This is a genomic window from Cellulosimicrobium cellulans (genome assembly GCF_016921195.1).
Taxonomy (GTDB): Bacteria; Actinomycetota; Actinomycetes; order Actinomycetales; family Cellulomonadaceae; genus Cellulosimicrobium; species Cellulosimicrobium cellulans_F.
In genome coordinates, this window is sequence record NZ_JAFGYF010000007.1 from 172,374 (window position 1) to 229,490 (window position 57,117).

Consider the following 57,117-nt stretch of genomic DNA (forward strand, 5'->3'; position numbering starts at 1 on the left):
CACCCCGCTCAAGGGCGGCGTGGTGACGGGCCTGCCGCTGCGCCGGGAGGTCCAGGACCTCGTGGCGGCCCGGGCGGCCGACACGGCCGCGGTCCGGGCCGACGCCGCGGCGCGGCTCGGGCTCGACCCGGCACGGCGCACGCTCGTCGTCACGGGCGGGTCGCTCGGGGCTCAGAGCCTCAACGAGGCGGTCTCCGGGGCGGCCGACGCGCTCCTCGGCGCGGGCGCGCAGGTCCTCCACCTCACGGGGAAGGGCAAGGACGCCGCCGTGCGCGACGCTGCGACAGCCGCCACCGCGGCGCGTCCCGGCGCGCGGTACGACGTGCGCGAGTACCTCGCCGAGATGCAGCTCGCGCTCGCCGTCGCGGACCTGGTCGTGTGCCGGGCGGGCGCCGGGACCGTGAGCGAGCTCGCGGCGCTGGGGATCCCCGCCGTGTACGTGCCCCTGCCGATCGGCAACGGCGAGCAGCGGCTCAACGCCGGCCCGGTGGTCGCCGCCGGCGGTGGCCTGCTCGTCGACGACGCGCAGCTCGACGCGACCTGGGTCGCGCGCGAGGTCCCGGCGCTGCTCGGCGACCCGGGGCGCCTCGACGCGATGGCGCGCGCGGCGGCGGGCGCGGGGGTGCGCGACGGCGCGGCGCGCGTCGCCGACCTCGTCGCCGAGGCGGTCGCCGCCGGCCAGGCCGGGGCGCGGTCGTGACGAACCACGGCGCCGCCGCCCCGGTCCCGCTCGAGGAGCTGGGCACCGTCCACCTCGTCGGGGTCGGCGGCGCCGGCATGTCCGTGGTCGCGCGACTTCTCGCCGCGCACGGGGTCCCCGTGCAAGGCTCGGACGCCCGCGAGAGCGAGACGCTCGCCGCGCTCCGGGCCGACGGCGTGCGGGTCTGGGCGGGCCACGACGCCGCCCACGTCGCGGGCGTGGACACGGTCGTGGTGTCGAGCGCGGTCCGCGAGTCGAACCCGGAGCTCGCGGCGGCACGTGCCGCGGGGCTGCGCGTGCTGCACCGCTCGCAGGCGCTCGCGTCGCTCATGGCCCGCGGTCGCTCGGTCGCGGTCGCGGGTGCGCACGGCAAGACGACGACGTCCGCGATGATCGCGACGGTGCTGCGTGGTGCAGGTCTCGACCCGTCGTTCGCGATCGGGGGCACGGTGCTCACCGCGGACGGTCCCGTGGCCGGCGGGCACCTCGGGTCCGAGGTCCTCGTGGCCGAGGCGGACGAGTCCGACGGCTCGTTCCTCAACTACGCGCCGGACGTCGCCGTCGTGACGAACGTCGAGCCGGACCACCTGGACCACTACGGCTCGCGCGCGGCGTTCGAGCACGCGTTCGTCGACTTCGCGGCGCGCATCGTCCCGGGCGGGACGCTCGTCGCGTGCGCGGACGACGCCGGGGCACGGGCGCTCGCCGCCGCCCACGCCGAGGGCGGGGGCGCGGTCGTCACCTACGGCACGGCCGACGACGCGGACGTGCGCGTGGCGGACGTGCGACCGACCACGGACGACGGGCCCGCGGGCGTGCGGGCGTCGCTGACGGGGGCCGTCGGGACCACCGTGCTCGACGGGCTGGAGCTGCGGCTGCGCGTCCCCGGTCACCACAACGCGCTGAACGCCACGGCCGCCGTCGTGACGGCGGTCGTGCTCGGCGTGGACCCGTCGGCGGCGGTCGCGTCGGCGCTCGGCTTCCTGGGCACCGGGCGTCGGTTCGAGGCGCGCGGCGAGGCGGGCGGGGTGCGCGTCGTCGACGACTACGCGCACCACCCGACCGAGGTCGCGGCGCTGCTGGCCGCCGCGCGGCCCGTCGCCTCGGGAGGCCGGGTGCTCGTGCTCTTCCAGCCGCACCTGTACTCGCGCACGGCGACGTTCGCGCGCGAGTTCGCCGAGGCGCTGGGCGCCGCGGACGAGGTCGTCGTGACGGGGGTCTACGCCGCGCGCGAGGACCCCGACCCGGCCGTCGGGGCGCACACGATCACCGAGCTCATGGACGGCCCCGGCGTGGTGGTGGCGGCCGTGGAGGACCGGCTCGAGGCCGCGCACCGCGTGGCGGACGCCGCACGCCCGGGTGACCTCGTCCTCACGGTCGGCGCCGGGGACGTAACGGAGCTGGGCGAGGTCGTCCTCGCGCGGATCGCGGGACGAGCCGCCGGCGCAGGGCCCTCCGGAGGGGGCGAGGACTGATGCGACCGCCGCCCCGGCCCCGACCCTCCGCACCCCGACCGAACCGGTCGGGCGCGGGGGAGCCTCCCGCGCGGCCGCCGGCGCCGCGCGCGTCGCGGTCCGGGACGTCGACGCCCGCAACCCGGGCCCCGGCCGAGGAGACGCCCACACGACCGGTACGGCGGGTGGCCGCGACCGGGCGCGAGCTCGTGCCGTCGACCGCCGAGCACCCGAGGGCAGGCCGGACGACGACGGGACCGCGGGGCGGTCAGGGGCGGGGGAACGGCGGTGCCGGGACGCCGACCGCGTCGCGCGGGACGCGGACGGACCGGGTCGGCGTCGTGTCGCACGGGATGACGGAGCGCCTGGCCGAGCGCGACGCGATGCGCCGGCACCGGCTGCGCACCCGCGTGCTGGGGTGGACGACGGGCGTCCTCGTCGTGGCCGCGCTCGTGTGGGTCGCCTTCTTCTCCTCGGTGCTCGGGCTCGACCCGGAGGACGTGACGATCTCGGGAGAGGGCACGGTGATCGATCCCGCCCAGGTCGAGGCCGTCGTCGCCGAGTCCGCGGGGGTGCCGCTGCCGCGGCTCGACACCGTGGCGCTGCGCGAGCGGGTCCTGGCGCTCAACGGCGTCCGCGACGTCGAGATCCGCCGGTCCTGGCCTGCCGGACTGACGGTGCTGCTCGAGTCGCGCGAGCCCGTGGTCGCGGTCCCGGTGGACGGCGGGTTCGCGCTCCTCGACGCCGACGGCGTGCAGGTCCGGACCGACCCCGCGGTCCCCGAGGGACTGCCGGAGATCGACGCGCCGCTCGACGACCGGGGGGCGAAGGCGCTCGACGCCGCCCTCGTGCTCCTCAACGCGCTGCCGGCCGACCTTCACGCGCAGGTCGCCGAGGTCTCGGCCCCGACGCGCGACGCGGTCCGGATGACTCTCCGGGACGGCGTCGTGGTCGAGTGGGGGAGCTCGGAGGACGCGGCGCTCAAGGTCCGCGTCCTGCAGACGTTGCGGGCGGTCCCGGAGAACGCCGGCGTGACGCTGTACGACGTGTCGGCGCCGACGATGCCGGTGACGCGATGAGCAGCACGGAGCGCCGCGGGCGGCGATACCCGACACGCGCGAGGTGGTCGTTGATGATGGGCACGTCGGCACCTACGGTCGACCCATGAACGACCTGACATAACTATAACCCTCTAGTTGAGGGTGAAGGTTCAGGGCTGACCGATCGAGAGGCATTGACGTGGCAACTCCGCAGAACTACCTAGCAGTGATCAAGGTGGTCGGCATCGGCGGTGGGGGCGTGAACGCCGTCAACCGGATGATCGAGGTCGGCCTCAAGGGCGTCGAGTTCATCGCCATCAACACGGACGCGCAGGCGCTCCTCATGTCCGACGCCGACGTCAAGCTCGACGTCGGTCGCGAGCTGACCCGTGGCCTCGGCGCCGGGGCCGACCCCGAGGTCGGCAAGAAGGCCGCCGAGGACCACGCCGAGGAGATCGAGGACGTGCTGCGCGGCGCGGACATGGTCTTCGTCACCGCCGGCGAGGGCGGCGGGACCGGGACCGGCGGCGCGCCCGTCGTCGCACGCATCGCGCGCTCGCTCGGCGCGCTCACGGTCGGTGTCGTGACCCGGCCCTTCACGTTCGAGGGTCGCCGCCGCTCGGTCCAGGCGGACCAGGGCATCGAGAACCTCCGCAACGAGGTCGACACCCTCATCGTCATCCCCAACGACCGCCTCCTGTCGATGTCCGACCGCAACGTCAGCGCGCTCCAGGCGTTCCACCAGGCCGACCAGGTGCTGCTCTCCGGTGTCCAGGGCATCACGGACCTCATCACCACGCCGGGCCTCATCAACCTCGACTTCGCCGACGTGAAGTCGGTGATGCAGGGGGCGGGCAGCGCCCTCATGGGCATCGGCAACGCGCGCGGCGACGACCGTGCGGTCCAGGCCGCGGAGATGGCGATCTCGTCGCCGCTGCTGGAGGCCAGCATCGACGGCGCGCACGGTGTCCTCCTGTCGATCCAGGGCGGCTCCGACCTCGGCCTCTTCGAGATCAACGAGGCGGCGCGCCTCGTCCACGAGGCGGCGCACACCGAGGCGAACATCATCTTCGGTGCGGTGATCGACGACGCCCTGGGCGACGAGGTGCGCGTCACCGTCATCGCCGCCGGCTTCGACGGCGGAGCGCCGCAGGTGCGCGGCGACGCCCGCGCGCTCGGCCAGGTGGCCGGGGCGCAACGCCCGGCGACGAGCGCGATCCCGGTCGTCCCGGCCGCACGGCCGGTGCCGCCGGCGCCGGCGCCGACGACGGGCGCGCACACGCTGCCCCGCCCCGTGGTGCCGATCCAGCCGGAGGCCGACGACGTGCCCGTCACGCTCGACGGCGGCTCGGGCCCGGTCCCGGTCCAGCCCACGCCTGCCCCGACGTTCACGGTGGTCGGCTCCGGCGACCCGGCGAACCAGAACGCCGACGCGGTGCCGGGCGGCCAGAACGCGGGTGTCGAGGTGCCGCCGCGGATCTTCGACGAGGAGCCCGCGCGCCGCAAGGTCGAGGAGCTCGACGTCCCCGACTTCCTCAAGTGACCCGGTGCTGACCCGGGACCGGACCCGATGAGCGCCCGCCCCGCCTCCGACGGGAGGGCCGGCGTCCTCCGCACCGCCCCTCCCGTCGCGCTCGAGGTCGATCTCGGCCCCGGCGTGCGCGCCCTGTTCACGACCCGTGCGGGCGGTGTCTCGCCGGAGCCGTGGGACTCGCTCAACCTCGGCCTCAACGTGACCGACGACGCGGCGCGCGTCCGGAGCAACCGGGCGCGCGCGGCTGCGCGGCTCGGGGCCCCGATCGCCTTCGCCTCCCAGGTGCACGGCACGGACGTCGTGCGGCTCGACGCCCCGGCCCAGGACGCGGACGGTGCGCCCGTCGACTCGGTGGGAGAGGCCGACGCGATCGTCGCGGCCGCACGGGGCGTGGGGCTCGGCGTGCTCGTGGCCGACTGCGTGCCCGTCCTGCTCGCGGACGTCGACGCCGGCGTCGTCGGCGTCGCGCACGCGGGTCGGCGCGGGCTGGCGCACGGGGTCGTGCCGGCCGCGCTCGAGGCGATGCGCGCGGCGGGAGCGCGGGTCGGGAACGTCCGGGCCGCCGTCGGGCCGAGCGCGTGCGGGCGGTGCTACGAGGTCCCGGCGACGATGCGCGACGACGTCGCCCTCGCGCGCCCGGCCGCACGGTCCACGACGTCCTGGGGCACGCCCGCGCTCGACCTGCCGGCGGGCGTCGTGGCCGACCTCGTCGCCGCTGGCGTCGCCGACGTCGTGCACCTCGCGGCGTGCACGGTCGAGGACGAGCGGTTCTTCTCGCACCGCCGCGCGGCACGTGGTGGGACGACGACGGGTCGCTTCGCGGGGCTGGTGGCGCTGTGCACCGCGTGACCGTCCCGGTCTCGACCTCCGGGTGAGGTTGAGGACCCCGGGCGTGTCGTCCCCTGATCGTCCGACGCCCTCGGTTAGCGTGAACGCACCGGTCCGACGGCCGGTGGACCGACGGATCGATCGAGGACGGAGCAAGGCCCATGGCGGGAGCGCTGCGCAAGACCATGCTGTATCTGGGCCTCGCTGATGATCGCGGCGAGGACGAGCAGGACGAGTACGTCGACGAGCTCGACGAGACGGGGGCGGACGTGTCGCACGACTACCAGGCCCAGGTGACGCCGCTGCACCGCGCGCTCGGACCGCGCGAGGTGCCGCAGACGAGCATGTCGGCCGCCGAGCTGCGCAGGATCACGACGGTGCACCCGCGCTCCTACAACGACGCGCGCGTGATCGGGGAGGCGTTCCGAGGCGGCACGCCGGTGATCATGAACCTGTCGGACATGGACGACGCGGACGCGAAGCGCCTGGTCGACTTCTCCGCGGGTCTGATCTTCGGGCTCCACGGCGCCATCGAGCGCGTCACCAACAAGGTGTTCCTGCTCTCGCCCGAGCACGTGGAGATCACCGGCGAGGAGCAGGCCGCCGCGCCGGCTCCCGGGCGCGCCGGGTTCTACAACCAGAGCTGACGACGTGCGGGGCGCGCCGCGCCCGCCGAGCACGCGCCCCGCGCACGGCAGACGGAGGGACGGACGTGGCGACACGTCGGTCCCTCCTCTGCTGTGCGCGCACGGGAGGCGCGTGTCCGGTGCCCGGTCGCGGGACGTACGTCTGGCACAGTTGACCCGTGATCTGGGACCTCATCACAGGGATCGTCGGATTCCTGCTCTGGCTCTACCTGCTGCTGCTCATCGGTCGGCTCGTGTTCGACTGGGTGCAGTTCTTCGCGCGCGACTGGCGGCCACGCGGCGCCGTCCTCGTGCTCGCCGAGGTGATCTACTCGGCGACCGACCCGCCCCTGCGTGCGCTGCGTCGTCTCATCCCGCCGCTCTCCCTGGGGCAGGTGCGGCTCGACCTGGCGTTCATCATCCTCTTCTTCGCGGTGACGATCGCCGCGCAGATCGTGTCGTCGCTCTGAGACGCACGTCACGCGCCCTGGGCGCACGCCCCGCCGGCGGTGGTGCGCTACGTCCGGTTCGCCCCGACCGCGACCGGCCCGACGCCGGACCGTCACGTCATCCACACGGGCGCGCGGCGCGCGAACGCGCGGCCGCTCCCGGCCCCCACGGGCAATCTCCGCTACTTTGGACTCTGGTGATCGCGAGGTCGCCCGGACCGACACGCAAACGCTATGAGGTGAACCGATGGCACTGCTCACTGCAGAGGACATCCTGAACAAGAAGTTCTCGGCGACGAAGTTCCGCGAGGGGTACGACGTCGAAGAGGTCGACGACTTCTTGGACGAGGTGGTGAGGACCCTCAACTCCGTGCAGGAGGAGAACGAGGACCTCAAGTCGAAGCTCGCTGCCGCGGAGCGTCGTATCGCGGAGCTCAGCCGGGCCGACGCGTCCAGCGCTGCGGTGCAGCCCGCCGTCGTCGAGGCGCCCAAGGCACCCGAGCCGGAGCCCGCCCCGGTCGCACCGATCTCGCAGGCCGTGGTCGCGAAGAACGGCGCCGAGCCCGAGTCGGCGACCGGCATGCTCCAGCTCGCCCAGAAGCTGCACGACGACTACGTGCGCTCGGGCCAGGAGGAGGGCGACCGGCTCATCGCGGAGGCCAAGGCGGAGGGCACGCGCATCGTGCGCGAGGCCGAGGAGACCTCCCACCGCACGCTGTCGCAGCTCGAGCAGGAGCGTTCGCTCCTCGAGCGCAAGATCGACGAGCTGCGCATCTTCGAGCGCGACTACCGCACGCGCCTCAAGAGCTACCTGCAGAACCTGCTGGGTGACCTGGACAACCGGGGCAGCGCCCTCCCGCCGCGCAGCAACGTCGGCGGGGCGAGCCGCACGAGCGACCTCGCGCCCGGCATCTAGCACCTGCGTCGACCGTCCGGCAGCGGCCGGTACGCCTCGCACCTGCGTCTTCCCGCCTCGGCGGACCGGCGTGGTGTGTTGTGCGTACCGGCCGCTGCGTCTACTCTCGCGTGACTCGAACTTGGAGGGGCGACATGACCAAGCTCACCACCGCGGCCCGAACGGCCGTGCGCGACCGGTTTCCCAACCTCGCGAAGGACGTCAAGTCCTTCCCCGTGCGCGACGGGGAGGAGCCCTGGACCCTGCGGGAGGTCGAGGAGCTCGCCGCCGAGCTCCTCTCGGAGAAGGAGCGTCTGGAGGGGGAGCTCGCCTCCGCCGACGAGGAGCTCTCGAACCTGCTGCGGCACTCCGGCGACGGCGCGGGCGACGACCAGGCGGACTCCGGGTCGAGCGCCCTGGAGCGCGAGCAGGAGCTGACCCTCGTCAACAACGTCCGCGACCTGCTGGCGCAGACGTCGCACGCCCTCGACCGCATCGCGGCGGGCACGTACGCGACGTGCGAGGAGACGGGGCTGCCGATCGGCAAGGCGCGCCTCCAGGCGTTCCCGCGGGCCAACCTCTCCGTCGAGGCGAAGCAGCGCGCCGAGCGCCGCTGAGGCCCGGCAGCCGTAGGGGGCGCGCCGAGGCCGGGGTCGACGTGGCAGACTTGCCGCCGATGTCCACCTCCGCGCGCCCCGAGCCCACAGAACCCGCCGACGCCGTCGCCGGCACCGACTCCGGCACTGCGTCCGGCACCGCGACCAGCACGGCCCGCCGCGGTCCGCGGCGCGTGCTGGTGGTCTGGACCGTCGCCCTCGCGGTCCTCGTCCTGGCGCTCGACCAGCTCACCAAGTGGTGGGCCGAGTCGAGCCTCACGCTCGGCGACGACACGGTCCCGGTCCTGGGGTCCCTCCTCGGGCTCCGGCTCATCTACAACCCCGGCGCCGCGCTCTCCATCGCGACGGGGATGACCTGGCTCCTGACGATCGTGGTCGTGGCCGTGGTGGTCGTCATCGTGCGCATGGTGGGCAGGATCGGCTCGCGCGCCTGGGCGGTCGCGCTCGGGCTGCTGCTCGGCGGGGCGCTCGGGAACCTCGTGGACAGGTTCTTCCGCGAGCCCGGCTTCGCGCGCGGTCACGTGGTCGACTTCATCGCCTACGCGAACTGGTTCGTGGGCAACGTCGCGGACATCGCGATCGTGGCGGCAGCGGCGATGATCGCCGTGCTCTCGGTGCTCGGCATCGGACTCGACGGTACCCGGCACGGGGGCGACGACGCGGGCGACGAGCCGGGCGACGACGCCGAGGTCACCGAGCCCGGCCCGACGACCGTGCGCGCGGACCGCGAGGAGGAGCGGTGAGCCTCCGCTCGCTGCCGGTCCCGGACGGCCTCGCCGGCGAGCGGGTCGACGCCGGGCTGTCCCGCCTGCTCGGCCTCTCGCGGACGCGCGCGGCGGACCTCGCGGCGGGCGGCGCCGTCCGCCTGGACGGCCGGGAGGTCGGCAAGTCCGACCGGCTCGTCCCGGGAGCGTGGCTCGAGGTCGAGGTGCCCGACGCCGCCCCGGCTGCGGTCGAGGTCGTCGCCGAGCCCGTGCCCGGCATGGGCATCGTCCACGACGACGACGACGTCGTGGTCGTCGACAAGCCCGTCGGCGTCGCGGCGCACCCCTCGCCGGGGTGGACCGGCCCGACCGTCGTCGGCGCGCTCGCCGCGACGGGCTATCGGATCTCCACGTCCGGCGCTGCCGAGCGCCAGGGCATCGTGCACCGCCTCGACGTCGGCACGTCGGGGCTCATGGTCGTCGCGAAGAGCGAGGTCGCGTACACGGCTCTCAAGCGCGCCTTCAAGGAGCGCACGGTCGAGAAGGTCTACCACGCGCTCGTCCAGGGGCACCCGGAGCCGACGACCGGGACCATCGACGCGCCCATCGGGCGCCACCCGAGCGCCGACTGGAAGTTCGCGGTCACCGCGGAGGGCAAGCCCTCGGTGACGCACTACGAGGTCCTCGAGATGCTGCCCGCGGCCTCGCTCGTCGAGGTGCACCTCGAGACGGGGCGCACGCACCAGATCCGCGTCCACTTCTCCGCGCTGCGCCACCCGTGCGTGGGCGACCTCACCTACGGCGCAGACCCCGTGCTGGCCTCGCGCGTCGCTCTGACGCGCCAGTGGCTGCACGCCGTCCGCCTCGGGTTCGAGCACCCGACGACGGGGGAGTGGCTCGAGCTGACGAGCCAGTACCCCGACGACCTCGCGCACGCGCTCGAGGTCCTGCGGGGGGCGTACGCGTGACCACCGGCGTCCCCGGTGCGGGCACGGGCCGGCTCGTCGTCGAGCGCGTGGTCGACGACGCCGGGCTCGCCGCCGCGCACGCGCTGCGGCTCGCGGTGTTCGTCGACGAGCAGGGCGTACCGGTCGAGGAGGAGATCGACGACCTCGACACCGCGGTGACGACGACGCACGTCCTCGTGCGCGACCGCGGGCGGGACGGCGCGGTCGTCGGCACGGGGCGGCTCCTGACCGACCCGGCGCACCCGGGCGAGGTGCACGTCGGCCGGGTCGCCGTGTCCGCGTCCGCGCGCGGCACCGGCGCGGGCGCCACGGTGATGCGCGCCCTGGAGGGGATCGCGCTCGCCGAGCACGCGGCGTCGGGCGCGGACGGGCGTCGCACGGTGCGCGTCCTGCTCTCCGCCCAGGTCCAGGCGATCGGGTTCTACGAGCGCCTCGGCTACGTGGTCTCCGGCCCGGTCTACCTCGACGCGGGCATCGACCACCGCGACGCCGCGAAGACCCTCACGACCGACGGCTGACGCCGCCCGCGGGCGCGGACTCGGGGCGTCGCGCGTCGGTGACCGCGGCTGTGCCACGGGGCACACCGCGGACCGCCGAGGGTGCCCGGGCGCGTGGGCGGGGCGACTTAGGATCGGTGCATGCCGACCGCCACAGAGGACTTCGTCCACCTCCACGTCCACACCGAGTACTCGATGCTGGACGGCGCGGCGCGGATCGGGGACCTGTTCGACGAGGTCGAGCGCCTCGGGCAGAAGGCGATCGCGACGACGGACCACGGGTACGTGTTCGGGGCGTTCGAGTTCTGGTCGCGCGCGCAGTCGAAGGGCATCAAGCCGATCATCGGCGTCGAGGCGTACATCACGCCGGGGACGAGCCGGTTCGACCAGACGCGCGTGCGGTTCGGGCAGCAGGGGCAGGAGTCCGACGACGTCTCCGCGCGCGGTGCCTACACCCACATGACGCTCCTCGCCAAGGACAACGAAGGGCTGCACAACCTGTTCCGCGCGTCCTCGCTGGCGTCGCTGGAGGGGCAGATGGGCAAGTGGCCCCGCATGGACCGCGAACTGCTCCAGACCTACGGCAAGGGCATGATCGCGACGAGCGGCTGCCCGTCGGGGGAGATCCAGACGCGCCTGCGGCTCGGCCAGTGGGACGAGGCGGTCCGGACGGCGGGCGAGCTCCAGGACATCTTCGGGCGCGAGAACTTCTACGTCGAGCTCATGGACCACGGTCTCGACATCGAGACCCGGGTGACGCAGGACCTGCTGCGGCTCGCGGAGACGATCGGCGCGCGGCTCGTCGCGACGAACGACCTGCACTACGTGCGCGAGGAGGACGCGCCGAGCCAGGAGGCCCTGCTCGCGATCAACTCCGGCTCGACGCTCGACGACCCGGACCGGTTCAAGTTCGACGGGACCGGCTACTACGTGAAGTCGGCGGCGGAGATGCGGCGCGTCTTCGCGGAGCTGCCCGAGGCGTGCGACAACACGCTGCTCATCGCGGAGCAGTGCGAGGTGTCGTTCGACACGAAGGCGAACTACATGCCGCGGTTCCCCGTCCCGGAGGGCGAGGACGAGACGAGCTGGTTCGTCAAGGAGGTGGAGCGCGGGCTGCACCGCCGGTACCCGAACGGCATCCCCGACGCGGCGCGCAAGCAGGCCCAGTACGAGACCGAGGTCATCATCCAGATGGGCTTCCCGGGGTACTTCCTCGTGGTCGCCGACTTCATCAACTGGGCCAAGGACCAGGGCATCCGCGTCGGGCCCGGCCGTGGTTCGGCCGCGGGTTCCATGGCGTCGTACCTCATGGGCATCACCGAGCTCGACCCGCTGGAGCACGGCCTGATCTTCGAGCGGTTCCTCAACCCCGAGCGCGTGTCGATGCCCGACGTCGACGTCGACTTCGACGAGCGTCGGCGCGGGGAGGTCATCCGGTACGTCACGGAGAAGTACGGCGACGACCGCGTCGCCCAGATCGTCACCTACGGCACCATCAAGGCCAAGCAGGCGCTCAAGGACTCGGCGCGGCTCCTCGGCTTCCCCTTCGCGATGGGGGAGAAGCTCACCAAGGCCATGCCACCGGCCGTCATGGGCAAGGACATCCCGCTCTCGGGGATCTTCGACCCGAAGCACGAGCGGTACTCCGAGGCCGCGGAGTTCCGCCAGCTCCACGACACCGACCCGGAGGCGCAGCGCGTCGTCGAGCTCGCGCGCGGCATCGAGGGCCTGAAGCGGCAGTGGGGCGTGCACGCGGCGGGCGTGATCATGTCGAGCGACCCGCTCATCGACATCATCCCGATCATGCGCCGCCCCCAGGACGGCGCGGTCATCACGCAGTTCGACTACCCGACGTCCGAGGGCCTCGGCCTCATCAAGATGGACTTCCTCGGGCTGCGCAACCTCACGATCCTCGACGACGCGCTCGAGAACATCGAGATGAACGGCAAGGAGCCGATCGAGATCGAGTCGCTCGCGCTCGACGACAAGGCGTCGTACGAGCTGCTCGCGCGCGGTGACACGCTCGGCGTGTTCCAGCTCGACGGCGGCCCCATGCGTGCGCTCCTGCGCCAGATGAAACCGGACAAGTTCGACGACCTCTCGGCCGTCATCGCGCTGTACCGCCCGGGCCCCATGGGCATGAACTCGCACACGAACTACGCGCTGCGCAAGAACGGTCTGCAGAAGATCGAGCCCATCCACCCGGAGCTGGAGGAGCCGCTCGCGGAGATCCTGGACGAGACGTACGGACTCATCGTCTACCAGGAGCAGGTGCAGCGCGCCGCCCAGATCCTCGCGGGGTACTCGCTCGGCCAGGCCGACCTGCTGCGTCGCGCGATGGGCAAGAAGAAGAAGGAGATCCTCGACAAGGAGTTCGTCCCCTTCCAGGCGGGCTGCCGCGAGCGCGGCTACTCCGACGGCGCGATCCAGGCCGTCTGGGACACGCTGGTCCCGTTCGCGGGCTACGCGTTCAACAAGGCGCACTCGGCGGGGTACGGCCTCGTCGCGTACTGGACGGCGTTCCTCAAGGCGAACTACCCGACCGAGTACATGGCGGCGCTCCTGCAGAGCGTGCGGGACGACAAGGACAAGCTCGCCCTGTACCTCAACGAGTGCCGGCGCATGCACATCACGGTGCTCCCGCCCGACGTGAACGACTCGGCGGCCAAGTTCACGGCCGTCGGCAACGACATCCGCTTCGGCCTCACGGGCGTGCGCAACGTCGGCGCGAACGTCGTCGACGCGATCATCCGCACGCGCGAGGAGAAGGGCGCGTTCACGTCGTTCACCGACTTCCTCGACAAGGTGCCGGCCGTCGTCTGCAACAAGCGCACCATCGAGTCGCTCATCAAGGCGGGCGCGTTCGACTCGCTCGGGCACGCGCGCCGCGCGCTGCTCGTCGTGCACGAGCAGGCGGTCGACTCGGTCATCAGCGTCAAGCGCAAGGAGGCGGAGGGCCAGTTCGACCTGTTCGCCGACTTCGCCGGGGGCGACGACGAGGACGGCCTGTCGTTCTCCGTCGACGTGCCGGACCTCCCGGACTGGGACAAGAAGCAGCGGCTCGCCTTCGAGCGCGAGATGCTCGGCCTGTACGTCTCGGACCACCCCCTGTCGGGGCTCGAGCACGTGCTCACGCGGGCAGCCGACACGGGCATCGCGAACCTGCTCGCCGACGAGGGCCGCCCGGACGGGTCGACGGTGGTGATCGCGGGCCTCGTCACCTCGCTCCAGCGCAAGATGAGCAAGAACGGCAACCCCTGGGCGGCGGTGACCATCGAGGACCTCGAGGGCGCCGTGGAGGTCATGTTCTTCGGCGAGACGTACCTCGCCTACTCGACGATCCTCGCCGAGGACCAGGTGGTCGTCCTGCGCGGACGCGTGCGGCGTCGTGACGACACGATGCAGCTCCAGGCCATGGAGGTGTCGCTGCCCGACATCACCGTGGGCGCCGAGTCGCCGCTCGCCGTGAAGGTCTCGCACACGCGGTGCGTCGAGCCGATCATCCTCCGCCTGCGGGAGGTGCTCGCCACGCACCCCGGGTCGGCGGAGGTGCACGTCCAGGTGCTGGAGCCCGGCAAGACGACGGTCGTGCGCGCGGGCGACGGGCTGCGCGTCGAGAAGTCGCCTGCGCTGTTCGGCGACCTCAAGGCGCTGCTCGGGCCGTCGTGCCTGGTCGGCTGACCCGGAGGGCCGAGGAGTCCGTCGACGTCGCCGCCCGGACGTCGTGGGACGACGCAAGCCGTAGGCTCGACGCCGTGATCCGCCTCAACCCCGAACAGCTCGTCTTCGTCACCGAGCGCCACCTGGCCACGCTCACCACGCTGCGCGCGGACGGCACGCCGCACGTCGTCCCCGTCGCCTTCACGTGGGACCAGGACGCGGGCGTGCTGCGCATCACGACGAACCGCACCTCGGTCAAGGCTCGCAACGCGCGCCTCCCGGGGGCGGACGGTGGGGCGCCGCGGGCCGCGGTGTGCCAGGTCGAGGGCGGTCGGTGGATCACGCTCGAGGGCACGATCGAGGTCGTCGAGGACGCGGCCGAGGTGGCGGACGCCGTCGCACGCTACGGCCGTCGCTACCGGGCGCTCTCGCCCAACCCCGAGCGCGTCGTGCTCCGGCTCACACCCGACAAGGTCATGGCCTCGACCTACATGGCCTGACGCTCGGCTCAGGCGACGGTCGCGCTCTCGGACCCCTGGGGGCGGTCGACCGAGACGACGTCGCCGCGGTGCAGCTGGCGGCCGCGGCGCGTGTCGACCTCGCCGTTGACGCGCACCTCGCCCTCGGTGACGAGCTCGCGCGCCTCGGCGCCGGACTCGGCGAGCCCGGCGAGCTTGAGGAACTGCCCGAGGCGGATGACGTCGTCGGAGATCTCGACCGGGCGGGCGTCGTGAGGGGCGTTCATGCCGCCCATTCTCCCTGCTGGCGCACGACGGGCACGACGCGGCGTGCCGAGACCGGCGCGGCGCGACCGGTGGGCGAAACGCCTCGTCGCGGCGTCGCGCGGGCTCCTAGACTCGACCCATGATCACCCGCATCGACCTTCGAGGACGTTCCCTGTCCGCCCGCGAGCTCGTCGAGACCCTGCCGCGCGCAGAGCTCGGTGTCGAGGACGCGGCGCATCGGGTCGCCCCGATCGTCGAGGCGGTCCGCGCGCGCGGCGCGGACGCGCTGCGCGAGTACGCCGAGCGGTTCGACGGGGTGCGCCCCGAGCACCTGCGCGTGCCCGCCGGCGCGCTCGCCGACGCCCTCGCGCGCCTCGACCCGGACGTCCGGGCGGGCCTCGAGGAGGCCATCCGTCGCGTGCGCCTCGTGCACGCCGCGCAGCGCCCGCAGGACTTCACGGTCGAGGTCGCCCCCGGCGCGCAGGTCCGCCAGCGCTGGGTGCCGGTGCGCCGCGTCGGGCTCTACGCGCCCGGCGGGCTGGCGGTCTACCCGTCGTCGGTGGTGATGAACGTCGTCGCGGCGCAGGAGGCCGGTGTCCGCAGCCTCGCGGTCGCGTCGCCGCCCCAGCAGGAGAACGGCGGCCTGCCGCACCCGACGATCCTCGCGGCGTGCGCGCTGCTCGGGGTCGACGAGGTCTACGCGGTGGGCGGCGCGCAGGCCGTGGCGATGTTCGCGTACGGCGCGGCAGGCAGCGAGCCGCAGGACGGTGACGTGCTCTGCGAGCCGGTCGACGTCGTGACCGGACCGGGGAACGTCTACGTGGCCGCGGCGAAGCGGCTCGTCCGCGGTGTCGTCGGGATCGACGCCGAGGCCGGTCCCACGGAGATCGCGATCCTCGCGGACGGCACCGCCGACCCGGGGCACGTCGCGTCCGACCTCATCAGCCAGGCCGAGCACGACCCGTTGGCGGCGGCCGTCCTCGTCACGCCGTCCGTCGAGCTCGCCGCCGCCGTCGAGGCCCGCCTCGCGGACCTCGTGACGGCCACGAAGCACGCCGCACGCGTCGCCCAGTCGCTGGCCGGTCCGCAGTCCGCGATCGTGCTCGTGGACGACCTCGAGCACGGTCTCCGGGTGGTCGACGCGTACGGCGCGGAGCACCTGGAGATCCAGACCGACGGCGCGGCCGCGCTCGCGGAGCGCGTCACGAGCGCGGGCGCGATCTTCGTCGGGCCGTGGTCGCCCGTCTCCCTCGGCGACTACATGGCCGGGTCCAACCACGTGCTCCCGACCGGCGGCTGCGCGCACTTCTCGAGCGGCCTCGGGGTGCACAGCTATGTCAAGGCGGTCCAGGTGATCGAGTACGACCGCGACGCCCTGGAGGAGCTCGCGGACCGGATCGTCGCGGTCGCCAACGACGAGGACCTCCCCGCCCACGGCGAGGCGGTGCGGGCGCGGTTCCTGTGACGGTCGCGAGCGAGGACCGCGTGCCGGTGCGGCGCGCGGTCCCGCACGACGCCGAGGACCTCGTCGCCCTCCGCGTCCACCTCATGCGGGCGATGGAGGAGGCGGACGCCGAGGACGACGTGTGGCAGCGCCGGGCCGTGGAGTGGTTCGCCCGGATGCTCGGCTCGGACGACGTCGTGGCCTTCGTGGTCGACGGGCCGGACCGCGTCGCGGCGTGCGCGCTCGTCGAGCTGCACCGCTCGGTGCCGTCCGCGCGGAACCCGCACGGCACGACGGCGCACCTGTCGAACGTGTGCACGGTGCCCGGAGCGCGAGGGCAGGGCTACGCGCGCGCGTGCGTCGTCGCGGCCCTCGACTGGGCGCGCGCGAGCGGAGCCGACTCGGTCTCCCTGCACGCCACGGCCGACGGCGAGTCGCTGTACCGAGCGCTCGGCTTCGTGGACGCGACGTACACCGAGCTGCGCCTGCGCTGGTGACGCGGCCGGTCGTGGGACGGGGCCGCGTCAGCGCACCCCGAGCACGAACGGGTGCACCGCCGCGGCACCCGCCTGCCGCAGCAGGCGCGCCGCGACCGTGAGGGTCCAGCCCGACTCGGTGTAGTCGTCGACGAGCAGCACGCGGCGACCGGCCAGCCCGGCCCGTGCGGCGTCCGACAGCTCGAGCTGCAGGCGGCCGGCGACGCCCGCGAGGCGTGTCGCGGAGTTCACGTCGTGCCGCCCCGGCTCCTCGCGCCCCGGGACGGGGCCGACGGCGCCGATGAGGGGCCTGCCGAGGTAGCTCGCGAGCCCGTTCGCGAGGTGGAAGGTCAGGCGCGGGCGCGTCACGGAGCGCACCGCGACGACGCCGTCGACGAGCAGCCGCCGCTCCGTCCCGTCCGCCGCCGCACCGTCCTCGCCCGCGTCCGCGTCGGGCTGCGGGGCGGCCTCGTAGAGCTCCGCCCACTCGTCGAGCACCCGTGCGGCCGCCCGCCGGAGCGCGACGGGAGTGTCGCCGTCGGGAGTCGCGGGGGCGAAGAGCTCGCGCAGCGGGGCTGACCAGCCGAGCCCGTCGAGCCGCGCGACGGCACGTCCGGTCTCCGCGAGCTCGTCGGCGCCGAGACGCCCGCGCAGGTCGAGCCCCAGGCGGTCCATGCCGCTCGGCCACTGGCGGCGCGCGACGACCTCCACCCCGGGGCGGTCCATGTCGGCGCGCGCGGCGGCCACCGCCTCGGCGTCGGGCAGCGCGGGCAGCGTGACGCCGCCGCACGTGTCGCAGCGCCCGCACCGCCACCCGTCCTCGAGCTCCGGGTCGTCGAGCGCGGCGCGCAGGAACGCCATGCGGCACCCGTCCGTGGCCTCGTAGTCGAGCATCGCCTGCTGCTCGGCGGTGCGCGTCGCGTCGACGCGCTCGTAGCGCTCCGTGTCGTACGTCCACGGCTCGCCCGTGGCCTCCCATCCGCCCTTGACCCGACGGACCGCGCCGTCTACGTCGAGCACCTTGAGCATGCCCTCGAGGCGCGACCGCTTGAGGTCCACCTGCGTCTCGAGCTGTGCGACGGACTGCGTCCCGCCCGCGCTCAGCGCGTCGAGCGTCGCGCGGACCTGGGCCTGGGGCGGGAACGCGGTCGACGCGAACCACTCCCAGATGCGCCGGTCCTCCTCGCCGGGCAGCAGCACGACGACGGCGGAGTCCACGCCGCGGCCCGCGCGCCCGACCTGCTGGTAGTACGCGATGGGGGAGCTCGGCGCGCCGAGGTGCACGACGAACGCGAGGTCGGGCTTGTCGAAGCCCATCCCGAGCGCCGAGGTCGCCACGAGCGCCTTGACCCGGTTCTCCTTGAGGTCCTCCTCGAGGCGCTCGCGCTCGGCCGGGTCCGTCTGGCCCGTGTACGACGCGACGGCGAGGCCGGCGGCGCGGAGCTGGCTCGCGACCTGCTCGGCCGCGGAGACGGTGAGGCAGTAGACGATGCCGGAGCCGTCGACGTCCTGGAGCGCCTCGACGAGCCACGCGACGCGCGTCGGCTGGTCGGGCAGGCGCAGGACGGCGAGGTGGAGCGACTCTCGGTCGAGCCCGCCGCGCAGCACGAGCACGTCCTCGTGCCCGGCCTCGCGCCCGGTGCCGCCGGCTGCGTGCGCCGCGGTCACGCCGAGCTGCTCCGCGACGTCCGCGGTCACGCGCGCGTTCGCCGTCGCGGTCGTCGCGAGCACGGGGATGCCGGGCGGCAGGTCGGCGAGCAACGTGCGGATGCGCCGGTAGTCGGGGCGGAAGTCGTGGCCCCAGTCCGAGATGCAGTGCGCCTCGTCGATGACGACGAGGCCGGCGTCGGCCGCGAGCCGGGGGAGCACCTCGTCGCGGAAGCCCGGGTTGTTGAGGCGCTCCGGCGAGCAGAGCAGCACGTCGACCTCGCCGGCCGCGATCGCCCGGTGGACGTCGTCCCACTCCGTGACGTTGGCCGAGTTGATGGTGACGGCCTTGATGCCCGCCCGGGCCGCGGCCGAGATCTGGTCGCGCATGAGCGCGAGGAGCGGGGAGACGATGACGGTGGGCCCCGCGCCGCGGTCGCGCAGCAGGCGCGTGGCCACGAAGTACACCGCGGACTTGCCCCACCCGGTGCGCTGCACGACGAGGGCGCGGCGCCGGAACGCCACGAGCGCCTCGATCGCGCGCCACTGGTCCTCGCGCAGCGCCGCGTCGTCGCGACCGACGAGCGCGCGCAGCGCGGACTCGGCGTCCTCGCGCAGCGACTGGCCGTCGAGCAGGCCGCGCAGCATGGCGAGCTTGGCCCGCTTGGCGGCCTCCCCGCCGTCGGGCACCGGGGCGGGAGCGCCACCGTCGAACGGCGTGGCGGCGCGCGGCCCGGCGACCGCGGGCTGCTCCGCGTCTGGCCCGCTCTCCGACGGAGCGGCCCCGGCCCACGGGTCGCCGGACGGGTCGGCGGGCTCGTCGAGCGGCGGCTCGTCGGCCGGGTCGAAGGGCAGGTCGGCGTACGGGTCGGTGGGGCTCACCCGCACGATCGTAGGGGCACCCGCCGACCCTCGGGTCGTCGTGCACAGGCAGTGGCCCGCGAACCCCGGGGACGGGGTCGCGGGCCGCGAGAGGCGAGGCGCAGGGCGTCAGGAGCGCATGTCCATGACCACGCGCCCGTCGATCCTGCCCTCCTCCATCTCCGAGAAGATCGCGTTGATGTCGGCGAGCGGGCGCACCGTGTACGTCGGGCTGATCTTCCCGCGGGCGAAGAAGTCGAGCGCCTCCGCCATGTCCTTGCGCGTCCCGACGATCGACCCGCGCACGGTCAGCCCGAACAGCACGGTCGTGAAGATGTCGAGCGGGAACTTCTCCGGCGGCAGCCCGACGAGCGAGACCGTGCCGCCACGGCGCAGCGCGCCCACGGCCTGCGGGAACGCGTGCGCGTTGACGGCGGTGACGAGCGCGCCGTGGACGCCGCCGCCCGTCTGCTCCTGGATCTCGGCCGCGGCGTCGGGCGACGTGGCCGCGTCGACCGTGACCTCCGCGCCGTGCTTGCGCGCGAGCGCGAGCTTCTCCTCGTCCACGTCCACCGCGGCGACGCGGCGGCCCATCGCGACCGCGTACTGCACCGCGATGTGCCCGAGCCCGCCGATCCCGGAGACCAGCACCCACTCACCGGGCTGCGTGTCCGTGACCTTGAGCCCCTTGTAGACGGTGACGCCGGCGCACAGGATCGGGCCGACGGCGGAGAGGTCGACGCCGTCCGGGACCACCGGGCAGTAGCGCGAGTCGACGAGCATGTACTGGCCGAACGAGCCGTCGACCGAGTAGCCGCCGTTCTTCTGGTTCGGGCACAGGGTCTCCCACCCCGTCTCGCAGTACTCGCACTCGCCGCACGCGCTCCACAGCCACGCGTTCCCGACCGTGTCGCCGACCTGGACGCGCGTCACCTGGTCGCCGACCGCGACGACCGTGCCGACGCCCTCGTGGCCGGGCACGAACGGCGGTGCGGGCTTGACCGGCCAGTCGCCGTGCGCGGCGTGCAGGTCCGTGTGGCACACGCCGGTGTAGTCGACCTTGACCAGGGCCTCGTGCGGCCCGGGCGACGGGACCTCGATCTCGTCGACGACCAGGGGCTCGGTGAACGAGCGGACGACGGCGGCACGCATGGTGGGCATGACGATCACCTCGGTTCTCGGGGAGAGTGGCGGCCGGACCGTGCCGGCGGTCCTGCCTCGTCATCGACGCTACGCGCGCGGGCGCCGGCCGTCGTGGCGGACGGCGCGACGCGCGACTCACGACCGTGCGGCTCGTGACCTTCGCCCCTCCGCGACGGGGGCGAGCGTCCCGGGAGATCCGATGCCCGGGCGCCGGGCGGGCGTGACGCACGTCCGGCGTGCCCGCGTGCCGGACGTCACGGACGCCGGGGCGCTCGCGGTTCGTAGACTGTCCGGGTGACCCCACCCTCCGTCGCGGGACGGCCCCTGCTCCCGCTGCGCCCCGAGCTCGCCGGCGTCGAGCCCTACGGCGCGCCCCAGCTCGACGTCCCGGTCCTGCTCAACGTCAACGAGAACCCGCACGCGCCGAGCGAGGCCGTCGTCGCGACGATCGCGCACGCGGTCCGCGACGCCGCGGCGGGCCTCAACCGCTACCCCGACCGCGACTTCCTCGGGCTGCGCGCCGACCTCGCGGCCTACCTCGGCACGGAGTCCGGCGTCGCGCTCGAGCGCGAGCAGCTCTGGGCCGCCAACGGGTCGAACGAGATCATGCTCCACGTGCTCCAGGCGTTCGGTGGTCCGGGACGCACCGCGGTCTCCTTCGCCCCGACGTACTCGATGTACCCGGAGTACGCGCGCGACACCCACACGGCGTGGGTCGTCGGACGCCGCGCCGAGGACTTCACGCTCGACCCCGACCACGCGCGCGAGGTGGTCGAGCGCGAGCAGCCGTCCGTCGTCCTGCTCGCGAGCCCCAACAACCCGACCGGCACCGCGCTGCCCGCGGCGACCGTCGAGGCGGTGTGCGAGGCGGCGCTCGCGGTCCGCGTCCCGCTGCCCGACGGGCAGCAGGCGCCGGCCGTCGTCGTCGTCGACGAGGCGTACGGCGAGTTCCGCCGCGCCGGCACGCCCTCAGCGCTCGAGCTGCTCGACCGGTACCCGAACCTCGCGGTGACGCGCACGATGTCCAAGGCGTTCGCGCTCGCGGGCGCCCGGGTGGGCTACCTCGCGGCGTCGCGAGAGCTCGTCGACGCGCTGCGGGTCGTGCGCCTCCCGTACCACCTGTCGGCCGTGACCCAGGCGGTCGCGCGCGCGGCTCTCGCGCACTCCGGGGAGCTGCTCGCGCAGGTCTGCGAGCTGCGCGAGCGCCGCGACGAGACCGTCGCGTGGCTGCGCTCGCTCCGGCACCCGGACGGTCGCCCGCTCGACGTCGCCGACTCGGACGCCAACTTCGTCCTGTTCGGCACGTTCGCCGACCGGCACGCGGTCTGGGCGGCGTTGTTGGAGCGGGGTGTGCTCATCCGGGAGACTGGTCCCGACGGCTGGCTGCGGGTGTCGATCGGCACCGGCGAGGAGATGCGGGCCTTCCGACAGGCCCTCGTGGAGGTGGCAGGACTGTGAAGCGCACCGCGCGCATCGAGCGCGCGACGTCCGAGTCGAGCGTGCTCGTCGAGCTCGACCTCGACGGCACGGGGCGGACGGAGATCTCGACGACCGTCCCGTTCTACGACCACATGCTCACGGCTCTGGGCAAGCACTCGCTCATCGACCTCAAGGTCGTCGCGACGGGCGACACGCACATCGACGCGCACCACACGGTCGAGGACGTCGCGATCACGATCGGCGAGGCGCTGCGTGCCGCGCTCGGCGACAAGGTGGGCATCGGGCGCTTCGGGGACGCCACCGTGCCGCTCGACGAGGCGCTCGCCCTCGCCGTCGTGGACGTGTCCGGGCGCCCGTACCTGGTGCACTCGGGTGAGCCGGAGGGACAGGAGTACCACCTCATCGGCGGGCACTTCACGGGGTCCCTCACGCGGCACGTGCTCGAGTCGATCGCGCACCACGCGGGCATCTGCATCCACGTGCGCGTCCTCGCTGGCCGCGACCCGCACCACATCGTCGAGGCGCAGTTCAAGGCCCTCGCCCGCGCGCTGCGCGCCGCGGTGGCGCCCGACCCGCGCGTCGAGGGCGTCCCGTCCACGAAGGGGGCCCTGTGAGCACGCACGACGACGACGCGCTGGACGGCGTGGAGATCCCGGACGACCTCTCGTCCCTGACAGGTCCTGCGGCGCCCGACCTCGTCGCGCTCATCACCCAGATCGCCGGGGCCGAACCGCTCGCGGCGGCGTGCTCGCTCGCGCAGATCGAGGCGGACGTCGTCGCCACGGACGTGGGCGCCGTCGCGGTGCTGCGCGACACGGCCGGCGACGCGCCCGCGCACGCCGCCGCCGCGCTCACGACCCTCGTCAAGGGCGTCCCGCTCGTGCTCGTGACGCGCAGCGGCGAGCAGCTCACCATGACGCGCTGGGCCGACGGCGCCCCGGGCGACCAGCTCGCGCCGGGCCTCGTGCTCGGGGGCGCCCCGGAGGCTCTCGAGGACCTGCTCGTCGGCGTGACGACGGTCGCGGACCTGGAGGGCGTCGTCGCGAGCTCGTCCATCTCGCGCTGGAAGGCGATGCGGCTGCTCACGTCCGCCGCGCGCCGCGCGCGGAAGGAGGGTGCATGAGCGAGCCGGGAATCGGCGGTCCGTCGGGCGTGCGCCGCCCGTCCGTCGTCGTGCTCGACTACGGGTTCGGCAATGTCCGCTCGGCCGTGCGCGCGCTCGAGCGCGTCGGCGCGGACGTCGAGCTCACCGCGGACCGCGCGCGCGCCCAGGACGCGGACGGCCTCGTCGTGCCGGGCGTCGGCGCGTTCGCCGCGGTCATGGCGGGTCTGCGCGGCGTCCGCGGCGACGAGCTCGTCGGACGCCGCCTCGCCGGCGGTCGGCCCGTCCTCGGCATCTGCGTGGGCATGCAGGTCATGTTCGAGCAGGGCGACGAGCACGGCACCCTGACCGACGGGCTGGGGGAGTGGGCCGGCCTCGTCGACCGGCTCGAGGCGGACGTGGTGCCCCACATGGGCTGGGACACGGTCGACGTCCCCGAGGGCAGCGTCCTGTTCCGCGGCGTCGAGGACGAGCGCTTCTACTTCGTCCACTCGTACGCCGCCCGGTCCTTCACGACGGGTCAGGACCTGCCCGCCGACTCGCCGATCCGGCGTCCGCTCGTCACGTGGTCCGACCACGGCGGCCGGTTCGTCGCGGCCGTCGAGAACGGGCCGCTGTCCGCGACGCAGTTCCACCCCGAGAAGTCCGGGGACGCGGGCGCGACACTGCTCGAGAACTGGGTCCGCTCGCTCTGACCGTCCTCTCGCCGGGCGCCCCCCGGCACGCACCGCACGGCGCACGCGACGCGCCACCGCCTACACCGATGGAGAACCCCGTGACCGACCGCCTCGTGCTGCTCCCCGCCGTCGACGTCGCCGACGGCCAGGCCGTCCGCCTCGTCCAGGGCGAGGCCGGCTCCGAGACCTCGTACGGCGACCCGCTCGCCGCCGCGCTCGACTGGCAGTCGGGCGGTGCCGAGTGGATCCACCTCGTGGACCTCGACGCCGCGTTCGGTCGCGGCACCAACGCGGAGCTGCTCGCCGACGTCGTCGCGCGGCTCGACGTCCAGGTCGAGCTCTCGGGCGGCATCCGCGACGACGCGTCGCTCGAGCGCGCGCTCGCGACCGGCGCCCGCCGCGTCAACCTCGGCACCGCGGCGCTCGAGAACCCCGAGTGGACGGCGAAGGTCATCGCGGAGCACGGCGACGCGATCGCCGTCGGCCTCGACGTGCGCGGCACCACGCTCGCCGCGCGCGGGTGGACGCAGGAGGGCGGCGACCTGTGGGAGGTCCTCGACCGGCTCGAGGCCGCCGGGTGCGCGCGCTACGTCGTGACCGACGTGACCAAGGACGGGACGCTGCGCGGCCCGAACCTCGACCTCCTGCGTGACGTCGCGGCGCGCACGGACGCGCCGGTCGTGGCGTCGGGCGGGATCTCGAGCCTCGAGGACCTCGAGGCGCTGCGCTCGCTCGTCCCGGCGGGGGTCGAGGGCGCGATCGTGGGCAAGGCGCTCTACGCGGGCGCGTTCACGCTGCCCCAGGCGCTCGACGTCGCGGGCCGGCCGTGACGGTGGGCCCGGACTCCCCGGGGAAGGCGCTCCCGCCGTCGTCCGGGTTCGCGGGCGACGACGGGTCGGCCGACCCGGCGCTCGCCGCGCTGCTCGACGCCTACGCCGCGGGTTCGGCGTCCCTCGCGGACGTGGTCGCGCGGCTCGGCGAGACGCGCGTCCTCGTCCCGATCCTTGCCGAGCTCGAGAGCGCGGGCGAGGGCGAGCACGGGCACGCGGTGGACAAGGAGGCCTCGGCCGGGGTCGTCGCGATCGAGGCGCCGGACGGGCGCCGCGCACTCCCGGTGTTCACGTCCGTCGCGGCGATGTCCGCATGGCGTGCGAGCGCGCGCCCCGTGCCCGTCGACGCGCGTCGCGCGGCGCTGTCCGCCGTGAGCGAGGACTGGTCGCTGCTCGTCCTCGACCCGGGCGGACCCGTGACGGTGCTCGTGCCGCGCCCGGCCGTGTGGGCGCTCGCGCAGGGCAAGGACTGGTCGCCCGCGGTCGTCGACGGAGCCGTCGTCCCCGAGGTGGTCGCCGCGGTCCAGGGCGCCCTCGCGGGGGTCCCGCACGTCGCGCGGGTCTGGGCAGAACCGGGACGGCGCGCCGAGGTGGCCGTCGTGCTGCGCATCGACGCCGGGCTGGACCGGAGGGGCCTCGACGCCGTGCTCGGTCAGGTCAACGGCGCGCTCGCGACGGACGCCGTCGTGTCGGAGCGCATCGACGGGCTCGAGCTGCGCGTCGGTCGCGCCGACTGACCAGCCGCGTCGCGCGGTCGCGCCGCGCGGCTCAGCGACGGCGCAGGCGGCTCAGTCCCCAGGCGAGGGCCACGGAGAACGCGACGACCGCGCCGAGCGCCTGCCCACCGAGGATCACGCGGTTGAGGTCGAGCGCGGGCTGCCAGCGCACGCCTGCGTCGTCGACGACGTAGACGCCCCTCGCGACGACCCGGACGCCGAAGCCGCCCCCGCCGCCGGAGCCCTCGCCGCCGGCCTCGCCGCCGGCGTTGCCGGAACCCGGGTCGGACGACCCGCCCGCGTCGGGCGTCGTCGACGCAGGCTCGGTCTCCCGGGCGGGGGCCGCGGACGCCCCGGCACGGCGGCGCCAGTCGGCGGCCCCCTTGCCGGAGAGCTCACCCGCGCCGGAACCCCAGCCGGAGCCGGTGCCGCCCCAGACGGTCGCGACCGGGATGACGAGCGTGCCGTCGCGCTCGTAGGACTCCCCGAAGACGCGACGCACCGTGAGCGTGTCGCGCGCTGCGTGGGTGATGTGCGCCGGGTCGACGGGGGGCGTGTCCGAGCTCGCGTGTGTGCTCATGGCAGGAGGGTAGACCCGGGGCCGAGGGTGTGCGCGGGGGCGCCTCGGCGAGTCGCGCCGGCCCCGCGACCTGCCGAGACGGGACCGGTCAGGCGTCGCACTCCGGGAGAGCGGTGAACGCGGACTCGTCGCCGAGCAACGTCTGGAGCGTGCTCACCGGGACGAGGAGCGACTTGTCGGTCGAGGTCTTCGCGTAGACGACGCCGATCACCTCGCCGGCGTCGTTGAGCGCGGCGGAGCCCGAGCTTCCCGGCTCGACCGGCGCGTCGGTGACCAGCACCTCGCCGAGGTTCTCGTGGAGCGGGTCCGTCGTCGTCCCGATGACCGAGCCCTGCGTCACCGTGAGCCGTCCGCCCTCGGGGTAGCCCACGACGGTGACCGGGTCGCCCGGTGCCGGGTCGGCGGCCGCGAGCGTCGGGGCCGACGGGAGGTCCTCCGCCGTCCGGACGATCGCGAGGTCCGCGAGGCCGGCCACGCTCGCGGTCTGCGCGGCGATGTCGCGACCGTCGTACGTGAGGAGCTGCAGCGACCGTGACGAGTCGACCACGTGCTTGTTGGTGATGAGGGTCCGCGAGTCGACCGCGAAGCCGGAGCCGGTCGACAGGCCGTCGCAGCGTACGTTGCGGATGCGCACGGCCATGCGGCGCACGGCGTCGAAGCCGTCGGGCGAGAGGTTCTCCGACCCCGCGGGGTCGTCGGGGGCGACCAGCGACGGCACGACCGAGCTCGGCACGGGCTCGGGAAGCTCCGGGAGGACACCGCACGCCGCGACCGGGCCGGCGAGCAGCGCCACGGAGACGAACGACGCGAGGGCGCGCCTCGCGACGCTCCCGGCGGCCGGCCCGGGTCGGTGCCGCGTCATCCGGCGAGCTCCTGCTGGAGCTGCGCGTTCGCGTCCGTGGCCTCCTGGCACAGCAGGTCGACCTGGTCGGCGAAGCGCTCCAGGTCGGCGGGGTCGTAGGCGTCCCGGTTGTTGAGGTAGCCGATGAGCTGGGTCTGGGCCGTCGTGCACTGGCCGAGCGCGGCGGCGACCTTGCCCGCGGCCTCGGACACCCGGCTCTGGTAGTCGAGGTACTGCTGGGACGCCTCGTTCTCGTCGCCGAGCTGCGCCTTCTCGTTGGCGAGGTCGGTGATGCGGTCCTGCGCCGCGGTGAGCTGGGTGCGCGCGGACTCGAGCTCCGCGTTCGCGCCGTCGAGCTCGGTCTGGAGCCGGGCCACGTCCTCGCCCAGGCCGCGGGCCTCGCGCTCCCAGTCGGCGCTCGTCTCCTGCCACCGGGTCGTGGTGACCCACAGGTAGGCCCCGACGCCCAGCGCAGCAGCGAGGAGCAGCGACAGCACGAGGATCGCGATCACGGCCCCACGACGGCGGCGCGGGCGGCTCGACCCGTCACCGACGTCGGTGGTGGTCGGGACGGCGCCCGGTGGGACGGCGCCAGACGGGACGGTGCTCGCGGTGACCGTGCCGGGCGTCGTGCTCGGGACGGTGCGGCGCGGCCCGGCGGACGCAGGGGCGAACGACGGCGGGCTCGGCGGCGGCTCGTGCGGCCCGCCGTGCGGCGGGGGGACCGGAGGGGTGCTCAACTCACGGCGCCCGTGTACTTCTCGCCCGGGCCCTCGCCCGGGGCGTCGGGGTAGACCGACGCCTCGCGGAACGCGAGCTGGAGCGAGCGCAGGCCGTCGCGGAGCGAGCGGGCGTGCTGGTTGCCGATGTCGGGGGCGCTCGCGGTGACGAGGGCGGCGAGCGCGTTGATGAGCTTGCGCGCCTCGTCGAGGTCGAGGTGCCCCTGCTCCTGCGCGTCCTCCGCGAGGCCGCACTTGACGGCCGCGGCGCTCATGAGGTGGACGGCCGCGGACGTGATGACCTCCACGGCGGCGACGTCGGCGATGTCGCGCACGGCGTCGGCGGCGGGGTCGGGCACGGCGGCGTTCTCGGTACTCATGGCGACCATCTTTCCATCCGGAGGCGGGGGAGCACGCCCCCGTCCGGGCGGGCCGGGACGGCTCCCGTCGCGACCCGGAGGACGACGTCGGCCGCCGCCCCCGGAGCGGGGCGACGGCCGGCGTCGTGCGACCGCGCCGGGCGACCTCCCGGAGGTCAGACGCGGACGGGCTCCGCGGCGGTGCCGGGCTGGCCGCCCTCCAGCGGTGCGCCTGCGGCGTCCAGCGCCGCGCGCAGCGCACGACCCAGGCCCGCGTCGACGTACGTCCAGTACTGGATGGCGCGCTCGCGGATGTCCTCGCTGCGCACGGCACCGACGTGTCCGGTGATCGTCTCGAGGAAGCGCTCGCGCGCCGCGTCGTCGAAGACCTCGCGGTACAGCGTGCCCGCCTGGCCGAAGTCGTCGTCCTCGGGGTGCAGCGTGGCGGCGGTGCGCGTCAGCTCGCCGTCGGACTCCCAGCCGGCGGACTCCGCCGCCCGCGCCGGGTCGGCGTGCGCGCCGCCCCGGCTGTTGGGCGCGTAGACCGGCGTCGTCGCGGAGGAGAAGGAGTAGCGCATGGCGCCGTCCTTGGCGTACGAGTGGCCGCCCTCGCTCGCCGCGTGCGGCGCGTTCACGGGGAGCTGCGCGTGGTTCGTGCCCACGCGGTACCGGTGCGCGTCGGCGTAGGAGAAGATGCGCGCGAGCAGCATCTTGTCGGGGCTCGTCGCGATGCCGGGCACGAAGTTGCTCGGCGCGAACGTCGCCTGCTCGATCTGCGCGAAGTAGTTCTCCGGGTTGCGGTTGAGCTCCATCACGCCCACCTCGACCAGCGGGTAGTCGGCGTGCGGCCACACCTTCGTGAGGTCGAACGGGTTGAACCGGTACGTCTTGGCGTCCTCGTACGGCATGACCTGGACCGAGAGCGTCCAGCGCGGGAAGTCGCCCGACTCGATGTGCTCGTACAGGTCGCGGATGTGGTGGTCGGAGTCCGACCCGGCGAGCTGCGACGCCTCGTCGGCCGTGAGGTTCTGGATGCCCTGCTGGGTCTTGAAGTGGTACTTGACCCAGAAGCGCTCGCCCGCCGCGTTGATCCACTGGTAGGTGTGCGAGCCGAACCCGTCCATGTGGCGCCAGCTCGACGGGAGGCCGCGGTCGCCCATGAGCCAGGTCACCTGGTGCGCCGACTCGGGGGACAGGGTCCAGAAGTCCCACTGCATGTCGTTGTCGCGCAGGTTCGAGCCGGGCAGACGCTTCTGCGAGCGGATGAAGTCGGGGAACTTGATGCCGTCGCGCAGGAAGAACACGGGCGTGTTGTTGCCGACGAGGTCGTAGTTGCCCTCGGTCGTGTAGAACTTCAGCGCGAACCCGCGGGGGTCGCGCCACGTGTCGGGGGAGCCCTGCTCGCCGGCGACGGAGGAGAAGCGCGCGAGCATCTCGGTCGTCGTGCCGGGCTGGAACAGGGCCGCGCGCGTGAAGGCGCTCACGTCGTTCGTCACGGTGAACGTCCCGAACGCCCCGCCGCCCTTCGCGTGCACGACGCGCTCGGGCACGCGCTCGCGGTTGAACTGGGCGAGCTTCTCGACGAGGTAGTGGTCGTGCAGGACGATCGGGCCGTCGGCGCCGACGGTCTGGGCGTGGGCGTCCGAGGCGACGGGCGCGCCGGCGTTGGTGGTGGTGAAGGGGGCGGTCATGGGTCTCCTTCCGTGGGCCGCGGTCGCGGCCCGACTGGCGTTCTCAAACAGGGAGCTTCGTGAGGAAACGGGCGCTCCGCAGGTGCGACGAGCCCCGGGGCGGTCCGTGGGCGGTCAGTCGGCGCAGTCGGGGCACAGGCCCCAGAACGTGACCTCGGCGGTGTCGATGCGGAACCCCGACGTGCTGCTGGGGGTGAGGCAGGGGGCGTGGCCGACGGTGCAGTCGACGTCGGCGACGGCGCCGCAGCCCCGGCACACCACGTGGTGGTGGTTGTCGCCGAGCCGGCGCTCGTACCGCGCGGGGTGGCCCGCGGGCTCGATCCGGCGGACGAGACCCTTGTCGGTGAGCGTGTGCAGGACGTCGTAGACGGCCTGGACGGACACGGACCCGAGCGCCGTGCGCGCGGCGCGCAGGACGTCGTCGGCGTCGGCGTGCTGCTGGACCTCGACGGCGTCGAGCACGGCGAGGCGCGCGGCGGTGACGCGCAGGCCGTGGTCGCGCAGCTCGGTCTCGTGCCGGGCGCGACGGAGACCGTCCTCGAGGGCGGTCCCCGCGCCGGGCGTCGCTCCAGTGGTCATGCCACCACTCTAACCACGTAAACTGGAAGAGTTCCAATGATGGAGGCGGTCCGGACTTCGCGACCGGCGTCGGGTGCGAGAGCCCCGTGGTTCTCTGCTATCCTTGATGGCTGACCGACTCGTGCGCGTCTCCTCGTCCGGTTCCGGGCGGTGGGAGGGGTGCGAGTGCGCAAGTGGAGCTCATCCCACCCGGGTCTCGACCGCCGACGGACGTCGCGACAGAGGCCGGGTCCTGGTCCGGTGCGAGGCCCTTCGGGGTCCCGTCCCGCCGTGGTCGTCGCCGTGGAGCGACGTCCGGACCTGATGGCCTCCGCCCTGCGCTCAGGGACGGAGGCCTTCTTCGTCCCGGGTGGTCTACCGACGACTTCCTAGGAGCATCACATCAGCGAGCCTCGCATCAACGATCGGATCCGCGTCCCCGAGGTCCGACTCATCGGTCCCGGCGGGGAGCAGGTCGGCGTCGTCCGCACCGAGGTTGCCCTGAGCCTTGCCCAGGACGCGGACCTCGACCTCGTCGAGGTCGCCCCGGACGCCCGGCCTCCCGTCGCCAAGCTCATGGACTTCGGCAAGTTCAAGTACGAGTCCGACATGAAGGCGCGTGAGGCGCGGCGCAACCAGGCGAACACGGTCCTCAAGGAGATCCGCTTCCGCCTGAAGATCGACCCGCACGACTACGGCACCAAGAAGGGCCACGTCGAGCGCTTCCTCGCCGCGGGCGACAAGGTCAAGGTCATGATCATGTTCCGTGGGCGCGAGCAGTCCCGTCCTGAGATGGGCGTGCGTCTGCTCCAGCGCCTCGCGGACGACGTCGCGGAGCTCGGCTTCGTGGAGTCGATGCCGAAGCAGGACGGCCGCAACATGACCATGGTGCTCGGCCCGGTGAAGAAGAAGGCCGACGCCAAGAGCGAGCAGCGCAAGCGGGCGCAGGAGGCCGAGCCCCGGCTGACCAAGTCCGCCCAGCGCGCCGCGGCCCGCACGGTCGACGGCCCGGAGGGCGAGGACGTCGACGTGCCCGAGGGTGCCGAGGCGACCCCCGCCCCCGCCGAGGCGGCTGCGCCCGTCGAGGTGCCCGCGGAGGCCCCGGTCGAGGCGGCGCCGCAGGCCGCACCCGCGCCGAAGGCCGCCGCGCCGCGTCCGGCCGCGGCGCCGCGACCCGCGGCCCGACCGGCCGCGGACTCGAAGCCCGCCGCGCCGCGTCCGGCCGCGCCTCGTCCGGCACCGGCGACCCCGTCCGCCCCGGCGACCCCGTCCGCCCCGGCGGCCGGCGGCGCCAAGCCGGCGGCCCCCAAGCCCGCCGCGCCCAAGCCGAGCGCCCCGCGCCCGGCGCCCAAGCCGGCGCCGCGAGGCAAGGCCGGCTGACTGGCCGGCAGCACGGACCGACCCTGCTCGGGGTCCGGGCCCACCGGCCAGGACCCGAACACGTCGGCCGCCGCGAGGCGGCTGACCGGACACAAGGAGAGACGGCAGTCATGCCGAAGAACAAGACGCACTCGGGTGCCAAGAAGCGCTTCCGCATCACGGGTACCGGGAAGGTCATGCGCGAGCAGGCCAACGCTCGACACCTGCTCGAGCACAAGGCCACCAAGCGCAAGCGCCGCCTCGCCCAGGACCAGGTGGTCTCGCCCGCCGACGTCAAGACCATCAAGAAGCTGCTCGGCAAGTGATCCGGCAGGTGGCGGTACCCGCCACCGACCGGCTCACCCCTGAGCCCCGAACTGCAAGGAGCATCACGTGGCACGCGTGAAGCGGGCGGTCAACGCCCAGAAGAAGCGTCGTACGACCCTCGAGCGCGCCAGCGGCTACCGCGGCCAGCGCTCGCGCCTCTACCGCAAGGCGAAGGAGCAGGTCACCCACTCCCTCGTCTACTCGTACCGCGACCGCAAGGCGCGCAAGGGCGACTTCCGCAAGCTGTGGATCCAGCGCATCAACGCGGCGTCCCGCGCGCAGGGCCTGACGTACAACCGCCTCATCCAGGGCCTCAAGGCCGCGGGTGTCGAGGTCGACCGTCGCCTGCTCGCCGAGCTCGCGGTCAACGACGTGGCCGCGTTCAACGCGCTCGTCCAGGTCGCCAAGGACGCGCTCCCCGAGGACGTCAACGCGCCGAAGGCCGCGGCCTGACCAGCGCCTCGCCCGGCCGCCAGTCGGCCACGGACGCCCGGACGGCGCACGGCCCGCTCGACCCCACGCTGACGAACCCTCGCAGCGACCGGGTCAAGGCGGTCCGTGCGCTGGCCGGGCGTCCGGCGCGTTCCCGGCACGGACAGTTCCTCGTCGAGGGGCCGCAAGGCGTGCGCGAGGCCGTGCGGCACGCCCCCGAGCACGTCCGCGACGTGTACGTGACGCCCGCCTCGGGTGACCGTCATCCCGAGATCGTCGACGACGCCCGCGCCGCGGGCCTGCACGTCCACGTCGCGACGACCGAGGTGCTCACCGCGATGAGCGCCGACGCGCAGGGCGTGCTCGCGGTGGTCCGTGCGCAACAGCCCACGGTCGCGGAGGTCGCCGCCGCGCTCGCCGGTCCCGGCCGGGAGCGGCCGGGCCTCGTCGCGGTGCTGGCGACGGTGCGCGACCCGGGCAACGCCGGGACCGTGATCCGGGCCGCCGACGCAGCCGGGGCGGACGCCGTCGTGCTCGCGGGGGAGAGCGTGGACGTGCACAACCCCAAGGTCGTGCGCTCGACCGCGGGCTCGCTGTTCCACCTGCCGGTCGTCACGGGCGTGAGCCTCGCGGACGTGCTGGCCGCGCTGCGCGACGCCGGGCTCACCGTGCTCGCCGCCGACGGTGCGGGCGGGCTGGACCTCGACGACCTGCTCGACGCGGCCGGCACCGAGGGCGCGGGGAGCGCCGGGGACGGGCAGCAGCGCCGCGTCGACCTCGCGGCCCCGACCGCCTGGGTCTTCGGGAACGAGGCCTGGGGCCTGCCCGCCGAGGACCGGGCGCTCGCCGACGCGGTCGTCCGCGTCCCGATCCGCGGGCTGGCCGAGTCGCTCAACCTCGCGACCGCCGCGACGGTGTGCCTCTACGCATCCAGCCGGGCGCACCGACCCGCCCGGCGTCCGGCCGGGGCCCCGGGGACCGGCGCGTGAGCCTGTTCGCGGCGCTCCGTCCGAGCGCCGCCGCGCTCGACCACCTCGCGCTCGCGCTGGCGAGCGCGCACGCACAGGAGGTGCGTCGGCCCGACGGCGCCCCGCTGGTCCGCTGGACCCCGCCCGAGCTCTGGCATGTGACCGTCTCGTTCTTCGGCTCGGTCCCGGACGGTGCGGTGCCCGATCTCGCCGCCGCGCTGGCCCGGGTCGCGCGCGAGGCCCCGCGGCTGTCGCTGCGCCTGCGCGGCGCCGGCGTCTTCGACCGGCGCGTGCTGTGGGTCGGCGTCGGGGGTCTCGGCGCGGACGCGCTCCCCGGCCTCAGCACCGCCGCGGCCGAGGCGGCCGGCGAGGTCGGCGTCCACGTCGACCGGCGACCGCGGCAGCGTGCCCACCTCACGGTGGCTCGGGCTGGCGCCGGGGCTCGGCAGGCGCGACGTCGCACGCGCTCCGCCGGACGCGGTCCCGGGGCAGGCGTCGCCGACCTCGTCGCCAGCGACCCGCTCGCCGGTCCCGCGGCGGCACTGTCCGTCTACGCGGGCCCCGACTGGACCGCGCACGAGCTCCTGCTGCTCGAGTCCGCGCCTGGCGACCTGCCGGGCGACACGTCGGGCCGGCGCGTCTACCGCACGCTCGAGAGCTTCCCGCTGGCCGGAGCGGCGACGCACGGCTGACGACGACGACGTCGGGACCGTGCGCGGGGGCGAGCCCCGCACGGCGGGACCGGCCCGGGCCTGCCGGGAAGCCGCGGGACGGCTGTGCGAGGATGGGGGCCATGAGCATGCACGGTGGTCGTCGATTTCCCGGGCCCGTCACGGGCCCGCGCGACTGACGCGTGCACTCCTCCCGCCTGCGGCGGGACGGACCGGGCCGGGACGGGCGCCCTAGAATGACCGCGACGCGCGCACCAGCGCGCGCCCGCGCGCGCCCCGTGCGCCGCGCCCCGCGAGGCGGCACCCGTCCAGGCCACCACCGAGGTTCCTGCCCTGGTCGTCGCCCGCTCCCGCTGTCCCGCCCTCGCCAGGAAGGCATGCATGTCCAGCCCTGACGCCGACGTCGTCACCCCCGTCACGGGGGACGGCGGCCCGGACACCCCGACCGCTCCCTCCCCGCTCGACGCCGACGCGCTCCAGCGCGCGCTCGACGCCGCCCTCGCCGCGATCGCCGGTGCCGGCGACCTCGACGCGCTCAAGCTCGTGCGTACCGAGCACACGGGGGACCGCAGCGCCCTCGCGCTCGCGAACCGCCAGATCGGCTCGCTCGCGCCCGCCGACAAGAAGACCGCCGGCAAGCTCCTCGGTCCGCTCCGCGGCCGCGTGAACCAGGCGCTCGCCGCGCGCCAGGCCGAGCTCGAGGCCGAGCGCGACGAGCGCGTGCTCGTCGAGGAGGCCGTGGACGTCACGCTCCCGGTCGACCGCGTGCCGTCGGGCGCGCGGCACCCGCTGGAGACGCTCCAGGAGCGCGTGGCCGACTTCTTCGTCGGCCTCGGCTGGGAGATCGCGGAGGGCCCCGAGGTCGAGGCGGAGTGGTTCAACTTCGACGCGCTGAACTTCGGCGTGGACCACCCGGCGCGGCAGATGCAGGACACGTTCTACGTGGCCGGAGCCGACGGCTCCGAGGACGGTGCCGCGACGCCGTCGAACCTCGTGCTGCGCACGCACACGTCGCCCGTGCAGGCGCGCTCGCTCCTGGAGCGCGGCGTGCCGCTGTACGTCGCGTGCCCGGGCAAGACGTTCCGCACCGACGCGCTCGACGCGACCCACACGCCCGTCTTCCACCAGGTCGAGGGTCTGGCGATCGACGAGGGCCTGACCATGGCGAACCTGCTGGGGACGCTCGACGCGTTCGCGCGCGCCATGTTCGGTCCCGAGGCGCGCACGCGGCTGCGCCCGAGCTACTTCCCGTTCACCGAGCCGAGCGCCGAGATGGACCTGTGGTTCCCGCAGAAGAAGGGCGGGCCCGGCTGGATCGAGTGGGGCGGCTGCGGCATGGTCAACCCGAACGTGCTGCGGTCCGTCGGCGTCGACCCCGACGTGTACTCGGGCTTCGCGTTCGGCATGGGCATCGAGCGCACGCTCATGCTGCGTCACGGGATCGCGGACATGCACGACATGGTGGAGGGCGACGCGCGCTTCTCCGCCCAGTTCGGAACGGAGATCTGATGCCCTACGTCGCCATCGACTGGCTGGGCGACCACGTCGACCTGCCCGAGGGGCTCACCGCCGAGCGGCTCGCCGCCGACCTCGTCCGCGTCGGCCTGGAGGAGGAGGCGATCCACGGCGCGGCCGTGACGGGTCCCCTCGTCGTCGGGCGCGTCCTGGAGATGACGCCCGAGCCGCAGAAGAACGGCAAGACGATCAACTGGTGCCTGGTCGACGTCGGGCCGGAGCACAACGCCGCCGAGATCAAGGGCGTCGAGCCCGCCGACATGCCGGCGGGTGGTGCGCGCGGCATCGTGTGCGGTGCCCACAACTTCGCACCGGGCGACCTCGTCGTCGTCGCGCTGCCGGGCTCCGTCCTGCCCGGGCCGTTCCCCATCGCGAGCCGCAAGACGTACGGGCACGTGTCCGACGGCATGATCTGCTCCCAGCGCGAGCTCGGGCTCGGCGAGGACCACGACGGCATCATCGTGCTGCCGCGGCTCGGCTACGCGGCCGAGGACCTCACCCCCGGGCAGGACGCGGTCGCGCTGCTCGGGCTGGGCGACGAGGTGCTCGAGATCAACGTGACGCCCGACCGGGGGTACGCGTTCTCCTATCGCGGCGTCGCGCGCGAGTTCTCGCACTCGACGGGCGCGCGCTTCACGGACCCCGGCCTGCCCGGCTCCCTGCCCACGCCCCCGCCCGCGGCTACGCCCGACGGCTTCCCCGTCGAGGTCGACGACGCGACGCCGGTCCACGGCGTCGTCGGGTGCGACCGGTTCGTCACGCGCGTCGTGCGGGGGATCGACCCCGGGGCGCAGACGCCCGCGTGGATGCAGCGCCGCCTCACGGCGTCGGGCACGCGGCCCATCTCGCTCGCGGTCGACGTGACGAACTACGTCATGCTCGACCTCGGGCAGCCGCTGCACGCGTACGACCTCGAGAAGGTCGCCGCGCCGATCGTGGTGCGTCGCGCGGCGCCGGGGGAGCGCCTCGTGACCCTGGACGACGTCGACCGGACGCTCGACCCCGAGGACCTGCTCATCACCGACAGCCCCGACGGCGCGCGCGGTGCGCGCGTGCTCGGGCTCGCCGGGGTCATGGGCGGCGCCTCCTCGGAGGTCGGTCCGACGACGACGGCCGTGCTCGTCGAGGCCGCGCACTTCGACCCCGTGACCGTCGCGCGCACGTCGCGCCGCCACAAGCTGTCGAGCGAGGCCGCCAAGCGGTTCGAGCGCGGGGTCGACCCGCTGCTGCCCGCCGTCGCGGCGCAGCGCGTCGTCGACCTGCTCGTCGAGCTCGGCGGCGGCACCGCGGACCCCGCCGTGAGCGACCTCGACCGCGTCGCCGCCCCCGCGGCGATCCGCCTCCCGGTCGCCGAGGCCGAGCGCCTCGTCGGCGTGCCGTACACGCTCGAGCAGGTCGTCGGGACGCTCGGGGCGATCGGGTGCACGGTCGACGCGGACGACGCCCCCGCGACGGGCGTCGTCCGCGTGACCCCGCCGTCGTGGCGTCCCGACCTCACCGAGCCCGCCGAGCTGGTCGAGGAGGTCGCGCGCCTCGTCGGGTACGACGAGATCCCGTCGGTGCTCCCGGCAGCGCCGGGCGGCCGCGGGCTCACGCGCGAGCAGCGCGTGCGCCGCTCGGTCGCGCGGGCGCTCGCGGAGGACGGGTTCGTCGAGACGCTGAGCTACCCGTTCGTCGGGGACGCGGAGCTCGACGCGCTGCGCCTGCCCGCGGACGACGTGCGCCGTCGTGCGGTGCGCCTGCTCAACCCGCTCGCCGACGACCGCCCGCTGATGCGCACGGACCTGCTGAGCACGCTGCTGGAGACCACGCGCCGCAACGTCGGCCGCGGGCTGGGCGACGTGGCGCTGTTCGAGATCGGCCTCGTCACGCACCCGCGCCCCGGCGCGCCCGCGGCGCCCGCGCTGCCGGGCGGGGTCCGGCCGAGCGACGACGAGCTCGCGGCGATCGACGCCGCGCTGCCGTCCCAGCCGCGGCACGTGGCCGGCGTCCTCGTCGGTCGCCGCGAGCGCGCCGGCTGGTGGGGACCGGGCCGCGCGGCGGACTGGACCGACGCGCTCCGGGCGGCGCGCCTCGTCGCGGAGCGTGCGGGACTCCGGGGAGACGGCGACGTGACCGTGGTCGCGGACACCGCGCGGGCACCGTTCCACCCGGGGCGCTGCTCGCGCCTCGAGCTCGCGGACGGGACCGTCGTCGGGCACGCGGGCGAGCTGCACCCCAAGGTGGTCGAGAACCTGGGCCTCCCCGCGCGGGCGGTGGCGTTCGAGGTCGACCTCACGGCGCTCGTCGAGGGCTCGTCCGACGCGCCGGTGCAGGCGACGCCCGTCTCGGGCTTCCCCGCCGCCAAGGAGGACCTCGCGTTCGTCGTGGACGCGGACGTGACGGCCCGGGCGCTGCGCGACGCGATCGTCGACGGTGCGGGCGAGCTGGTCGAGGAGGCCGCGCTGTTCGACGTCTTCACGGGCGAGCAGGTCGGCGCGGGGCGCAAGTCGCTCGCGTTCTCGCTGCGGCTGCGCGCCGCCGACCGCACGCTGACCGCCGACGACGTCGCTCGCGTCCGTGCCGGCGCCGTGGCGTCGGCGCGCGAGCGCGTGGGCGCGGAGCTGCGGGCATGAGCGCGCACGGCACGGGCGCCGTCGCGCCTGCGCGGACGGCGCTGGTGACCGGCGCGTCGCGCGGCATCGGCCGCGCGATCGCGGTCGGTCTCGCCGCGGCCGGCCTCGACGTCGCGCTCCTCGCGCGCGACGCCGACCGGCTCGCGGGCGTGGCCGACGAGATCGCGGCGCTCGACGGGAGCGGCGCGGGGCGGGCGGTCGTCGTGACGGCGGACGTCACCGACGCCGCGGCCGTCGCGACTGCTGTCGCCCAGGCGGAGTCCACGCTCGGGGGCGTCGACCTCCTCGTCAACAACGCGGGTCGCGTCGACGCCGAGGTCCCGCTGTGGGAGGCGGACCCGGACGAGTGGTGGGCGATCGTCGAGACCAACGTGCGCGGCCCGTTCCTGCTCGCGCGCGCCGTGGTGCCGGGCATGCTCGCGCGCGGTGGGGGCCGCGTCGTCGACCTCAACAGCGGCGCGGGCTCGCACGACATGGACGGCGCGAGCGCGTACAACGCGAGCAAGACGGCGCTCCTGCGGCTGGGGGCGAACCTCCACCGCTCGGGTCACGCGCGCGGGCTGCGGACGTTCGAGGTCTCCCCAGGCGTGGTGCAGACCGACATGACCGCGTCCATGGTCATGCACGAGGGCCGCACCGAGTGGACGCCGGTCGAGCGCACGGTCGAGATGGTCGTCGCGATCGCCCGCGGCCGGCTCGACGCCTTCTCGGGCGCGTTCCTGCGCGTGACGCACGACTCGCCGGAGTCGCTGCGTGCCGCGGCGGACGAGGCCGCGCGCCGCGGCGAGCCCCTGCCTGGCCCCGACGCGCGCCGGCTGCGTGTGACGCGCTGGGGCGCGGACGACCCGATGCCGGGAGAGCTGCCGAGCCGCTGACCCTTGGCGGCGCCTCGCTCGGCGCGCCGCGACGCCGCACCCGCAGCGCCGCCCGACCCGTACGGTCGGGCGGCGCTCGCGCGTCCGGGACGAGGGCGAGACGAGATCACCCGCGATCTGGTTGAAACTTCACGCAGTGATCGGGAATGCTGTCCTGGACACCTGACCAGTACCGGGCGGACACCGACGTCGCGGCTCGACGACGCCTGGGAGCGACGCATGACGACCGCACGCCCTGTCCGGCAGTGGAACGGCCTCACCGTTCCCGACGCCGGCACCTACGCGCTGGACGAGGCGCACAAGCGCATCGGGTTCACCGGGATGCACATGATGGTCTCGCCCGTCCGGGGCGAGTTCACCCGGGCGAGCGCGACGATCCTGGTCGGCGAGGACCCCCTCGCGTCGGCCGTGACGGCGACCATCGAGACGGCGAGCCTCACGACCCACCACGAGGAGCGCGACGCGCACCTGCGCAGCCCCGACTTCCTCGACGTCGACGCGTACCCGACGATCGAGTTCCGCAGCACGTCGGTCGACTGGCACGGCGAGCAGCAGGACCAGATCCTCGCGTGGGCACGGCTGCGCAACCGCTCGCCCGAGCGGGCAGAGCTCTCGCAGGACCGTGTGCAACCCCGGGCCGCACAGGGACGGTTCCTCGTCCACGGGCTGCTCACCGTCCGGGGTGTCACCCACCGGACGGTGCTGTCGATGCAGTACGGGGGCGCGCGCCGCGACCCCTACGGCCGGGACATCTTCGGCTTCCACGCCGCGGGAGAGATCGACCGCGAGAGCTACGGCCTGGTCTGGAACGTGCTCCTCGAGACCGGCGGCTTCCTCGTGGGCAAGAAGATCGGTCTCGAGATCGCGGGCGAGGCGATCCTCCAGGCCTGAGGCGTCCCGCGGGACGAGTCGAGCACGCGAGACGCGCGGCGCAAGACCGGGCTCGGGCGTCCGGCCCGCAGGACGTAGCATGGCGAGCGACACGGGGTGCCCCGCCACGGGGCTGAGATGAGACCCGTCGAACCTGCTCTGGCTCGTACCAGCGAAGGGATGTCCGGCGATGACGCTCGCCCTGCCCCAGCACGACCCCGCCTCCCGCCCCGCGACCGTCCCCGTACCCGGGTCCCCAGGGGCACCCGGCGGGCCCTCCCGGCCGCGCGTCCTGTCGGTCGCCGGCACCGATCCCACCGGGGGAGCGGGCATCCAGGCCGACCTCAAGGCCTTCGCCGCGCACGGCGCCTACGGGATGGCCGTGACGACGGCGCTCGTCGCGCAGAACACGCACGGCGTGCGCTCCGTGCACGTCCCCGGCCCCGAGTTCCTGCGCGAGCAGCTCGACGCGGTGTCCGACGACGTCGAGATCGACGCCGTGAAGATCGGCATGGTCGCCGACGAGCCGAACGCGCGCGAGATCGGGGCGTGGCTCGACGCGCTCGCCGCGACCCGGACCGACGCCGGGATCTCGCGGCCCTGGGTCGTGCTCGACCCCGTCATGGTCGCCACGTCGGGGCACCGCCTGCTCGATCCGGGCGCGGAGCAGGCCGTGCGCGACCTCGCCGCGCGGGCCGACGTCGTGACGCCCAACCTGCCCGAGCTCGCCGTCCTCGCGGGACGCGCCGTCGCGACGACGTGGGACGGGGCTCTGGACCAGGCTGCGTCGTACGCGGCGGCGAGCGGCGCCGTCGTGCTGCTCAAGGGCGGCCACCTCACCGGCGCGACGTCACCCGACGCCCTCGTCGAGCCCGCCACGGTCCCGGGCGCCGCGCCCAGGGTCACCACGTTCGAGGCCGCGCGCGTGGACACACCGCACACCCACGGCACCGGGTGCTCGCTCTCCGCGGCGCTCGCGGCCCTGCGCCCCCAGCGCGCGGGCTGGGTGGAGGCCGCGCGCGACGCGAAGGAGTGGCTCACCGGAGCGCTGCGCGCCGGCGCCGCGCTGCAGGTCGGGACGGGCCGCGGTCCGGTCGACCACCTGCACGCCGTGGCACCCGTCGCGCCGGCCTGATCTGCCCGCGCGTCAGGCGCGGGTCGTCGGCTGCGCGACGGCGCAGTCGTAGCCGGGCGGCCACCACCGCCAGGTCGCCACGACGTCCTGTGGGGCGACGTCGGCGGGACGGTCGGCGACGCACGCGTCCGCCTGCTGGCGCACCCCGACGGTCACCCAGTAGACGGCGAGGGCCGCGGTGAGCAGGACGGCGAGGACCGTCACGGTGCGGCGCAGCGCGGGGGATGGGCCGCCGCCGGACCCGCCCTCCTCGCCCGGCCGGGGCGGCACCCAGTCCCAGCTCACGCGGTGCCCTCGGGGCGGAGGAGGACCTTGCCCGTGGTCGCGCGGCCCTCGAGCGCCCGGTGCGCGTCGGCGGCGTCGGCGAGCGCGAACGTCGCGCCGATCCGCACGTGCAGCGTGCCGCCCGCGACCGCGCCGAGCACCTCGGTCGCGCGCTCGACGAGCTCCGCGCGCGTCGCGGTGTGGTCGGCGAGCTTGGGTCGCGTGAGGAACAGCGACCCGCCGGCGTTGAGGCGTTGCGGGTCGAACGGCGGGACCTGGCCGGAGGAGCCCCCGTAGAGCACGAGCGTGCCCCGGCGGCGCAGCGACGCGAGCGACGCGTCGAACGTGTCCTTGCCGACCGAGTCGTACACCGCCGCGACGCCCTCGCCGCCCGTGAGCCCGCGCACGACCTCGGGGAGCTCCGCGGTGAGGTCCGCGAACGCCGTGTACTGGATCGCGTGCTCGGCGCCCGCACCGCGCGAGAGCTCCGCCTTCTCCGGCGTCGAGACCGTCGAGATCACGTGCGCGCCCCGCGCGACGAGCATCTGGGTCAGGAGCAGCCCGACGCCGCCCGCGCCCGCGTGCACGAGCACGCGGTCGCCCGGGCGGACGGGGTAGGACGACGTGCACAGGTAGTGCGCGGTGAGGCCCTGGAGCGCGACGGCGGTCGCGTCCTCGAGCGAGACGGCGTCCGGCACGTGCAGCGCCTGCGCGGCGTCGACGAGGACGAGGTCCGCGTACGACCCGGGCGCCTCGGTCCACACGACTCGGTCGCCGACGGCGAACCCCTCGACGCCCTCGCCGACCTCCGCGACGACGCCCGCCCCCTCGCTCCCGACGACGTGCGGGTACTCCATCGCGTACACGCCGGAGCGCTTGTACGTGTCGATGAAGTTCACGCCCGCCACCGCGGAGCGGACGAGGAGCTGCCCGGGACCCGGCGACGGGTCGGGCAGCTCGGTGTGGTCGAGGACCTCGGGGCCGCCCGCCGCGCGGGCCACGATCGCGTGCATGGCCCCAGCCTAGGGTCGTGCGGCGGTCGCGGCCGCCGGCCGGACGGCCGCGGCGCGGGACGCCGTCCCGACGGCCGTGTCGTCCCCGACGAGGCGCGGCGGTCGCGCGTGCCCGGCCGTGGCGTGCCAGCGCCCGAACCGGCGCTCGACGTGGACCGGGTGGTCGAAGCAGCGCGTGACGTGCTCCGTGACGAGCACGTCCTGCGCGGCTCCGGCGACGACGACACGGCCGTGCGCGAGCAGGAGCGCGTGGCTCGTCGTGGTCGGCAGCTCCTCGAGGTGGTGCGTCACGAGCACGGAGGCGACGTGCGGCCGGGTCGCGCGCACGGCGTCGAGCGTCTCGAGGAGCTGCTCGCGCGCGGCCACGTCGAGTCCCGTGGACGGCTCGTCGAGCAGCAGGAGTGCGGGGTCGGGCAGGAGGGCGCGCGCCACGAGCGCGCGCCCCCGCTCGCCCTGGGAGAGCGTCGGCCAGGGGTCGTGCGCGCGGTGCGCGAGACCGAGGTCGGCGACGAGACCTCGGGCGAGGGCGACCTCGTCCGAGGTCGGCTGCCAGCGCGGGCGCCAGTCGACGGTCCCCGTGAGGCCGGTCAGGGTCACCTCGAGCACGGTCAGCGGCGAGCGCAGGTCGTGACGCGGGTCGACATGACCGATGCGGCGGTGCAGCGTCTGGATGTCCACGCGGCCCAGGCGCTCGCCGAGCACGTGGACCGTGCCCCGGGTCGGGTGGCGGCGCGCCCCGCAGAGCCCGAGGATCGTGCTCTTCCCGGCGCCGTTGGGTCCCAGGAGCGCCCAGTGCTCGCCCGCCCGGACGTCGAGGTCGACACCGTCGAGGATCGCGCGCCCGTCGCGCACCAGGTCGACGCCGCGCAGGGACAGGACCGCGGCGCTCACCGGTCACCGCCCGCCGCCCGGGGGCCGCGCCCGGCGACCTCGGCGTGGACGGCCGCGAGATGCTCGCGCGCCGCCGCGGACGCGCGCGCCGCGTCGCGGTCGCGCACCGCGTCGAGGATCGCCTCGTGCGCGTCCTGGTCGTGCCGGTGCGCCTCGCCCGCGCGGTCGAGGTCGACCATCGCGACCATCGCGCGACGCAGGCGCGGCACGAAGGTCGCGAACAGCTCGCCCAGCACGACGTTGTGCGCGGCGTCGACGACCGCCCGGTGGAAGACGAGGTCCGCGTCCACGTACTCGGCGGCCGACGACGTCGCCGGGACCTGCCCGCGGCGCGCGAGCGCCGTCGTCATCGCGCGGAGGTCGGCGGGGGTACGGCGCGTGGCGGCGAGGCCCGCGGCCTCGGCCTCGAGCGCGGCGCGCACCTCGAGCACGTCCACGATCTCGCCGCGGCGCAGCACCTCGTCCCAGTCGTCCGCGGTGTCGGTCGACACGACGTAGACGCCCGACCCCTGCCGACTGTCGAGCACGCCGCGTCCCGCGAGCTGGCGGATCGCCTCGCGGACGGTGGAACGCCCGACGCCGAGCTCGGTCGCGAGCGCCTGCTCGCCGGGCAGCCGGTGGTCGAGGGGCCAGACGCCGGAGCGCACGCGGTCGAGCAGTAGCTCGGCCGCCTGGTCCGCGAGGGGGCGCCGATGCAGCGCGGTCATGGAAACCTCTCAGGTTGTCTGAGGACTTGTTCGGCGCTAGCGTACCCGGCATGTCCTGGACGGCGCTCCTCCTTCGCCGCCACGGCGGGGTCTGACCGGACCGGCACCCCGCCGTGGGGATCCGTCGCGCGCCGGTCGCCCACCGCCCCGTGCTCACGGGGTGCGACCCGAAGGACAGCCATGACCCTTGTCAGCACCTCCACGCCCGCCCCCGCTCGCGGTACCACGGCGTGCGTTCCGCCCTGGAATCGCCAACGGCCCTCGCGCATGCCCTCGTCCCGCTACGCCGACGTCCACGCGCGGGTCGAGGTGCCGGACCTGCCCGACCGCCGGTGGCCCTCCCGACGCCTCACCCAGGCGCCGCTGTGGGTCCCGGTCGACCTGCGCGACGGGAACCAGGCGCTCGCGGAGCCGATGGACCCCGCGCGCAAGCGCCGCTTCTTCGACCTGCTCGTCGCGATGGGATACACCGAGATCGAGGTGGGCTACCCGTCGGCGTCGCAGACCGACTTCGACTTCGTGCGCCTGCTCGCCGAGACCGACCTCGCGCCCGAGCACGTCACGGTCGTGGTGTTCACCGCCGCGCGGGCCGACCTCGTCGCGCGCACGTTCGAGGCGGTGCGGGGCCTGCGCAACCCCGTCGTCGTCCACGTGTACACCGCGACGGCGCCCGTGTGGCGCGACGTCGTGCTCGGCCGCGACCGCGAGGACCTCGCCCGCCTCATCACCGACGCGGGGACCGACGTGCTGCGCCACGCCGGCGACGACCCGCGCGTCCGCTTCGAGTTCTCGCCCGAGGTCTTCAACCTCACCGAGCCCGACTACGTGCTGGACGTGTGCGACCGCATGACGACGCTCTGGGACGCGACGCCGCAGCGCCCCGTGATCCTCAACCTGCCCGCGACCGTCGAGGTCGCGACGCCCAACGTCTACGCCGACCAGATCGAGTACATGGACCGCCACCTCGCACGGCGCGACTCCGTGATCCTCTCCGTCCACCCGCACAACGACCGCGGGACCGGCGTCGCGTGCGCCGAGCTCGCCGTCCTCGCCGGGGCGCAGCGCGTCGAGGGATGCCTCTTCGGCAACGGCGAGCGCACCGGGAACGTCGACCTCGTGACCCTCGGCCTCAACCTCCACGCGCAGGGCGTCGACCCGATGATCGACTTCTCCGACCTCGACGGGATCCGCGACGTCGTCGTGGCGTGCAACCGGATCGACGTGCACCCGCGCCACCCCTACGTGGGCGAGCTGGTCCACACCGCCTACTCCGGCACGCACCAGGACGCGATCCGCAAGGGCATGGCGCGGCACCGGGCCGACGCGGCGGCCGCAGGCCTCGATCCCGCGGTCGCGCCGTGGCGCGTGCCGTACCTGCCGGTCGACCCCGCCGACCTCGGACGGTCGTACGAGGCCCTCGTCCGCGTCAACAGCCAGTCCGGCAAGGGCGGCGTCGCGTACGTGCTGCACTCCGTGCACGGCCTCGACCTGCCCCGCGGCCTCCAGGTCGACCTCGCGCGCCGCGTCCAGGAGCACGCCGACGCCACCGGCACCGAGGTGACGCCCGACGCCCTCCTCGCGCTCTTCGACGCGGCCTACGCTCGGCCGGGCGCCGTCGAGCCCGTCTCCTGGACGATCCGACGTGCCGACGACGGGACGGAGCGCCTCGACCTCGTGCTCACCGTCGACGGCGCGCAGGTCACCACGTCCGGAACCGGGGCCGGAGCGGTCGACGTCCTGGTCGACGCGCTCGCCCGTCTCGGCCGTCCCGTCGAGATCCTCTCGCTCGCGCAGCAGTCCGTCGGGACCGGCAGCGACGCGACCGCGGTCACCTACCTGGAGCACCGCGGCCCCGACGGCACCCCGCTCTGGACCGTGGGCCGCGACGCGTCCGTCCTGGGAGCGAGCGTCCGCGCCGTCTGCGCGGCGACGGTCTGAGGTCGTCGAGCTCACCGCCCGCGGGACGAGCTGGACGCGTGGCGACGAGAGGCCAGAAGTGGCCCCCGAGCGAGGTCTGATAGGGCCGCTTCTCGCCACTCGGCCGGACCGGACCGCCTGGCTGCCACGGCCCCTGCGGCGACGCGCAGGACGAGCGGTGGGGTCGGACCGTGTGCGAAGGACGTCAAAGGCGCACTCCTAGAACTTCCGGCCGGAAGACCGAGGTGACGGTGCGCCAGTCCAAGCACACGGTCCGACCCCACCGCGGACCCGACCCCGCGGGCAGGAGACCCGACCCACCGCGGACCCGACCACGCGTACAGTCGACGGGACCTTCGACCCGGGCATTGCATAAGTATGTATAGTGATGCATATGACGATCAGAGTCGCGGTCGCGGGTGCGTCCGGGTACGCAGGCGGGGAGACGCTCCGCCTGCTCGCCGGGCACCCGGAGGTGGAGATCGGCGCCGTCACGGCGCACAGCAACGCGGGCACGCTCCTCGGTGAGCACCAGCCGCACCTGCGATCCCTCGCCGACCGCGTGCTGCTGCCGACGAGCGTCGAGCACCTCGTGGGGCACGACGTCGTCGTCCTCGCGCTGCCGCACGGCGCGTCGGGCGAGATCGCGGCGCAGCTCCCGGACGACGTGCTCGTGCTGGACCTCGGCGCGGACCACCGGCTCGAGTCGGCGGGGGACTGGGTCGCGTTCTACGGGTCGGAGCACGCGGGCACGTGGCCGTACGGACTGCCGGAGCTGCTGCTCACGAGCGATGCCGGGGCGGGCGCGCGCGAGACCAAGCAGCGCGAGAAGCTCGCCGGGGTGCGCCGCATCGCGGTGCCTGGTTGCAACGTCACGGCGGTCACGCTCGGCATCCAGCCGGGGATCGCGTCCGGGCTCGTCGAGGCGCGCGATCTCGTCGCGGTGCTCGCCAACGGGTACTCGGGCGCCGGCAAGTCGCTCAAGCCGCACCTGCTCGCGTCGGAGGCGCTCGGGTCGGCGCAGCCGTACGCCGTCGGCGGGTCGCACCGGCACATCCCGGAGATCGCGCAGAACCTGCGGGCCGCGGGCGCACCGGACGTGAGCATCTCGTTCACGCCGACGCTCGTACCGATGTCGCGCGGGATCCTCGCCACGGTGACGGCGCGCCTGTCCGACGACGCCGCGCGCCTCGACCCCGCGGCGCTCGACGCGCGCGTCCGCCGGGCCTGGGAGGACGCGTACGTCGGCGAGCCGTTCGTCCGGGTGCTGCCCGCGGGCCGGTGGCCCACGACGGCGATGACGCTCGGCGCCAACACGGCGCTCGTCCAGGTCGCGGTCGACCACGCGGCGGGCCGCGTCGTCACCGTCACGGCGATCGACAACCTCGTCAAGGGCACCGCGGGCGCCGCGGTGCAGTCCATGAACATCGCGCTCGGCCTGCCGCAGACGGCCGGCCTCACGACCGAGGGGGTCGCCCCGTGACCGTCACCACCCCGCAGGGCTTCCGGGCCGCCGGCGTCGCCGCCGGGCTCAAGTCCACGGGCGGGCGGGACGTCGCGCTCGTCGTCAACGACGGGCCGCTCGACGTCGCCGCGGCCGTCCTCACGACGAACCGCGTGTTCGCCGCACCGGTCGCCTGGACCCGGCAGGCGGTGAGCGACGGGCGCGCGACGGCCGTCGTGCTCAACTCGGGCGGGGCCAACGCGTGCACGGGCCCGGAGGGCTTCGCCGACACGCACCGGACGGCGGAGCACGTGGCCGACGTGCTCGCGACGTCGGCGGGCGACGTGCTCGTCTGCTCGACCGGCCTCATCGGCGTGCGCCTGCCCATGGACAAGCTCCTCGCGGGCGTGGACGCGGCCGCCGCGGCGCTCGCGGACCCGGTCGCCACGGTCGACGGCGGCGGCGACGCCGCGCTCGCGATCATGACGACGGACACCGTGCCGAAGACGGTCTCCGTGGTCCGCGAGACCACGGACGCCACCGCGACCGACGGCGCCGCGACGTGGTCCGTCGGCGGGATGGCGAAGGGCGCGGGCATGCTCGCGCCGGGCCTCGCGACCATGCTCTGCGTGCTGACGACGGACGCCGTCGTCGACGCCGCGACGGCCGACGCCGCGCTGCGGGCCGCGACCCGCACGACGTTCGACCGCGTCGACTCCGACGGCTGCATGTCGACCAACGACACCGTGATCCTCCTGGCCTCGGGCGCGTCCGGCGTCGAGGTCGGGCTCGACGCTCTCACCGACGCCGTCACCGAGGCGTGCGGGTCGCTCGCGCGCCAGCTCGTGGCCGACGCCGAGGGCGCGAGCCACGAGGTGGCCGTCACCGTGGCGGGCGCGTCGAGCGAGGACGCCGCGGTCGCCGTCGCGCGCGCCGTGACCCGCTCCAACCTCTTCAAGACCGCCATCTTCGGCAACGACCCGAACTGGGGCCGCATCGTGTCCGCCGTCGGGACGGTCCCCGAGGACGTCGCCCCCTTCGACGCGCTCCTGCTCGACGTCGCGGTGAACGGCGTCCAGGTGTGCCGGGCCGGGGGAGTGGGCGAGCCGCGCGAGCTCGTCGATCTCGCCGCCGAGCGGGAGGTGCGCGTCGAGATCGACCTGCACGCCGGCTCCGCGAGCGCGACCGTCTGGACCAACGACCTCACGCACGACTACGTCCACGAGAACAGCGCCTACTCCTCATGAGCGACCCCACCACGCCCACGCCCCACCCGGACGACGCCGCGTTCGACACGCGCACGGACCTGCGCCCCGAGCAGAAGGCCGAGGTGCTCGTCGAGGCCCTGCCGTGGCTGCAGGAGTTCGCCGGCGCGCTCGTCGTCGTCAAGTACGGCGGCAACGCCATGGTCGACGACACGCTCAAGGCCGCGTTCGCCGAGGACATGGTGTTCCTGCGCCGCGTCGGGCTGCGCCCCGTCGTCGTGCACGGCGGGGGCCCGCAGATCTCCGCGATGCTCGACCGGCTCGGCATCGAGTCCGAGTTCCGTGGGGGCCTGCGCGTCACGACGCCCGAGGCGATGGACGTCGTGCGCATGGTCCTCACCGGCCAGGTCTCGCGCGAGCTCGTCGGCCTGATCAACGCGCACGGCCCGTACGCCGTCGGGCTCTCGGGCGAGGACGGCGGCCTGCTGCAGGCCCAGCGCCGGCACGCGACCGTCGACGGCGAGCCGGTCGACGTCGGGCTCGTCGGCGACGTCGTCGAGGTGCACCCGGCCGCGGTCCAGGACCTGCTCGACGCCGGCCGCATCCCCGTCGTCTCGACGATCGCGCCGGACCTCGAGGACCCGACCCAGGTGCTCAACGTCAACGCCGACACCGCGGCCGCGGCGCTCGCGGTCGCGCTCGGCGCGAAGAAGCTCGTCGTGCTGACCGACGTCGAGGGCCTGTACACGTCGTGGCCGGACAAGGACTCGCTCGTCGCGCAGATCACGCGCTCGGAGCTCGCGGCGCTCCTGCCGTCGCTCTCGGCGGGCATGGTCCCCAAGATGGAGGCGTGCCTGCGCGCCGTCGAGGGCGGGGTCCCCGCCGCGACCGTGATCGACGGCCGCGTGCCGCACTCGACGCTGCTCGAGGTCTTCACCACCCAGGGCAACGGGACCATGGTCGTCCCCGACCCCGCGGGCGCCCCGGTGCCCACGCCCGCCACCACCGCCGGAGGAACCGCGTGAACGCCCTCGACCACCCGACGGGCGCGCCCGCGCCCGCACCGACGAGCGCCGTGGCGACCCCGGCCGACGGCTCCGTCGCGCAGTGGACCGACCGCTACAGCCACGCCGTCATGGACACGTTCGGCCCGCCGCAGCGCGTCCTGGTGCGCGGCGAGGGCGCGTACGTGTGGGATGCCGACGGCAAGCGGTACCTCGACCTGCTCGCGGGCATCGCGGTCAACGCGCTCGGGCACGCCCACCCGACGCTCACGGCGGCGGTCTCGGCCCAGCTCGGCACGCTCGGGCACGTCTCGAACTTCTTCGGCACCCCGACGCAGATCGCGCTCGCCGAGCGCCTGCTCGCGCTCGCGGAGGCGCCCGAGGGGTCGCGCGTGTTCTTCACGAACTCGGGCACCGAGGCCAACGAGGCGGCGTTCAAGATGACGCGCCGGACGGGCCGGACGCGGGTCCTCGCGCTCCAGGGCGGCTTCCACGGGCGGACGATGGGCGCGCTCGCGCTGACGTCGAAGGCCGCGTACCGCGAGCCGTTCGAGCCGCTCCCGGGCGGCGTCGAGTTCGTCGCGTTCGACGACGTCGCCGCGCTCGAGGAGGCCTTCTCGCCCGCCGCGGTGGCGGTCCGCGGCGAGGTCGCGGCGCTCGTCGTCGAGCCCGTGCAGGGCGAGGCCGGCGTGCGCTCGCTCTCGCCGGGCTACCTCGTCGCCGCGCGCGAGCTCACGGCGCGCCACGGCGCGCTGCTCGTGCTCGACGAGGTGCAGACCGGCGTCGGACGCACCGGCTCGTGGTTCGCCTACCAGCAGCCCGAGGTGGGCGGCGGGATCGTGCCCGACGTCGTCACGCTCGCCAAGGGCCTCGGCGGTGGGTTCCCCGTCGGTGCGGTGGTCGCGTACGGCGAGCGCGCCGCGACGCTGCTGGGCCGCGGCCAGCACGGCACGACGTTCGGCGGCAACCCCGTCGCGGCCGCGGCGGCGCTCGCGACGCTCGGCGTCATCGAGCGCGACGGCCTGCTCGAGAACGCGCGGACCGTCGGGGCGCTCCTGCGCGACGGGATCGCCGGGGCCGGGAACCCGCTCGTCGACGGGGTGCGCGGCCGCGGGCTCCTGCTCGCCGTGCAGCTGGCCCGGCCCGTCGCGGCCGACGTCGCGCGCGCCGCGCTCGACGCGGGGTTCGTCGTGAACGCCGTCGCGCCCGACGCGATCCGCCTCGCGCCGCCCCTGATCCTCACGCCCGACCAGGCGCGCGACGTCGTCGCGTTCTTCGCGACGGTCACCGTCCCCGAGGAGCCGGCCGCGTCGGCGCCCGCCCGCGCCGCGTCCGGCACCGCCGACCCCGCACCCACGACCGTCCCCACGACGAGGAGCTCCTGATGGCCCCCCGGCACTTCCTGCGCGACGACGACCTCACGCCCGCCGAGCAGCGTCAGGTCCTCGAGATCGGCCTCGCGTTCCGCGACGACCGCACGTTCCGCCAGCCGCTCGCCGGACCGCAGGGCGTCGCCGTGCTGTTCGACAAGCCGACCTTGCGCACGCAGCTCTCGTTCGCGACGGGCATCGCCGAGCTCGGCGGCTTCCCCGTCGTCGTGGACGGCCGGCTCGCTCAGGTCGGGGTGCGCGAGTCGGTCGCGGACGTCACGCGCGTGCTCGACCGGCAGGCGTCGGCGATCGTGTGGCGCACGTTCGGCCAGGACCGGATCGAGGAGATGGCCGCGATCAGCCGGGTCCCGGTCGTCAACGCGCTCACCGACGACTTCCACCCGTGCCAGATCCTCGCGGACCTCCTGACGATCGCCCAGCTCCGCGGCGGGACGGGGGCGCTCGCGGGCCAGACGCTCGCGTACGTCGGCGACGGCGCGAACAACATGGCGCACTCCTACCTGCTCGGCGGCGCGACCGCGGGCCTGCACGTGCGGGTCGGGACGCCGGACGGGTACCCGCCGCACCCCGTCTTCGTGGCCGACGCCGAGCGGATCGCCGCCGAGACCGGCGGCTCCGTGCTCGTCACGTCCGACCCGGTCGAGGCCGTCGCGGGCGCCGACGTCGTCGCGACCGACACGTGGGTGTCGATGGGGGACGAGGCCGAGGCCGAGCAGCGCGCGCTCCCCTTCGTGCCCTACCAGGTGAACGACGACCTCCTCGCGCACGCGAAGGAGGACGCGATCGTCCTGCACTGCCTGCCCGCGTACCGCGGCAAGGAGATCACCGCGGAGGTCATCGACGGACCGCGCTCGGCCGTGTGGGACGAGGCGGAGAACCGGCTGCACGCGCAGAAGGCGCTGCTCACGTTCCTCCTGGAGCGGTCGTGACCGAGGCCCGCACGGCGACGACCAAGACGGCGCGCCACGCGCGCATCGCCGAGATCGTGCGCCGCACCGAGATCCACTCGCAGGCCGAGCTTGCGCGCGAGCTGGAGCGCGAGGGGCTCTCGGTCACGCAGGCGACGCTCTCGCGCGACCTCATCGAGCTGCGCGCCGAGAAGGTGCGCGGCGCCTCGGGCGCGCTCGTGTACGCCGTGCCGGGGGAGGGCGGGGACCGCAGCGTGCAGACCGCGGAGTCGCCCGAGTACCTCGCGGCCCGGCTCGCGCGGCTGTGCTCGGAGATGCTCGTCTCGGCAGAGGCGTCCGCGAACCTCGTCGTGCTGCGCACCCCGCCCGGCGCGGCGAACTACCTCGCGTCCGCGATCGACCACTCGGTGCTCCCGCACGTGCTCGGCTGCATCGCGGGCGACGACACGATCCTCGTCATCGCGCGCGACCCCGACGGCGGCGCCGACCTCGCGCGGCGCTTCCTCGAGCTCTCGGGGCCCCACGGCGGGCCCGTCCCCGGCACGCCGGACTGACCGCCGTCGGACCACGCCCCGCGCGGCCGTGGCGCCCTGCGAGACTGGACCCCGGACCCCACCCGCACGTCACAGAAAGAGACCGTCATGACTGAACGCGTCGTGCTCGCCTACTCGGGCGGCCTGGACACGTCGGTGGCCATCGGCTGGATCGCCGAGGCCACGGGCGCCGAGGTCGTCGCCGTCGCGGTCGACGTCGGCCAGGGCGGGGAGGACCTCGAGGTCATCCGGCAGCGCGCCCTGGACTGCGGCGCCGTCGAGGCGTACGTCGCCGACGCGCGCGACGAGTTCGCCGCCGAGTACTGCATGCCCGCGCTCCGCGCGAACGGCCTCTACCTCGACCGGTACCCGCTCGTCTCGGCGATCTCGCGCCCGGTCATCGTCAAGCACCTCGTGCGCGCCGCGCGCCAGCTCGGCGCGACGACCGTCGCGCACGGCTGCACCGGCAAGGGCAACGACCAGGTCCGCTTCGAGGTCGCGACGACGTCGCTCGCCCCCGAGCTCAAGACCATCGCCCCCGTGCGCGACCTCGCGCTGACGCGCGAGAAGGCCATCGAGTACGCCGAGAAGCACTCCCTGCCCATCGCGACGACCAAGCACAACCCGTTCTCGATCGACCAGAACGTGTGGGGCCGCGCGGTCGAGACGGGCTTCCTCGAGGACATCTGGAACGCGCCGACCAAGGACGTCTACAACTACACCGACGACCCGACGTTCCCGCCGGTCGCGGACGAGGTCGTCGTGACGTTCGAGCAGGGCGTCCCGGTCGCGCTCGACGGCGTCGCCGTGACCCCGCTGCAGGCGATCCAGGAGATGAACCGCCGCGCCGGCGCCCAGGGTGTCGGGCGCATCGACATCGTCGAGGACCGCCTCGTCGGGATCAAGTCGCGCGAGGTCTACGAGGCGCCGGGCGCGATCGCGCTCATCACCGCGCACCAGGAGCTCGAGAACGTCACCCTGGAGCGCGAGCAGGCCCGCTTCAAGCGCGGCGTCGAGCAGCGCTGGACCGAGCTCGTCTACGACGGCATGTGGTTCAGCCCGCTCAAGCGCTCGCTCGACGTGTTTATCGACGACACGCAGCGATACGTCTCCGGCGACGTGCGCCTCGTGCTGCACGGCGGGCGCGCGACCGTCACGGGCCGACGCTCGGAGGCGAGCCTGTACGACTTCAACCTCGCGACGTACGACGAGGGCGACTCGTTCGACCAGTCGCAGGCCAAGGGATTCATCGAGATCTACGGTCTCACCGCGAAGCTCGCCGCCGCGCGCGACGAGAAGTTCGGCAACGGTGTGGACCTCGGGGCAGGAGCACTGTGAGCACGCACGACCAGCAGGGACCGGAGACCACCGCCTCCGTCGAGGACGGCGCGGCGGCGGCGGCCGACGGCGGGGGAGGGCGCGTGAGCCTGTGGGGCGGCCGCTTCGCCGGCGGCCCCGCCGACGCGCTCGCCGCCCTGAGCAAGTCGACGCACTTCGACTGGCGCCTCGCGGGCCAGGACGTCGCGGGCTCGAAGGCCCACGCGAAGGTCCTGCACGCCGCCGGGCTGCTCGACGACGACGAGCTCGACGGCATGCTCGCGGCGCTCGAGCGCCTGCGCGAGGACGTCGCGTCGGGCGCGTTCGTCGCGGCCGACGACGACGAGGACGTGCACACCGCGCTCGAGCGCGGTCTCATCGAGCGTGCCGGGCCCGAGCTCGGCGGCAAGCTGCGCGCGGGCCGCTCGCGCAACGACCAGATCGCGACGCTCACGCGCATGTACCTGCGCGACGAGGCACGCACGATCGCGGGCCTCGTGCTCGACGTCGTCGACGCGCTGATCGAGCAGGCCGCCGCGCACCCGGGTGCGGCCATGCCCGGCCGCACGCACCTCCAGCACGCTCAGCCGGTGCTCCTCGCGCACCACCTGCTCGCCCACGCGTGGCCGCTGCTGCGCGACGTCGACCGGTTCATCGACTGGGACGTGCGTGCCGCGCGCTCGCCCTACGGGTCGGGGGCGCTCGCGGGCTCGTCGCTGGGCCTGGACCCGGCGGCGGTCGCCGCCGAGCTCGGGTTCGACGGCCCGGTCGAGAACTCGATCGACGGCACCGCGTCCCGCGACGTCGTCGCGGAGTTCGCGTTCGTCGCCGCGATGCTCGGGGTCGACCTCTCGCGGCTCGCGGAGGAGGTCATCCTCTGGGCGACCAAGGAGTTCGGCTTCGTGCGCCTGCACGACTCGTACTCCACGGGGTCGAGCATCATGCCGCAGAAGAAGAACCCCGACGTGGCCGAGCTCGCGCGCGGCAAGGCGGGCCGCCTCATCGGCGACCTGTCCGGCCTGCTCGCGACGCTCAAGGGTCTCCCGCTCGCGTACAACCGCGACCTCCAGGAGGACAAGGAGCCGGTGTTCGACCAGGTCGACACGCTCGAGGTGCTCCTGCCCGCGTTCTCCGGCATGGTCGCGACGCTCGAGTTCGACACCGAGCGCATGGCGTCGCTCGCGCCGCAGGGGTTCTCGCTCGCGACCGACGTCGCCGAGTGGCTCGTGCGCCAGGGCGTGCCGTTCCGCGTCGCGCACGAGGTCGCCGGCGCGTGCGTGCGCGTGTGCGAGGAGCGCGGCATCGAGCTGTGGGACCTCTCCGACGACGACCTCGCGGGCATCTCCGAGCACCTCACGCCGGGCGTGCGCGACGTGCTGAGCGTCGAGGGCTCCCTCGCGTCGCGCGACGCCGTGGGCGGCACGGCCCCCGTCCGGGTCGCCGAGCAGCTCGACGCGGCGAGGGAGCGCTCGGCCGAGTACCGCTTCTGGGCCCAGGGCTGACGGTGCCCGCGCCGGAGGCTCGTGCGTGAGCGTCGACCAGGGGGTCCTCGCGGACCTCGTGCGCCGCGTGCGCGACGCCGTCCCGCGCCTCGGCCCGTCGTCCCGGCCGGGCGACGGGGCCGCGGGAACCAGCGCGACGCCGTCGGGCACGCGGCTCGTGGTGGTCGACGGGCCGGCCGGCTCGGGCAAGACGACGCTCGCCGCGCAGCTCGCGGACGCGCTGCCCGCGCAGGTCCTCCACATGGACGACCTGTACGAGGGCTGGCGCGGGCTCGAACCGGCCTGGGACCGTCTCGCGAAGTGGGTCCTCGACCCTCTCGCCCAGGGCCGGACGGGGCGGTACCGCCGGTTCGACTGGCACCTCGACCGCTTCGCCGAGTGGCACGACGTCGCCCCGGCGCCCTACCTGGTCGTCGAGGGCTGCGGCGCGGGCCGCCGCGAGGCGGACGGCGTCGCCGCGTTGCGCGTGTGGGTCGAGGCCCCGGACGACGTGCGGCTGCGCCGGGGTCTCGACCGGGACGGCGAGGAGCAGCGTGCGCACTGGCTCGCCTGGATGGCGGACGAGCGCGAGCACTACGCGCGCAACGCCTCGCGCGAGCGCGCCGACATCGTGCTCGACGGCTGGGGGAACGTCGTCCGTGCGAGCGGCCGTCGGGGCTCGCGTGACGGTGGCGAGGCGTAGATTGCCGACGACGGAAGGTGGTGCGATGGCGACGGACGCGGTGACGCAGACGAACGGGGAGGCACGCGTCGTCGGGCCGTGGGACGTCGCGGCCCGAGGCTGGTACGCGCGCGACGTGCACGAGGTCGCGCGCGACCTCCTGGGGTCGTTCCTCACGCGGCGCAGCGCGGACGGTGACGTCACGCTGCGGATCACCGAGGTCGAGGCCTATGACGGCGAGCGCGATCCGGGGTCGCACGCTTTCCGCGGACGGACGGAACGCAACCGCGCGATGTTCGGCGAGCCCGGCCGGCTCTACGTGTACCGGCACCTCGGCCTGCACCACTGCGTCAACGTGGTCTGCGGGCCGGTGGGCCGCGCCTCCGCCGTCCTGCTGCGCGCGGGTGAGGTGACCGACGGCGTCGACCTCGCGCGGTCGCGCCGGCTCGCCGCGGGGCGGTGCGACTCGGACCGCCAGATCGCCCGGGGTCCCGCGCGCCTCGCGGTCGCGCTCGACCTGGACCTGCGCCAGTACGGCGCGGAGCTGACGGACCCCGAGGGCGAGCTCGTGCTGCACCGCGCGGCCGCCGGGTCGCTGCGCCCGGCGATCGCGACGGGCCCGCGCGTCGGCGTCTCGGGTGACGGGGGAGACGGAGACCTGTACCCGTGGCGCTACTGGCTCGCGGGCGACCCGACGGTCTCGGCCTACCGCCGTGTGAGCGCCAGGGCGCGGTGACCGCGCGGTCGGGCCGCGCGGGCGGCCGCGACGGCGTCGGGTCCGCCGGACGCGCCGGCCGTCCGGCGGGCGGTGGCCGACGGCGGTCGCGCGGCACGGCAGACTAGGACCCGCCGCCTGCACGGGCGGCGACGCACGTGCCCGGACCGTGGGCACCTGACGAAGGAGCAGAAGTGAGCGACGTTCTCGACGAGCTGCAATGGCGAGGCCTGGTGGCGCAGTCCACCGACGAGGCCGCGCTGCGCGCCGCGCTGGCCGAGGGCCCGATCACCTATTACTGCGGCTTCGACCCGACGGCGCCGAGCCTTCATCACGGCCACCTCGTGCAGCTCGTCGTGCTGCGTCACCTCCAGCTCGCGGGCCACCGCGCCGTGGCGCTCGTGGGCGGGGCGACGGGGATGATCGGCGACCCGCGCCAGTCGGGCGAGCGGGTGCTCAACACCAAGGAGACCGTCGCGGAGTGGACCGAGCGGCTGAAGTCGCAGGTCTCGCGCTTCCTCGACTTCGAGGGCGAGAACCCGGCCCGGCTCGTGAACAACCTCGACTGGATCTCCGAGCTGTCGGCGATCGACTTCCTGCGGGACGTCGGCAAGCACTACCGGCTCGGCACGATGCTCGCGAAGGACACCGTCGCGCGCCGCCTGCGCTCGGAGGAGGGCATCAGCTTCACCGAGTTCAGCTACCAGATCCTCCAGGGGATCGACTTCCTCGAGCTGTACCGCCGGCACGGTGTGTCCCTCCAGACGGGCGGCAACGACCAGTGGGGCAACCTGCTGTCAGGCGTCGAGCTCATCCGCAAGACCGAGGGCGCGGCCGTGCACGTGCTCACGACGCCCCTCATCACCAAGGCCGACGGCACCAAGTTCGGCAAGACGGAGGGCGGGGCGGTCTGGCTCGCGCCCGACATGATGAGCCCGTACGCCTTCTACCAGTACTGGCTCAACGCCGCGGACGAGGACGTGGTGGGCTGGCTGAAGATCTTCACGTTCCGCACGCGCGAGGAGATCGCCGAGCTCGAGGCCGCGGTGCGCGAGCGGCCGGGGGCGCGCGAGGCGCAGCGCGCGCTCGCCTCGGAC

56 protein-coding genes, 1 pseudogene and 1 riboswitch (2 of these 58 running past the window's edge) are annotated in these 57,117 nt (G+C 74.6%); of the genes and pseudogenes, 44 read left to right on the forward strand and 13 right to left on the reverse strand.

Annotated elements, in window-relative coordinates; genetic code table 11:
- The 14 genes from murG to JN535_RS15335 form a co-directional block, all read left to right on the forward strand.
- Positions 1-700: the 3' portion of an undecaprenyldiphospho-muramoylpentapeptide beta-N-acetylglucosaminyltransferase gene (murG, locus tag JN535_RS15270; protein WP_205206432.1), read on the forward strand. 452 nt of this gene lie to the left of the window's left edge; 700 of the gene's 1,152 nt are visible here — the last part of the coding sequence; its start codon lies off the left edge, out of view; the stop codon is at positions 698-700.
- Complete coding sequence (murC, locus tag JN535_RS15275) at positions 697-2,175, forward strand: UDP-N-acetylmuramate--L-alanine ligase (protein WP_307868782.1); 1,479 nt, start codon at positions 697-699, stop codon at positions 2,173-2,175. Before murG ends, murC begins: the two co-directional genes overlap by 4 nt.
- Before the next feature lie 332 nt (positions 2,176-2,507).
- On the forward strand, positions 2,508-3,233 hold the full coding sequence (locus JN535_RS15280) for a cell division protein FtsQ/DivIB (protein WP_205206433.1): 726 nt from the start codon (positions 2,508-2,510) through the stop codon (positions 3,231-3,233).
- A gap of 160 nt (positions 3,234-3,393) precedes the next feature.
- The gene (gene ftsZ, locus JN535_RS15285) at positions 3,394-4,737 is read left to right on the forward strand and encodes a cell division protein FtsZ (protein WP_205206434.1); all 1,344 of its coding nucleotides are present in this window, start codon (positions 3,394-3,396) and stop codon (positions 4,735-4,737) included.
- A 27-nt stretch (positions 4,738-4,764) separates the two neighbouring features.
- Positions 4,765-5,577, forward strand: a complete 813-nt coding sequence (gene pgeF / locus JN535_RS15290; RefSeq protein ID WP_205206435.1) for a peptidoglycan editing factor PgeF — start codon at positions 4,765-4,767, stop codon at positions 5,575-5,577.
- A 140-nt stretch (positions 5,578-5,717) separates the two neighbouring features.
- On the forward strand, positions 5,718-6,203 hold the full coding sequence (locus tag JN535_RS15295; RefSeq protein WP_047234000.1) for a cell division protein SepF: 486 nt from the start codon (positions 5,718-5,720) through the stop codon (positions 6,201-6,203).
- 158 nt (positions 6,204-6,361) lie between these two features.
- Positions 6,362-6,652: a YggT family protein gene (locus JN535_RS15300; RefSeq protein WP_307868784.1), complete on the forward strand. Its 291-nt coding sequence runs from the start codon at positions 6,362-6,364 to the stop codon at positions 6,650-6,652.
- A 226-nt stretch (positions 6,653-6,878) separates the two neighbouring features.
- Positions 6,879-7,547: a DivIVA domain-containing protein gene (locus JN535_RS15305; protein ID WP_205206436.1), complete on the forward strand. Its 669-nt coding sequence runs from the start codon at positions 6,879-6,881 to the stop codon at positions 7,545-7,547.
- A 134-nt stretch (positions 7,548-7,681) separates the two neighbouring features.
- A complete protein-coding gene (locus tag JN535_RS15310) occupies positions 7,682-8,143 on the forward strand; it encodes a TraR/DksA family transcriptional regulator (protein WP_047233998.1) in 462 nt (153 codons plus the stop codon).
- Between the two features lie 59 nt (positions 8,144-8,202).
- Entirely contained in the window at positions 8,203-8,886 is a 684-nt protein-coding gene (locus tag JN535_RS15315; protein ID WP_205206437.1) for a signal peptidase II, read from the forward strand.
- Positions 8,883-9,815 (forward strand): RluA family pseudouridine synthase, encoded by a 933-nt coding sequence (locus JN535_RS15320; protein WP_205206438.1) that lies wholly within the window; start codon positions 8,883-8,885, stop codon positions 9,813-9,815. The genes JN535_RS15315 and JN535_RS15320 overlap by 4 nt, the downstream gene beginning before the upstream one ends.
- Positions 9,812-10,333 (forward strand): GNAT family N-acetyltransferase, encoded by a 522-nt coding sequence (locus tag JN535_RS20890; RefSeq protein WP_205206439.1) that lies wholly within the window; start codon positions 9,812-9,814, stop codon positions 10,331-10,333. The genes JN535_RS15320 and JN535_RS20890 overlap by 4 nt, the downstream gene beginning before the upstream one ends.
- Positions 10,334-10,453: 120 nt before the next feature.
- Positions 10,454-13,993, forward strand: a complete 3,540-nt coding sequence (gene dnaE, locus JN535_RS15330) for a DNA polymerase III subunit alpha (RefSeq protein ID WP_205206440.1) — start codon at positions 10,454-10,456, stop codon at positions 13,991-13,993.
- 74 nt (positions 13,994-14,067) lie between these two features.
- Positions 14,068-14,472 carry a pyridoxamine 5'-phosphate oxidase family protein gene (locus JN535_RS15335; RefSeq protein WP_205206441.1) on the forward strand — a complete coding sequence of 135 codons (405 nt, stop codon included), beginning with the start codon at positions 14,068-14,070 and terminating at the stop codon, positions 14,470-14,472.
- Between the two features lie 8 nt (positions 14,473-14,480).
- On the opposite strand, the gene JN535_RS15340 is transcribed toward JN535_RS15335, so the two are convergent.
- Positions 14,481-14,717: an RNA-binding S4 domain-containing protein gene (locus tag JN535_RS15340; protein WP_374100518.1), complete on the reverse strand. Its 237-nt coding sequence runs from the start codon at positions 14,715-14,717 to the stop codon at positions 14,481-14,483.
- A 119-nt stretch (positions 14,718-14,836) separates the two neighbouring features.
- Here JN535_RS15340 and hisD point away from each other — a divergent pair, with 119 nt between their 5' ends.
- Both hisD and JN535_RS15350 read left to right on the forward strand, forming a co-directional pair.
- Entirely contained in the window at positions 14,837-16,162 is a 1,326-nt protein-coding gene (hisD, locus tag JN535_RS15345) for a histidinol dehydrogenase (protein ID WP_205206443.1), read from the forward strand.
- A complete protein-coding gene (locus JN535_RS15350) occupies positions 16,159-16,638 on the forward strand; it encodes a GNAT family N-acetyltransferase (RefSeq protein WP_205206444.1) in 480 nt (159 codons plus the stop codon). Before hisD ends, JN535_RS15350 begins: the two co-directional genes overlap by 4 nt.
- Before the next feature lie 27 nt (positions 16,639-16,665).
- Here JN535_RS15350 and JN535_RS15355 read toward each other — a convergent pair whose 3' ends face one another.
- Both JN535_RS15355 and adhP read right to left on the reverse strand, forming a co-directional pair.
- Positions 16,666-18,912 carry a RecQ family ATP-dependent DNA helicase gene (locus JN535_RS15355; protein ID WP_205206491.1) on the reverse strand — a complete coding sequence of 749 codons (2,247 nt, stop codon included), beginning with the start codon at positions 18,910-18,912 and terminating at the stop codon, positions 16,666-16,668.
- A 342-nt stretch (positions 18,913-19,254) separates the two neighbouring features.
- Positions 19,255-20,286: an alcohol dehydrogenase AdhP gene (adhP, locus tag JN535_RS15360; protein WP_205206445.1), complete on the reverse strand. Its 1,032-nt coding sequence runs from the start codon at positions 20,284-20,286 to the stop codon at positions 19,255-19,257.
- Between the two features lie 276 nt (positions 20,287-20,562).
- On the opposite strand from adhP, the gene JN535_RS15365 reads away from it, so the two are divergent.
- From JN535_RS15365 to JN535_RS15390, 6 genes are all read left to right on the forward strand, one after another.
- Complete coding sequence (locus tag JN535_RS15365) at positions 20,563-21,726, forward strand: histidinol-phosphate transaminase (protein ID WP_205206446.1); 1,164 nt, start codon at positions 20,563-20,565, stop codon at positions 21,724-21,726.
- Positions 21,723-22,322, forward strand: a complete 600-nt coding sequence (gene hisB / locus JN535_RS15370; RefSeq protein WP_205206447.1) for an imidazoleglycerol-phosphate dehydratase HisB — start codon at positions 21,723-21,725, stop codon at positions 22,320-22,322. Before JN535_RS15365 ends, hisB begins: the two co-directional genes overlap by 4 nt.
- Positions 22,319-22,831: a hypothetical protein gene (locus JN535_RS15375; protein WP_205206448.1), complete on the forward strand. Its 513-nt coding sequence runs from the start codon at positions 22,319-22,321 to the stop codon at positions 22,829-22,831. Before hisB ends, JN535_RS15375 begins: the two co-directional genes overlap by 4 nt.
- Positions 22,828-23,505, forward strand: a complete 678-nt coding sequence (hisH, locus tag JN535_RS15380) for an imidazole glycerol phosphate synthase subunit HisH (RefSeq protein WP_205206449.1) — start codon at positions 22,828-22,830, stop codon at positions 23,503-23,505. The genes JN535_RS15375 and hisH overlap by 4 nt, the downstream gene beginning before the upstream one ends.
- Before the next feature lie 80 nt (positions 23,506-23,585).
- A complete protein-coding gene (gene priA / locus JN535_RS15385; protein ID WP_374100519.1) occupies positions 23,586-24,317 on the forward strand; it encodes a bifunctional 1-(5-phosphoribosyl)-5-((5-phosphoribosylamino)methylideneamino)imidazole-4-carboxamide isomerase/phosphoribosylanthranilate isomerase PriA in 732 nt (243 codons plus the stop codon).
- Entirely contained in the window at positions 24,314-25,054 is a 741-nt protein-coding gene (locus JN535_RS15390; protein ID WP_205206451.1) for an SseB family protein, read from the forward strand. Before priA ends, JN535_RS15390 begins: the two co-directional genes overlap by 4 nt.
- Positions 25,055-25,085: 31 nt before the next feature.
- Here the strand turns inward: JN535_RS15390 and JN535_RS15395 are convergent, their stop codons facing one another.
- From JN535_RS15395 to JN535_RS15420, 6 genes are all read right to left on the reverse strand, one after another.
- Positions 25,086-25,613 carry a hypothetical protein gene (locus JN535_RS15395; RefSeq protein WP_205206496.1) on the reverse strand — a complete coding sequence of 176 codons (528 nt, stop codon included), beginning with the start codon at positions 25,611-25,613 and terminating at the stop codon, positions 25,086-25,088.
- Between the two features lie 88 nt (positions 25,614-25,701).
- A complete protein-coding gene (locus tag JN535_RS15400; RefSeq protein WP_205206452.1) occupies positions 25,702-26,475 on the reverse strand; it encodes a S1C family serine protease in 774 nt (257 codons plus the stop codon).
- Positions 26,472-27,194 (reverse strand): hypothetical protein, encoded by a 723-nt coding sequence (locus tag JN535_RS15405; RefSeq protein WP_240201223.1) that lies wholly within the window; start codon positions 27,192-27,194, stop codon positions 26,472-26,474. The genes JN535_RS15400 and JN535_RS15405 overlap by 4 nt, the downstream gene beginning before the upstream one ends.
- Complete coding sequence (locus tag JN535_RS15410; protein ID WP_371861946.1) at positions 27,191-27,562, reverse strand: DUF1844 domain-containing protein; 372 nt, start codon at positions 27,560-27,562, stop codon at positions 27,191-27,193. The genes JN535_RS15405 and JN535_RS15410 overlap by 4 nt, the downstream gene beginning before the upstream one ends.
- 146 nt (positions 27,563-27,708) lie before the next feature.
- Positions 27,709-29,223 (reverse strand): catalase, encoded by a 1,515-nt coding sequence (locus JN535_RS15415; protein WP_205206453.1) that lies wholly within the window; start codon positions 29,221-29,223, stop codon positions 27,709-27,711.
- A gap of 114 nt (positions 29,224-29,337) precedes the next feature.
- Positions 29,338-29,802 (reverse strand): Fur family transcriptional regulator, encoded by a 465-nt coding sequence (locus JN535_RS15420; RefSeq protein WP_205206454.1) that lies wholly within the window; start codon positions 29,800-29,802, stop codon positions 29,338-29,340.
- Between the two features lie 381 nt (positions 29,803-30,183).
- Here JN535_RS15420 and infC point away from each other — a divergent pair.
- From infC to thiD, 10 genes and pseudogenes are all read left to right on the forward strand, one after another.
- Positions 30,184-30,765, forward strand: a pseudogene (infC, locus tag JN535_RS20895) (translation initiation factor IF-3); the annotation flags it as partial.
- Between the two features lie 506 nt (positions 30,766-31,271).
- A complete protein-coding gene (gene rpmI / locus JN535_RS15430; RefSeq protein WP_047233980.1) occupies positions 31,272-31,466 on the forward strand; it encodes a 50S ribosomal protein L35 in 195 nt (64 codons plus the stop codon).
- Positions 31,467-31,533: 67 nt separating this feature from the next.
- On the forward strand, positions 31,534-31,920 hold the full coding sequence (gene rplT / locus JN535_RS15435) for a 50S ribosomal protein L20 (protein ID WP_024840664.1): 387 nt from the start codon (positions 31,534-31,536) through the stop codon (positions 31,918-31,920).
- A gap of 68 nt (positions 31,921-31,988) precedes the next feature.
- A complete protein-coding gene (locus tag JN535_RS15440) occupies positions 31,989-32,888 on the forward strand; it encodes a TrmH family RNA methyltransferase (protein ID WP_205206494.1) in 900 nt (299 codons plus the stop codon).
- The gene (gene thpR, locus JN535_RS15445; protein WP_205206455.1) at positions 32,885-33,559 is read left to right on the forward strand and encodes an RNA 2',3'-cyclic phosphodiesterase; all 675 of its coding nucleotides are present in this window, start codon (positions 32,885-32,887) and stop codon (positions 33,557-33,559) included. Before JN535_RS15440 ends, thpR begins: the two co-directional genes overlap by 4 nt.
- 360 nt (positions 33,560-33,919) lie before the next feature.
- The gene (pheS, locus tag JN535_RS15450; protein ID WP_205206456.1) at positions 33,920-35,047 is read left to right on the forward strand and encodes a phenylalanine--tRNA ligase subunit alpha; all 1,128 of its coding nucleotides are present in this window, start codon (positions 33,920-33,922) and stop codon (positions 35,045-35,047) included.
- A complete protein-coding gene (pheT, locus tag JN535_RS15455) occupies positions 35,047-37,668 on the forward strand; it encodes a phenylalanine--tRNA ligase subunit beta (protein WP_205206457.1) in 2,622 nt (873 codons plus the stop codon). The genes pheS and pheT overlap by 1 nt, the downstream gene beginning before the upstream one ends.
- Entirely contained in the window at positions 37,665-38,543 is an 879-nt protein-coding gene (locus tag JN535_RS15460) for an SDR family oxidoreductase (protein ID WP_205206458.1), read from the forward strand. The genes pheT and JN535_RS15460 overlap by 4 nt, the downstream gene beginning before the upstream one ends.
- Positions 38,544-38,762: 219 nt before the next feature.
- Positions 38,763-39,434, forward strand: coding sequence for a YceI family protein (locus JN535_RS15465; protein ID WP_205206459.1), 672 nt, complete (start codon positions 38,763-38,765; stop codon positions 39,432-39,434).
- Positions 39,435-39,516: 82 nt separating this feature from the next.
- Positions 39,517-39,611: riboswitch (TPP riboswitch) on the forward strand.
- On the forward strand, positions 39,604-40,548 hold the full coding sequence (thiD, locus tag JN535_RS15470; protein ID WP_205206460.1) for a bifunctional hydroxymethylpyrimidine kinase/phosphomethylpyrimidine kinase: 945 nt from the start codon (positions 39,604-39,606) through the stop codon (positions 40,546-40,548). It overlaps the preceding riboswitch by 8 nt.
- Positions 40,549-40,560: 12 nt before the next feature.
- On the opposite strand, the gene JN535_RS15475 is transcribed toward thiD, so the two are convergent.
- Genes JN535_RS15475 through JN535_RS15490 form a run of 4 tightly spaced genes read right to left on the reverse strand, consistent with a single transcriptional unit; the run spans position 40,561 to position 43,423 of the window.
- Positions 40,561-40,833, reverse strand: coding sequence for a hypothetical protein (locus tag JN535_RS15475; RefSeq protein ID WP_205206461.1), 273 nt, complete (start codon positions 40,831-40,833; stop codon positions 40,561-40,563).
- On the reverse strand, positions 40,830-41,825 hold the full coding sequence (locus tag JN535_RS15480; RefSeq protein ID WP_205206462.1) for a quinone oxidoreductase family protein: 996 nt from the start codon (positions 41,823-41,825) through the stop codon (positions 40,830-40,832). The genes JN535_RS15475 and JN535_RS15480 overlap by 4 nt, the downstream gene beginning before the upstream one ends.
- Positions 41,826-41,834: 9 nt before the next feature.
- On the reverse strand, positions 41,835-42,716 hold the full coding sequence (locus JN535_RS15485; protein WP_205206463.1) for an ABC transporter ATP-binding protein: 882 nt from the start codon (positions 42,714-42,716) through the stop codon (positions 41,835-41,837).
- Positions 42,713-43,423 carry a FadR/GntR family transcriptional regulator gene (locus tag JN535_RS15490; protein ID WP_205206464.1) on the reverse strand — a complete coding sequence of 237 codons (711 nt, stop codon included), beginning with the start codon at positions 43,421-43,423 and terminating at the stop codon, positions 42,713-42,715. The genes JN535_RS15485 and JN535_RS15490 overlap by 4 nt, the downstream gene beginning before the upstream one ends.
- A gap of 267 nt (positions 43,424-43,690) precedes the next feature.
- Here JN535_RS15490 and JN535_RS15495 point away from each other — a divergent pair, with 267 nt between their 5' ends.
- The 12 genes from JN535_RS15495 to tyrS form a co-directional block, all read left to right on the forward strand.
- A complete protein-coding gene (locus JN535_RS15495; RefSeq protein ID WP_205206465.1) occupies positions 43,691-45,361 on the forward strand; it encodes a 2-isopropylmalate synthase in 1,671 nt (556 codons plus the stop codon).
- 367 nt (positions 45,362-45,728) lie between these two features.
- A complete protein-coding gene (gene argC / locus JN535_RS15500; protein ID WP_205206466.1) occupies positions 45,729-46,823 on the forward strand; it encodes an N-acetyl-gamma-glutamyl-phosphate reductase in 1,095 nt (364 codons plus the stop codon).
- Entirely contained in the window at positions 46,820-48,031 is a 1,212-nt protein-coding gene (gene argJ / locus JN535_RS15505) for a bifunctional glutamate N-acetyltransferase/amino-acid acetyltransferase ArgJ (protein ID WP_205206467.1), read from the forward strand. The genes argC and argJ overlap by 4 nt, the downstream gene beginning before the upstream one ends.
- Entirely contained in the window at positions 48,028-49,014 is a 987-nt protein-coding gene (gene argB / locus JN535_RS15510) for an acetylglutamate kinase (RefSeq protein ID WP_205206468.1), read from the forward strand. The genes argJ and argB overlap by 4 nt, the downstream gene beginning before the upstream one ends.
- Before the next feature lie 110 nt (positions 49,015-49,124).
- Positions 49,125-50,378 carry an acetylornithine transaminase gene (locus tag JN535_RS15515; RefSeq protein ID WP_205206495.1) on the forward strand — a complete coding sequence of 418 codons (1,254 nt, stop codon included), beginning with the start codon at positions 49,125-49,127 and terminating at the stop codon, positions 50,376-50,378.
- The gene (argF, locus tag JN535_RS15520; protein ID WP_205206469.1) at positions 50,378-51,313 is read left to right on the forward strand and encodes an ornithine carbamoyltransferase; all 936 of its coding nucleotides are present in this window, start codon (positions 50,378-50,380) and stop codon (positions 51,311-51,313) included. Before JN535_RS15515 ends, argF begins: the two co-directional genes overlap by 1 nt.
- Entirely contained in the window at positions 51,310-51,846 is a 537-nt protein-coding gene (locus tag JN535_RS15525) for an arginine repressor (RefSeq protein WP_043655538.1), read from the forward strand. Before argF ends, JN535_RS15525 begins: the two co-directional genes overlap by 4 nt.
- Positions 51,847-51,933: 87 nt before the next feature.
- Complete coding sequence (locus JN535_RS15530) at positions 51,934-53,163, forward strand: argininosuccinate synthase (protein ID WP_205206470.1); 1,230 nt, start codon at positions 51,934-51,936, stop codon at positions 53,161-53,163.
- Positions 53,160-54,644: an argininosuccinate lyase gene (gene argH / locus JN535_RS15535; protein ID WP_205206471.1), complete on the forward strand. Its 1,485-nt coding sequence runs from the start codon at positions 53,160-53,162 to the stop codon at positions 54,642-54,644. Before JN535_RS15530 ends, argH begins: the two co-directional genes overlap by 4 nt.
- A 25-nt stretch (positions 54,645-54,669) precedes the next feature.
- Complete coding sequence (locus JN535_RS15540) at positions 54,670-55,326, forward strand: uridine kinase family protein (protein WP_205206472.1); 657 nt, start codon at positions 54,670-54,672, stop codon at positions 55,324-55,326.
- A 25-nt stretch (positions 55,327-55,351) separates the two neighbouring features.
- Complete coding sequence (locus JN535_RS15545; RefSeq protein ID WP_205206473.1) at positions 55,352-56,041, forward strand: DNA-3-methyladenine glycosylase; 690 nt, start codon at positions 55,352-55,354, stop codon at positions 56,039-56,041.
- A gap of 173 nt (positions 56,042-56,214) precedes the next feature.
- Positions 56,215-57,117, forward strand: partial view of a tyrosine--tRNA ligase gene (tyrS, locus tag JN535_RS15550; RefSeq protein WP_205206474.1) — the 5' portion only. Its footprint extends 369 nt past the window's final position; the window shows 903 of its 1,272 coding nt (coding positions 1-903); it begins with the start codon at positions 56,215-56,217; its stop codon lies beyond the right edge, outside the window.

Coding starts and splice junctions, on each gene's coding strand:
- JN535_RS15280 (WP_205206433.1), top strand. CDS start 2,508: ATGACGGAGCGCCTGGCCGAGCGCGACGCGATGCGCCGGCACCGGCTG.
- pgeF (WP_205206435.1), top strand. CDS start 4,765: ATGAGCGCCCGCCCCGCCTCCGACGGGAGGGCCGGCGTCCTCCGCACC.
- JN535_RS15295 (WP_047234000.1), top strand. CDS start 5,718: ATGGCGGGAGCGCTGCGCAAGACCATGCTGTATCTGGGCCTCGCTGAT.
- JN535_RS15305 (WP_205206436.1), top strand. CDS start 6,879: ATGGCACTGCTCACTGCAGAGGACATCCTGAACAAGAAGTTCTCGGCG.
- JN535_RS15310 (WP_047233998.1), top strand. CDS start 7,682: ATGACCAAGCTCACCACCGCGGCCCGAACGGCCGTGCGCGACCGGTTT.
- JN535_RS15315 (WP_205206437.1), top strand. CDS start 8,203: ATGTCCACCTCCGCGCGCCCCGAGCCCACAGAACCCGCCGACGCCGTC.
- dnaE (WP_205206440.1), top strand. CDS start 10,454: ATGCCGACCGCCACAGAGGACTTCGTCCACCTCCACGTCCACACCGAG.
- JN535_RS15340 (WP_374100518.1), bottom strand. CDS start 14,717: ATGAACGCCCCTCACGACGCCCGCCCGGTCGAGATCTCCGACGACGTC.
- hisD (WP_205206443.1), top strand. CDS start 14,837: ATGATCACCCGCATCGACCTTCGAGGACGTTCCCTGTCCGCCCGCGAG.
- JN535_RS15355 (WP_205206491.1), bottom strand. CDS start 18,912: ATGCTGCGCGGCCTGCTCGACGGCCAGTCGCTGCGCGAGGACGCCGAG.
- adhP (WP_205206445.1), bottom strand. CDS start 20,286: ATGCCCACCATGCGTGCCGCCGTCGTCCGCTCGTTCACCGAGCCCCTG.
- hisH (WP_205206449.1), top strand. CDS start 22,828: ATGAGCGAGCCGGGAATCGGCGGTCCGTCGGGCGTGCGCCGCCCGTCC.
- JN535_RS15395 (WP_205206496.1), bottom strand. CDS start 25,613: ATGAGCACACACGCGAGCTCGGACACGCCCCCCGTCGACCCGGCGCAC.
- JN535_RS15400 (WP_205206452.1), bottom strand. CDS start 26,475: ATGACGCGGCACCGACCCGGGCCGGCCGCCGGGAGCGTCGCGAGGCGC.
- JN535_RS15410 (WP_371861946.1), bottom strand. CDS start 27,562: ATGGTCGCCATGAGTACCGAGAACGCCGCCGTGCCCGACCCCGCCGCC.
- JN535_RS15415 (WP_205206453.1), bottom strand. CDS start 29,223: ATGACCGCCCCCTTCACCACCACCAACGCCGGCGCGCCCGTCGCCTCG.
- JN535_RS15420 (WP_205206454.1), bottom strand. CDS start 29,802: ATGACCACTGGAGCGACGCCCGGCGCGGGGACCGCCCTCGAGGACGGT.
- rpmI (WP_047233980.1), top strand. CDS start 31,272: ATGCCGAAGAACAAGACGCACTCGGGTGCCAAGAAGCGCTTCCGCATC.
- pheS (WP_205206456.1), top strand. CDS start 33,920: ATGTCCAGCCCTGACGCCGACGTCGTCACCCCCGTCACGGGGGACGGC.
- pheT (WP_205206457.1), top strand. CDS start 35,047: ATGCCCTACGTCGCCATCGACTGGCTGGGCGACCACGTCGACCTGCCC.
- JN535_RS15460 (WP_205206458.1), top strand. CDS start 37,665: ATGAGCGCGCACGGCACGGGCGCCGTCGCGCCTGCGCGGACGGCGCTG.
- JN535_RS15465 (WP_205206459.1), top strand. CDS start 38,763: ATGACGACCGCACGCCCTGTCCGGCAGTGGAACGGCCTCACCGTTCCC.
- thiD (WP_205206460.1), top strand. CDS start 39,604: ATGACGCTCGCCCTGCCCCAGCACGACCCCGCCTCCCGCCCCGCGACC.
- JN535_RS15480 (WP_205206462.1), bottom strand. CDS start 41,825: ATGCACGCGATCGTGGCCCGCGCGGCGGGCGGCCCCGAGGTCCTCGAC.
- JN535_RS15490 (WP_205206464.1), bottom strand. CDS start 43,423: ATGACCGCGCTGCATCGGCGCCCCCTCGCGGACCAGGCGGCCGAGCTA.
- JN535_RS15495 (WP_205206465.1), top strand. CDS start 43,691: ATGCCCTCGTCCCGCTACGCCGACGTCCACGCGCGGGTCGAGGTGCCG.
- argC (WP_205206466.1), top strand. CDS start 45,729: ATGCATATGACGATCAGAGTCGCGGTCGCGGGTGCGTCCGGGTACGCA.
- argB (WP_205206468.1), top strand. CDS start 48,028: ATGAGCGACCCCACCACGCCCACGCCCCACCCGGACGACGCCGCGTTC.
- JN535_RS15515 (WP_205206495.1), top strand. CDS start 49,125: ATGGACACGTTCGGCCCGCCGCAGCGCGTCCTGGTGCGCGGCGAGGGC.
- argF (WP_205206469.1), top strand. CDS start 50,378: ATGGCCCCCCGGCACTTCCTGCGCGACGACGACCTCACGCCCGCCGAG.
- JN535_RS15530 (WP_205206470.1), top strand. CDS start 51,934: ATGACTGAACGCGTCGTGCTCGCCTACTCGGGCGGCCTGGACACGTCG.
- JN535_RS15545 (WP_205206473.1), top strand. CDS start 55,352: ATGGCGACGGACGCGGTGACGCAGACGAACGGGGAGGCACGCGTCGTC.